This window comes from Neobacillus kokaensis, from assembly GCF_014656545.1.
Taxonomy (GTDB): Bacteria; Bacillota; Bacilli; order Bacillales; family Cytobacillaceae; genus Neobacillus; species Neobacillus kokaensis.
Map to the genome: position 1 here is coordinate 1 of NZ_BNDS01000026.1, position 49,629 is coordinate 49,629.

Annotated in this window: 42 protein-coding genes and 2 pseudogenes; 15 read left to right on the forward strand and 29 right to left on the reverse strand. The window is 41.4% G+C overall.

All coding sequences use genetic code 11. From position 1 onward, the window contains the following. Positions 1 to 144: 144 nt before the first annotated feature. The 11 genes from IE222_RS20960 to IE222_RS21010 all read right to left on the reverse strand — a co-directional run bounded on the left by IE222_RS20960 (position 145) and on the right by IE222_RS21010 (position 14,692). A complete protein-coding gene (locus tag IE222_RS20960) occupies positions 145 to 1,059 on the reverse strand; it encodes a ketopantoate reductase family protein (protein WP_191276231.1) in 915 nt (304 codons plus the stop codon). A 107-nt stretch (positions 1,060 to 1,166) separates the two neighbouring features. After that, positions 1,167 to 2,285, reverse strand: a complete 1,119-nt coding sequence (gene yfkAB / locus IE222_RS20965; protein WP_191276232.1) for a radical SAM/CxCxxxxC motif protein YfkAB — start codon at positions 2,283 to 2,285, stop codon at positions 1,167 to 1,169. Between the two features lie 264 nt (positions 2,286 to 2,549). Further along, on the reverse strand, positions 2,550 to 3,965 hold the full coding sequence (locus IE222_RS20970) for a glycoside hydrolase family 18 protein (RefSeq protein WP_191276233.1): 1,416 nt from the start codon (positions 3,963 to 3,965) through the stop codon (positions 2,550 to 2,552). Between the two features lie 84 nt (positions 3,966 to 4,049). Next, positions 4,050 to 6,173, reverse strand: a complete 2,124-nt coding sequence (gene recQ / locus IE222_RS20975) for a DNA helicase RecQ (protein WP_191276346.1) — start codon at positions 6,171 to 6,173, stop codon at positions 4,050 to 4,052. 199 nt (positions 6,174 to 6,372) lie between these two features. Continuing rightward, the gene (locus IE222_RS20980; protein ID WP_191276234.1) at positions 6,373 to 8,076 is read right to left on the reverse strand and encodes a sigma 54-interacting transcriptional regulator; all 1,704 of its coding nucleotides are present in this window, start codon (positions 8,074 to 8,076) and stop codon (positions 6,373 to 6,375) included. A gap of 48 nt (positions 8,077 to 8,124) precedes the next feature. Then, positions 8,125 to 9,087, reverse strand: a complete 963-nt coding sequence (locus IE222_RS20985) for an ABC transporter ATP-binding protein (protein ID WP_191276236.1) — start codon at positions 9,085 to 9,087, stop codon at positions 8,125 to 8,127. A 4-nt stretch (positions 9,088 to 9,091) separates the two neighbouring features. Continuing rightward, entirely contained in the window at positions 9,092 to 10,081 is a 990-nt protein-coding gene (locus tag IE222_RS20990) for an ABC transporter ATP-binding protein (protein ID WP_191276238.1), read from the reverse strand. Between the two features lie 21 nt (positions 10,082 to 10,102). Beyond that, positions 10,103 to 11,008, reverse strand: coding sequence for an ABC transporter permease subunit (locus IE222_RS20995; protein WP_191276240.1), 906 nt, complete (start codon positions 11,006 to 11,008; stop codon positions 10,103 to 10,105). Between the two features lie 26 nt (positions 11,009 to 11,034). Then, a complete protein-coding gene (gene gsiC / locus IE222_RS21000) occupies positions 11,035 to 11,955 on the reverse strand; it encodes a glutathione ABC transporter permease GsiC (protein WP_191276242.1) in 921 nt (306 codons plus the stop codon). Between the two features lie 63 nt (positions 11,956 to 12,018). Further along, positions 12,019 to 13,641 (reverse strand): glutathione ABC transporter substrate-binding protein, encoded by a 1,623-nt coding sequence (locus IE222_RS21005; protein ID WP_191276244.1) that lies wholly within the window; start codon positions 13,639 to 13,641, stop codon positions 12,019 to 12,021. A 25-nt stretch (positions 13,642 to 13,666) separates the two neighbouring features. Continuing rightward, the gene (locus IE222_RS21010) at positions 13,667 to 14,692 is read right to left on the reverse strand and encodes an asparaginase (protein WP_191276246.1); all 1,026 of its coding nucleotides are present in this window, start codon (positions 14,690 to 14,692) and stop codon (positions 13,667 to 13,669) included. A gap of 197 nt (positions 14,693 to 14,889) precedes the next feature. On the opposite strand from IE222_RS21010, the gene IE222_RS21015 reads away from it, so the two are divergent. Beyond that, positions 14,890 to 16,020, forward strand: a complete 1,131-nt coding sequence (locus tag IE222_RS21015; RefSeq protein WP_191276248.1) for a M20 peptidase aminoacylase family protein — start codon at positions 14,890 to 14,892, stop codon at positions 16,018 to 16,020. Between the two features lie 26 nt (positions 16,021 to 16,046). Here the strand turns inward: IE222_RS21015 and IE222_RS21020 are convergent, their stop codons facing one another. Beyond that, positions 16,047 to 16,442, reverse strand: a complete 396-nt coding sequence (locus IE222_RS21020) for a hypothetical protein (protein WP_191276249.1) — start codon at positions 16,440 to 16,442, stop codon at positions 16,047 to 16,049. A gap of 155 nt (positions 16,443 to 16,597) precedes the next feature. Between IE222_RS21020 and IE222_RS21025 the strand changes: the two genes are divergently transcribed. Next, positions 16,598 to 16,897, forward strand: a complete 300-nt coding sequence (locus tag IE222_RS21025; protein WP_191276251.1) for a hypothetical protein — start codon at positions 16,598 to 16,600, stop codon at positions 16,895 to 16,897. A 165-nt stretch (positions 16,898 to 17,062) separates the two neighbouring features. On the opposite strand, the gene IE222_RS21030 is transcribed toward IE222_RS21025, so the two are convergent. Continuing rightward, positions 17,063 to 17,251: a hypothetical protein gene (locus IE222_RS21030; protein ID WP_191276253.1), complete on the reverse strand. Its 189-nt coding sequence runs from the start codon at positions 17,249 to 17,251 to the stop codon at positions 17,063 to 17,065. Positions 17,252 to 17,381: 130 nt separating this feature from the next. Between IE222_RS21030 and IE222_RS21035 the strand changes: the two genes are divergently transcribed. Beyond that, on the forward strand, positions 17,382 to 18,041 hold the full coding sequence (locus IE222_RS21035; protein WP_191276255.1) for an HAD family hydrolase: 660 nt from the start codon (positions 17,382 to 17,384) through the stop codon (positions 18,039 to 18,041). Between the two features lie 52 nt (positions 18,042 to 18,093). Here IE222_RS21035 and IE222_RS21040 read toward each other — a convergent pair whose 3' ends face one another. The 4 genes and pseudogenes from IE222_RS21040 to IE222_RS21055 all read right to left on the reverse strand — a co-directional run bounded on the left by IE222_RS21040 (position 18,094) and on the right by IE222_RS21055 (position 23,501). Then, on the reverse strand, positions 18,094 to 19,659 hold the full coding sequence (locus IE222_RS21040; RefSeq protein WP_191276257.1) for a fatty acid--CoA ligase: 1,566 nt from the start codon (positions 19,657 to 19,659) through the stop codon (positions 18,094 to 18,096). Between the two features lie 153 nt (positions 19,660 to 19,812). Further along, complete coding sequence (locus IE222_RS21045; protein WP_191276259.1) at positions 19,813 to 20,967, reverse strand: thiolase family protein; 1,155 nt, start codon at positions 20,965 to 20,967, stop codon at positions 19,813 to 19,815. A gap of 16 nt (positions 20,968 to 20,983) precedes the next feature. Further along, positions 20,984 to 22,128: pseudogene (locus IE222_RS21050) on the reverse strand (acyl-CoA dehydrogenase family protein). Positions 22,129 to 22,313: 185 nt separating this feature from the next. After that, entirely contained in the window at positions 22,314 to 23,501 is a 1,188-nt protein-coding gene (locus IE222_RS21055; protein ID WP_223282835.1) for an MFS transporter, read from the reverse strand. Positions 23,502 to 23,677: 176 nt separating this feature from the next. Between IE222_RS21055 and IE222_RS21060 the strand changes: the two genes are divergently transcribed. Further along, the gene (locus tag IE222_RS21060; RefSeq protein ID WP_191276263.1) at positions 23,678 to 24,640 is read left to right on the forward strand and encodes a D-2-hydroxyacid dehydrogenase; all 963 of its coding nucleotides are present in this window, start codon (positions 23,678 to 23,680) and stop codon (positions 24,638 to 24,640) included. Positions 24,641 to 24,699: 59 nt separating this feature from the next. On the opposite strand, the gene IE222_RS21065 is transcribed toward IE222_RS21060, so the two are convergent. From IE222_RS21065 to IE222_RS21075, 3 genes are all read right to left on the reverse strand, one after another. After that, entirely contained in the window at positions 24,700 to 25,257 is a 558-nt protein-coding gene (locus IE222_RS21065; RefSeq protein ID WP_191276265.1) for a GNAT family N-acetyltransferase, read from the reverse strand. 50 nt (positions 25,258 to 25,307) lie between these two features. After that, positions 25,308 to 26,528: an RtcB family protein gene (locus tag IE222_RS21070; RefSeq protein ID WP_191276267.1), complete on the reverse strand. Its 1,221-nt coding sequence runs from the start codon at positions 26,526 to 26,528 to the stop codon at positions 25,308 to 25,310. Positions 26,529 to 26,805: 277 nt separating this feature from the next. Then, positions 26,806 to 29,559 carry a dynamin family protein gene (locus IE222_RS21075; RefSeq protein ID WP_191276269.1) on the reverse strand — a complete coding sequence of 918 codons (2,754 nt, stop codon included), beginning with the start codon at positions 29,557 to 29,559 and terminating at the stop codon, positions 26,806 to 26,808. A gap of 833 nt (positions 29,560 to 30,392) precedes the next feature. Here IE222_RS21075 and ilvD point away from each other — a divergent pair. From ilvD to leuD, 9 genes are all read left to right on the forward strand, one after another. Continuing rightward, positions 30,393 to 32,060, forward strand: a complete 1,668-nt coding sequence (gene ilvD / locus IE222_RS21080; protein ID WP_191276272.1) for a dihydroxy-acid dehydratase — start codon at positions 30,393 to 30,395, stop codon at positions 32,058 to 32,060. Between the two features lie 125 nt (positions 32,061 to 32,185). Beyond that, on the forward strand, positions 32,186 to 32,377 hold the full coding sequence (locus IE222_RS21085) for a hypothetical protein (RefSeq protein WP_191276274.1): 192 nt from the start codon (positions 32,186 to 32,188) through the stop codon (positions 32,375 to 32,377). A gap of 169 nt (positions 32,378 to 32,546) precedes the next feature. Further along, a complete protein-coding gene (gene ilvB, locus IE222_RS21090; RefSeq protein WP_191276276.1) occupies positions 32,547 to 34,274 on the forward strand; it encodes a biosynthetic-type acetolactate synthase large subunit in 1,728 nt (575 codons plus the stop codon). Beyond that, the gene (gene ilvN, locus IE222_RS21095; protein WP_191276280.1) at positions 34,271 to 34,792 is read left to right on the forward strand and encodes an acetolactate synthase small subunit; all 522 of its coding nucleotides are present in this window, start codon (positions 34,271 to 34,273) and stop codon (positions 34,790 to 34,792) included. The genes ilvB and ilvN overlap by 4 nt, the downstream gene beginning before the upstream one ends. Positions 34,793 to 34,821: 29 nt before the next feature. Further along, positions 34,822 to 35,853 (forward strand): ketol-acid reductoisomerase, encoded by a 1,032-nt coding sequence (gene ilvC / locus IE222_RS21100; protein ID WP_191276281.1) that lies wholly within the window; start codon positions 34,822 to 34,824, stop codon positions 35,851 to 35,853. Further along, complete coding sequence (locus tag IE222_RS21105; protein WP_191276282.1) at positions 35,840 to 37,381, forward strand: 2-isopropylmalate synthase; 1,542 nt, start codon at positions 35,840 to 35,842, stop codon at positions 37,379 to 37,381. Before ilvC ends, IE222_RS21105 begins: the two co-directional genes overlap by 14 nt. A gap of 127 nt (positions 37,382 to 37,508) precedes the next feature. After that, a complete protein-coding gene (gene leuB / locus IE222_RS21110) occupies positions 37,509 to 38,615 on the forward strand; it encodes a 3-isopropylmalate dehydrogenase (protein ID WP_191276283.1) in 1,107 nt (368 codons plus the stop codon). A 104-nt stretch (positions 38,616 to 38,719) separates the two neighbouring features. Next, positions 38,720 to 40,138, forward strand: coding sequence for a 3-isopropylmalate dehydratase large subunit (gene leuC / locus IE222_RS21115; protein WP_191276284.1), 1,419 nt, complete (start codon positions 38,720 to 38,722; stop codon positions 40,136 to 40,138). Between the two features lie 2 nt (positions 40,139 to 40,140). After that, positions 40,141 to 40,725, forward strand: coding sequence for a 3-isopropylmalate dehydratase small subunit (gene leuD, locus IE222_RS21120; protein ID WP_191276286.1), 585 nt, complete (start codon positions 40,141 to 40,143; stop codon positions 40,723 to 40,725). Positions 40,726 to 40,962: 237 nt separating this feature from the next. Here leuD and IE222_RS21125 read toward each other — a convergent pair. The 4 genes and pseudogenes from IE222_RS21125 to IE222_RS21140 all read right to left on the reverse strand — a co-directional run. Next, positions 40,963 to 41,253: pseudogene (locus IE222_RS21125) on the reverse strand (GNAT family N-acetyltransferase); the annotation flags it as partial. 107 nt (positions 41,254 to 41,360) lie between these two features. Beyond that, the gene (locus IE222_RS21130) at positions 41,361 to 41,675 is read right to left on the reverse strand and encodes a DUF3892 domain-containing protein (RefSeq protein WP_191276288.1); all 315 of its coding nucleotides are present in this window, start codon (positions 41,673 to 41,675) and stop codon (positions 41,361 to 41,363) included. 108 nt (positions 41,676 to 41,783) lie between these two features. Continuing rightward, on the reverse strand, positions 41,784 to 42,896 hold the full coding sequence (locus tag IE222_RS21135) for a DUF4179 domain-containing protein (RefSeq protein WP_191276290.1): 1,113 nt from the start codon (positions 42,894 to 42,896) through the stop codon (positions 41,784 to 41,786). Further along, positions 42,886 to 43,458 (reverse strand): RNA polymerase sigma factor, encoded by a 573-nt coding sequence (locus IE222_RS21140; protein WP_191276292.1) that lies wholly within the window; start codon positions 43,456 to 43,458, stop codon positions 42,886 to 42,888. Before IE222_RS21140 ends, IE222_RS21135 begins: the two co-directional genes overlap by 11 nt. Before the next feature lie 154 nt (positions 43,459 to 43,612). Here IE222_RS21140 and IE222_RS21145 point away from each other — a divergent pair, with 154 nt between their 5' ends. Then, positions 43,613 to 45,208 (forward strand): glycosyl hydrolase family 28-related protein, encoded by a 1,596-nt coding sequence (locus IE222_RS21145; protein ID WP_191276294.1) that lies wholly within the window; start codon positions 43,613 to 43,615, stop codon positions 45,206 to 45,208. A gap of 101 nt (positions 45,209 to 45,309) precedes the next feature. Here the strand turns inward: IE222_RS21145 and IE222_RS21150 are convergent, their stop codons facing one another. Beyond that, on the reverse strand, positions 45,310 to 45,903 hold the full coding sequence (locus IE222_RS21150; RefSeq protein ID WP_191276296.1) for a DUF1836 domain-containing protein: 594 nt from the start codon (positions 45,901 to 45,903) through the stop codon (positions 45,310 to 45,312). A gap of 133 nt (positions 45,904 to 46,036) precedes the next feature. On the opposite strand from IE222_RS21150, the gene trhA reads away from it, so the two are divergent. Further along, entirely contained in the window at positions 46,037 to 46,684 is a 648-nt protein-coding gene (gene trhA / locus IE222_RS21155) for a PAQR family membrane homeostasis protein TrhA (protein ID WP_191276298.1), read from the forward strand. 41 nt (positions 46,685 to 46,725) lie between these two features. On the opposite strand, the gene IE222_RS21160 is transcribed toward trhA, so the two are convergent. The 4 genes from IE222_RS21160 to IE222_RS21175 all read right to left on the reverse strand — a co-directional run bounded on the left by IE222_RS21160 (position 46,726) and on the right by IE222_RS21175 (position 49,445). Further along, positions 46,726 to 47,094, reverse strand: coding sequence for a DUF488 domain-containing protein (locus IE222_RS21160; RefSeq protein WP_191276300.1), 369 nt, complete (start codon positions 47,092 to 47,094; stop codon positions 46,726 to 46,728). 149 nt (positions 47,095 to 47,243) lie between these two features. Beyond that, positions 47,244 to 47,474 carry an excisionase family DNA-binding protein gene (locus IE222_RS21165; protein WP_191276301.1) on the reverse strand — a complete coding sequence of 77 codons (231 nt, stop codon included), beginning with the start codon at positions 47,472 to 47,474 and terminating at the stop codon, positions 47,244 to 47,246. 4 nt (positions 47,475 to 47,478) lie between these two features. Further along, positions 47,479 to 48,513: a DmpA family aminopeptidase gene (locus IE222_RS21170; protein WP_191276302.1), complete on the reverse strand. Its 1,035-nt coding sequence runs from the start codon at positions 48,511 to 48,513 to the stop codon at positions 47,479 to 47,481. Then, positions 48,510 to 49,445, reverse strand: a complete 936-nt coding sequence (locus IE222_RS21175) for a dipeptidase (protein ID WP_191276304.1) — start codon at positions 49,443 to 49,445, stop codon at positions 48,510 to 48,512. The genes IE222_RS21170 and IE222_RS21175 overlap by 4 nt, the downstream gene beginning before the upstream one ends. Positions 49,446 to 49,629 lie beyond the last annotated feature (184 nt).

The window sequence follows — 49,629 nt, forward strand, 5'->3', positions numbered from 1 at the left end:
CTCTTACTACTAATATACGAGAGGAGGGAAACTGTGGTGAGATTGTCCCCATGAATCGTTTATGAGAACTGGGAACAGGTTCTTGGGTGCGAATTTGTCCTCATGAAAAAAGGCATACCACATCGGTGTGCCTTTTTTCATCAATTACAACGATCTCTCATAAATTTTTAAATTCGCATATACGGCTCCTAATGCCGAAACAGGGATATCCTTCCTATGCGCAATGTCTAAAAGATAACCATGTAAATGCTCTGCTTCGACTTGAGACAATTTTTCCATATCTCTTTGCATCGAAGATTTCATCGCAAAGCCTAATGAATCAATCTGATTCATTTGCTGCCCAACAGCATCATCTGCAAAAGGAGCGCCTGCCCGTTTCATAACAGAAACTATTTCTTCCAATAGTTTTGCAATAACAGCCCGCCCGCTTGGTTCTTCACGGATTGGACCAATCGGTGCTCTCATTAAAGTTGTAATTCCCGACATCGTGGCAATAAATAAGTATTTATTCCATAAATCTCGATTAATATTATCACTTAAACGATAGCCTACTTTGGTACCGATAAACGCATCTTCAATTTTTAGAATTCGTTCTGTTCTCTCACCTGTACGTTCCCCGAACACCAAGTCGTGTTTTGCACTTGTTTGAATAATCCTTCCTTTTGAATCTAACGTGGTTTCTATAAAGCAAAGACCGCCAATGACCCGTTCCTCGCCAAACTCTGCAGTTAATCGTTCAAAATGGGAAATCCCATTCAACAATGGCAAGATTGCCGTTGTTTCGCCCACGTACTCTCTAAAACTTTCAATTGCCCCTTCCAAGTGATACGCCTTCGTAGACACAAGAATGAGATCAAAAGCCTCTGCTCCCTCACCAGATAAAATCATTTTTGGGGTCAGGTTCAAATTTCCGTGGACACTCTCAATAATAAGTCCAGTCTGCTCTAATTGTTTTTTCCTGCCCTCTCTTACTAAAAAAGTTACGTCTATTCCTTTTTCCAGCAAACGACCGCCAAAATACCCGCCTACTGCACCTGCACCAACGATTAAAATACGCATGGATTGCCCCTCCTATGTATTTAAAGCACTATAAATCCAGTATAAGGGAAATCTTTCTAGTATAGTATATAAAAACGAAAAAAGCTGGAAGCGGGCTGCCGTTTTCATTACTTTTTCAAGTATGCTTGCTTTTTAGAAAAATCATCATCTGGATAATAACTGTTTTTCACCAAAATATTTGGTCCAAGGCATGAAACCGCTGGACAATGACAGCTTAATTCCTTTGCTGTCCTTGAAGACTGCCACTTCTCATATGCCTCCAAAAGATTCATTGTTTTGATATTACCAAGCGGCGGCGTGTCGCCAAAATCGGTCACAATTATGTCCCCATTGAAAATATTTACATTTAACCGCGAACGGCCATCCGGATCATTTCGAACCGTTACATTTTTGCTATTATACAACCGTTCTAATACCTTAAGATCCTCTTGTTTACTGCTGCATGGATAGAATGGCAGCGTCCCAAACAGCATCCACACATTTTCATCGCGGATATCCAAAAGGTGATGAATCGCTTCACAAATTTCATCCAGCGTTAAAACTTCTAAATTACTTGCAAAATCACTCGGATACATTGGATGCACTTCATGTCTTTGACATAACATTTCGTTGACAATTTGATAATGGATTTTTTCTAAATGAGGAAGTGTTCGTTTATTTAACATCGTTTCTGCTGACACCAGCACTCCTGCTTTACTTAACTCACGGCTGTTATCTATCATTCTTTCAAAATACTTTGCCCTCTGAGAATAATCAGGTTTCTTCTCCATCATGGCAAAACCGCCTTGGACAAAATCATCTACTGTTCCCCAATTATGCGAGATATGTAACACATCTAAATAAGGCACGATGAAATCATAACGGTCAAGATCAAGCGTTAAATTGGAGTTAAGCTGCGTTCTGACACCGCGTTCATGCGCATATTGTAAAATCGGAACTACATAATTTTTAACAGATGACATCGACAGCATTGGCTCGCCGCCAGTAATGCTTAGTGAGCGAAGGTTGGGGATTTCATCCAGTCTGCTTAATAAAAGCTCAAGCGGCAGTGCTTCCGGATCCTTTGTTTGAAGTGTATAGCCTACGGCACAGTGTTCACAGCGCATATTACATAAAGTTGTTGTCGTAAATTCAATATTGCTGAGCTGCGTCCTTCCGTACTCTTCCATATCCAAATATGCCTCCCATGGATCATAGGCGGTTGAAATCTTCTTCATTATTTTCATGATAATCCCCTCAAAATCATTTTTTAAAACGTATCTATTATAGCTAATTTATGCAACCATTGATATACAAAAGCTTATGTACAACGAAATTCCCTAATGCTACTAAAAAAACAAGACCGCTTTGGTGCTAAGCAAGCCTTGTTTTTATAAACACCAATTTTATAATATCGACAAAATTTCCGAGGAAATATCGTGGTAGGTGCGTCAAATCGACAATTATTAGGAATATTCCAAAAATAAAAAAAGACTTTCACAGCCGGGATTTTATTGGATTTTTTTCACTGCAAAATTTGCTGCCTGCACCGGCCAATTCTGCGGGAAGGCGTTTCCTAATACCCAATAGCTGATGCCCCGAAGATTGTAGGCTTTAACGGTATCATATTTCACTTGCATACTTCTTGCATCCTCGAACCATACCTCATGCTGTTGTCCTGATGCATCCGTGTAATGGAAATATGGAGATTGATAGGTTTCATCATAGCTGATCGAAACACCATATTTCGCTGCGATATCCACCGCTTGTTTAGGGCTGATAATTCTCGCGTATGTTCCTTTTACCCAAGGGATTCTCCAATCATAGCCGTACAATGGAACACCCATAACAATCTTATTACGCGGAATTTCCGTTACGGCATAATCAAGTACCTTTTTTACTTCATTAATTGGAGCAACCGCCCACGGTCTTCCGCCAATCCAGCCCCACTCATATGTCATAATCACAACAAAGTCGACGATTTCGCCGTGTGCCTTATAATCATGCGCCTCGTACAACTGCCCTTTTTGCCCGGCGGTGATTTTCGGGGCTAATGCCGTCGATACGGAGTATCCTTGCGGGCGCAGTCTTGAAACCACTTTTCGTAAAAAGTTATTATAATTTTCCCTGTCACTCGGGTTAACATATTCGAAGTCAATATTCACCCCGACATATCCTTTTTCTTTTAACATCGTTAGTATATTATTAATCAACTTATCTTGTATTTCTGGTGTTCCGAGAATGAGCGCAGCCCGTTCGGCGCTAAATTGACTACCTACAAAGTTTGTAATCGCCAGCAGCGGTGCAACGTTTCTCTCTTTGGCAGTTCGAATGATAGCTTCATCCTTTAACGGGGCTAGGCTTCCGTCTGCACCTACACTATGGCTAAAAGGACTTATAAAGGTAAAAAACGGCGTAAGCGGTGCGACAATATCGGCTCCAGCTTGTTCCATGGTCGTAACGTAGGCATTTACCTCAATCACTGGTTTAGGAGCTTCCGGTATCCTCAGCCTTTGCCCGACATAAATCATAGCGGCATTTTGTATTTGGTTTGCCTGAACAATTGCCTGAACTGTTGTTCCGTAGCGGTTGGCAATTGCCCACAAAGTTTCACCCGATTGAACCGTATGATACACGACAGGAATGGTAAGCACTTGACCGACAAAAAGCTTGGAAGGATCGGTCAGTTGGTTTGCCTCGATGATTTCCTGTAAGGACACACCTAAGCGCTGTGATATCGCCCAAAGTGTATCACCGCTCTGAACCACGTACTGCTGATATGGTGCAGGAATGACCAAGGCTTCCCCCAGCACCAGCCGGTTCGGATTATCTAGTCCATTAGCCGCAATAATTTGATTGATGGTGACCCCGTACATTTGCGAGATGCGCCACAGTGTATCCCCGCTTTTTACAACATGAATTTTCACAAATACCACCTCAGATAAAGTCATTTCCATTGAATGGTCATCTTCTTTACCTTATTCAAAGCTCGGTATTTGTGTTAATGCCTACTATTTCTTACTTATAAAATATAGGTACGCTTTGATCATAAAATAACTTACTTCTTCCGGTAACAGTTCCTTAATGGGTTTTAAACGTTCCCGTCCTCCTTCATCCACTGCCTTTTCTAAAAGCGGCAGGTAGGTGTCAGGTACCAATTTGGAAAAATCCACCGCTAGTCCATCTCGGGCACATTGTAATAGATGATTTTCAACAGTGTTGATGGCAAGGTTTCTTTTTTCAACAATTTCATTAATACTAAGCCCGTTTTGATGCAGACTGAGTGTTTCTAGGTGTGAATCGCCCACTGCTTTAGCGGGCTTTTTCGTCGCTGCCGGTTCTGCTTCCAGTTCAGTACGGTAATCCGGATGATCCTCTATGAAGGCGCGAACCGCTTGAATAAACTCCAGTCCATATTTTTGCAGCTTATGTTCCCCAACACCGCTTACCTGTAAAAACTCCTCGTTTGTCTTAGGCAGCTTGGCACACATATCCGTAAGTGCAGCATCGGAGAAAATCACAAATGGCGGCACGTTTTCTCGTGCAGCTATTTGTTTCCGAACCTCTCTTAGTGCCTCAAATAATGGGTCATTCTTTGATACTTGTTTTACTTGTACCGTTTCTCTTCGGTATACCTGGGCATTTCCAAGTAAAATATCCTTTCCTTTTGGCGATACATAAAGGGTAGGAAATGTTCCTTGCTCGATTCCGATTAGCTCCTGCGAAATTAAGAACTCGATAAAATCACTGACATCTTTTGCCCCTTTATCCTTCATAATTCCATAGGTTGATAGTCTGTCGAAACCAAGTTCTGTGACCTTCTTATTTTTCGAGCCGGTGAGCACCTGGGCAATTAATGTTTTGCCAAAGCGCTGTCCCATACGAATCACACAGGACATGACCATTTGCGCTTCTTTGGTGACATCGATGCTGGTTCGCGAGTCAGTGCAGTTGCCGCATCGGCCGCAGGGATCCGTTTCCGTTTCCCCAAAATAGTGCAAAATAAATTCTTGAAGACAATTTTCTGTATGGCAATAGTCAACCATATGCTGTAGTTTCTCTAATTCCTGAGTCATTCGGCTCCGGTCACTGGATTGATCTATTAAAAATCTCTGAATCTGCACATCTTGCGGCGAATACAGGACAATGCACTCGCTTTTTAATCCGTCACGTCCAGCACGGCCTGCTTCCTGATAATAGCTTTCCATGTTTTTCGGAAGCTGCAGATGAATGCAGTATCTGATATTAGATTTGTCGATCCCCATTCCGAATGCAGATGTTGCCACCATGACAGATGCCTGGTCAGTGAGGAAACGTTCCTGTTCGCGGCTGCGTTCTTCGTCGTTCATTCCAGCATGATAGCGTGCCGCATTGATATTTTCTCGCTTTAATCTCTCATAGAGCTGGTCAACATTCTTTCTTGTTGCTGCATAGATAATGCCAGATTCATTCTCATTATTTTTCAAATAGGCTAATAGGAACTTTTGGCGGTCCTGTCCTTTTATGACGGAAAAAGAAAGGTTTTCGCGTTCAAAGCCTGTGATTATGGTGTTTCTTTCATCGATGTTGAGCAGGCTGCATATGTCTTCACGTACTTTTGGTGTTGCGGTTGCAGTCAAGGCCAGAACTTTCGGTTTTTGCGGCAAACTTTGAACCATTCGTTGAATTTGCCGGTAGCTTGGACGGAAATCATGTCCCCATTGTGAAATACAGTGGGCCTCATCAACCGCAACTAATGGGATGTTCATCTGCTTTAAGTCTTCTAAGAATTCTTGCGATTCTAACCGTTCCGGTGCTATGTACAGCAGTTTGTAATTTCCCATCTTTGCTGCTTGTACCCGGTCATATGCTTCATTGAAGCTAAGCGAGCTGTTAATATAGGCTGCCGGAATTCCTGCCTGAACCAGGGTATCGACTTGATCCTTCATTAGGGAAATCAGCGGGGAAATAACAATGGTGGTGCCTGGCAGGATTAAGGCTGGAATTTGGTAACATATCGACTTACCGCCGCCGGTCGGCATCACACATATTGTATTCCTGCCGGCTAAAACCGAGCTGATTGCCTGCTCTTGGCCATTTCTAAAGGAGCTGTAACCAAAGTAGGACTGTAGTAAGGGGAGCGCTTTTTCAAACAAGATTGTTTCTCCTTTCGTACTATTAAATGTTTTTTCCATTCTATTATAACGCTAATCATTTGTTATGGAAAAACTAGTTTATAGTGATTTACACCGGTGATCATTTTACCGTCCGTTACTTTTTTAACCCTTAGCATAAATTATGTATCCATATATAAAAAAGAGGCATTTCAGCCTCTTCTCATTAACCTATTAAATCCTAAGAGTACGCGTTTTTCATAAATTTCAGAAATTCCTCTCCATTTCGAGAAATGGTTGATCCTGCCCGCCCTTGTCGAACAATAAGTAAATCCAATTCTTGAAGGACTTCCATGCGCATTCTTAATTGCTGTTCAGAAAGTTCCATTCCCTTATCCTCTAAAAGCTTTTTCAATGTCTGCCTGCCATAGGATGTTCTTTCACGTTTTCCATGTGCAAAAATCTTTAATATTTCCACACTTTCTTCTAAAAAGCCATGTGCCTCAATCTTCTCAATGACCTCTTTAGGGGGCCTGCCAAAGGATTGAAAACGTTTCTCTTCTCTCCTCATTCCTATAGGAAGAAGTTCTATTTCAATTTTTTGTGCATCTAAGAAAGCAAGATAGGTAATCGTATTATATAGCTCAATTACATTCCCAGGCCAATCGTACTCAAGTAAACGTTCCACTACGTCTGAAGTAAATTCAATTTCCGTTTTCTTCAGCCTTCTTTTAATTTCCTCAATTAACGGAAGGATATCTTCTCTTCTTTCTCTCAATGAAGGTACTCTTAACGATTGTGAAGTGACAAATTCATAGAATGAATGAATCCCCCCTTCATCGTTATACTTCTTCAATTCCTTTGAACTGCAGGAAATTAATCGGGCTTGAAATGGAATAGGTTTTGTTCCGCCTATCCTCAGGAACTCCCCATCCGTAATGGCTTGCAGTAATTTCTTTTGGATAGGAGAATGCAATTCGTCAAGATCCTCTAAATAGACGGTGCCATTTTTAGCTATTTCAAACGCACCCATCGTTACCATTTGCCCCTCCTCTGATCCAAATAATTCTTTTTCCAGCATATCAGTGGATTTCGAATCACAATTTACCGAGATAAATGGGGCATTTGCTTGAAAGGAATAATGATGAATTGCCTGAGCCAGCATGCTTTTCCCCGTTCCATGTTCTCCGTTTAAATATATCGGAAGTGATGTCCCTGCAAATTCCTTTGCTAATTGTACCGCCCGCTGCATAGTTTCGCTTATAGCGATGATATCTTGGAAGGTATAACTGGCAACATTCCGAATATCCTTCCTTCGATTGAACCTTTGGTCTTTTACTTCCTCTTTACACTCTAAAGAAAGGGAAACTAGAGACTTCATATATCTTTTTCCAAGTTGTATTGGATTGTATTGAATCCCTAGCACTTCAACAATTTCGAAAAAGGTCTCGATACTTAAAACTCTTGATCCAATGTTAATCACTTCTATTAAACCTTCTGGTAAAATATCTATTTCTCCAGGTGTAACAATAAAATTGATATCTTCTGGAATCGGTTCATCGGGGTTATATGGATAATATTTATGTTCAAAGATTGTTTCTCTTAAGGAAGTAACCGTCTCATCTATATTTGTTTTATTATCATTTATTACAAGAATTTTTTGTCCTGAGGGAAGATTAACCAGCTTTTTTGTGTTAGCAAAATTTATATCCCGCTTTGCAACAAAACAATGACATTCTGCAGGAATCATCTGGCTGACTATTCCCTTGAGCATGTGATGAGAAAGTACAATCACATCCTCAGGTTGAACCAAGTTTTTCTGTAATTCCTTTATAGGCGTAAACCTTAGCGAAACATATTGTTCTAGAACATCTTTCATTTGTTTTGTTATTTGAACTAAATACTTCTCTTGTATCGCTATTATATGAACGACTGGTTTAGACATCTTAACATACCCTCCGAAAACAAAGCACACCAAACTAATTTTATTATACTAGTACAAATGACACGATACAAAGTGTCCTTTTGCAATTTCCTTTAATTTAGGAACTTTCTTCGAACACTCTTCCGTGGCAAACGGACATCTTGTATGGAAAGTACATCCGCTTGGAGGATTTGAAGGACTTGGTATATCCCCTTTTAAAAGAATTCTTTCTCTTTTTAAACGGGGGTTTGGTATAGGTACCGCAGATAATAATGCTTTAGTATAAGGATGGAGAGGTTCCTTGTATAATGTCTCTTTATCCGTTAACTCGACAATTTTTCCTAAATACATGACTCCTACGCGGTCACTAATATGTTCCACAACACTTAAATCGTGAGCAATAAATAAATAGGTTAATTCAAATTCCTCCTGAAGATCCTTTAAAAGATTTAGGATTTGCGATTGGATCGACACATCCAACGCCGAAACGGGCTCATCGGCAATAATCAGTTTCGGGTTTACGGCAAGCGCACGTGCAATTCCTACTCTTTGACGCTGGCCACCGCTGAATTCGTGAGGATATCGATCGGCATGATAGGCACTTAAACCAACCACTTCTAATAAATGAAGCACACGTTCCTGTCTCTTTTCTTTTGGGTATCCATGAACGATTAAAGGCTCCTCGATAATCTCCCCGACCTTCATCCTAGGATTTAATGAAGCATATGGATCTTGGAAAACCATTTGAAATTCTTTTCGTATAGTCCTAATTTGATTATCCGATAGGCCGGTAATGTCCTGTCCTTCAAATAGAATCTGCCCTTCTGTCGGGTCGAGCAATTTCATCAACATTCTTCCAGTCGTAGACTTTCCACAGCCGCTTTCACCAACAAGTCCAAGCGTTTCCCCTTTACGGATTGTAAAAGAAACATCGTCTACGGCCTTCACATATGATTTATTCCCGCCTAGTAAACCCTTCTTTTTAGGAAAATATTTTTTTAAGTTTTTTACTTCAACTAAAGGAGTTTCCATAGTCTTATACCTCCAATACTCCGCTTTCCTGATACAGCCAGCACCTGCATGTATGATCTTTATCTATCATTTTTAGTTCGGGATCCTGCTTTGTGCAAATGTCCATTACCTTACCGCAGCGCGGAGCAAATTTGCAGCCCTGCGGCATATTTCCCGGTGTCGGAACATTCCCCGGAATCGACTCTAACCGTTTGATTTTTTGACCAAGCTTTGGAACGGAATTAAGCAATCCTTCTGTATAAGGATGCTTGGGGTTTTCGAAGATGGTAAAAACATCCGCTTCCTCGACCACTTTACCCGCGTACATAACAACAACCCGGTCACACATTTCCGCCACAACACCTAAATCATGGGTAATCATCATAATCGAAGTGCCGCGTTCTTTGCTTAAGTTTCTCATCAGATCTAGGATTTGTGCCTGAATCGTTACATCTAAGGCGGTTGTCGGCTCATCGGCAATTAACAGCTTTGGATTACAGGCCATCGCCATCGCAATCATTACACGCTGGCGCATTCCACCGGACAGCTGATACGGGAATTCATCTACTATTTCTTCAGCTCTTGGAATCCCAACTAGCTTAAGCATTTTAATCGCATGCTCTCGTGCTTGCTTTTTATCATATTTTAAGTGCAGCATGACAGCCTCTTCAATCTGTCTGCCAATTTTATAAACAGGGTTTAATGAAGTCATTGGCTCCTGAAAAATCATCGCAATGTCATTTCCTCTGATCAGCCGCATTTCTTTTTCAGAAAGGTGAGCAAGGTCCTTTCCTTCAAATTCAATCGTGCCGCCGACTATTTTCCCAGGTGTATCTTTTAATAAACGCATTACGGATAAGGAGGTTACGCTTTTTCCGCAGCCGGATTCCCCAACGACACCAACTGTTTCTCCTTTATTAACAGTTATCGTTACATCATCAACAGCCTTCACAACCCCGCGGTCACTTTTAAAATGTGTTTGCAGATTCTTTATTTCAAGTAATTTCTCCGCCATCACCGTACTCCTTTCTGATGGTTAATCTTTAATTTTTGGATCAAGTGCATCCCTAAGTCCGTCACCGAAAAGGTTAAATGCCAGTACCGTCAAAAAGATTGCAAGTCCTGGAAAGAACGTTACATGAGGGGCGGTATTTAAATAGTCCCTGCCTCCACTTAACATCGCTCCCCATTCCGGAGATGGCGGCTGGGCTCCAAGTCCAAGGAAGCTTAAAGATGCCGCTGTTAAAATCGCTGTCCCAAGACGCATCGTAAAGTTCACAATAATCGCGGAGACTGTGCCCGGGAAAATATGCTTCCAAATGATTCTCCTAGGCTTTGCACCAATTGACCTGGTTGCTTCCACGTAAACGGTTGATTTAACAGCTAAAGTGCTGCTTCTTACAATTCGTGCAAACATAGGAACACTGAAAATAGAAATGGCAATAACCACATTTCCTAAACCTGGTCCGAGAATAGCAATAATGCCGATTGCCAATAAAATCCCTGGAAACGCAAAGAGAATATCGCAAAAACGCATAATCAGATTATCAATCCACTTGCCATAATATCCGCTAATAAGCCCTAGAACGGTACCTCCTACAGCACCCAACAAAACAGATAATATACTGATAAATAATGAAATTCTTGTTCCAATAATAATCCGGCTGAATATATCGCGGCCATATGCATCTGTACCAGCCCAATGCTGTGCTGAAGGACCTTCGAGTATATGGTCATAATCAAATTCAGCAGCACCATATGGAGCAATAAATGGCCCAATGATTCCCAAAATAAACAAAAGAACAACAAAAACTCCAGCGCCCAATGCCAATTTTTGCCTTTTGAACTTGCGCCAAAATTCCGTAATCGGTGTGTTCTTTTTTATATTAACCGGTTGAGAAACTGGTTGTTGAATCGCTTCATTCACTTTCAATTCCGCCATTACACATTCCTCCTTCTAATCACCCGTTAATCGTAACGGATTTGCGGATTTAAAACGCCATATAATAGATCGACAATTAAATTAATTAAGATGAATTCCAAGGCAAACAATAGCATTTCCGCTTGAATTACCGGGTAATCACGGAAGGCCACAGAATCAATCAATAATCTCCCTAGCCCAGGCCAGCTAAATACTGTTTCGATGACAATCGAACCGCCCAGCAGGAAGCCAAACTGTAATCCTGTCATCGTGACAACAGGAATCATCGAATTCTTTAGAGCATGACCCCATACAACTTTATTTTCTTTTAATCCTTTAGCCCTTCCTGTACGAATATAATCCTCCTTGAGTACATCCATTAAAGAGGAGCGAGAGAATCTGGCAATGACAGCGGCAACCCCGGCCCCTAGTGTGATCGATGGCAGGATATAACTCTTCCATGAATCCAAACCGCCAGTAGGAAGCCAACCTAAATTTACTGAGAATAATTGAATTAACATCAATCCAAGCCAAAAAGACGGAAGAGAAATTCCCGAAACAGCACCAAACATCCCCACATAATCCTGCCATTTATTTCGTTTTGTTGCGGAGATAACACCTATCAATAATCCAAATATTACGGCCCATCCCATACTCCACACTGTCAGCCAAAAAGTAGGCATGAAGCGCTTAGCAATTTCGTCAAATACGGGACGTTTTGTTTTTAAGGAGACCCCTAAATCCCCCTGAATAATATTTGTTACAAAATGAACGTATTGAGTTGTTAAGGGCTTGTCTAATCCGAGTTCTCTCTCGACAGCTTTTACATCTGCGAGGCTGGCATCCTGTCCTGCAACTAATCTTGCCGGATCTCCTGGAATCATATGAACAAATAGAAAAATAAAAATCGAAACAAAAAATAGAATAGGTATGATTCCAATTAATCTATTTAAAAAGTAACGTAACAAATGGATTCCTCCTTTACCGATAATAGATGAGCGCTATATTTGACTATAGCGCTCAACCTAAAATTATTGTTTGATTTCAATATTTTCAGTACTTAATGCACCATCTGGAAGCAGATAAATACCTTCAAGATAGTTTTTCTTTCCAGCCATGGTGTCATCTACCGATAAGAAGGCCCATGGTGCATCTTTCCAAATGAGAGCTTGAACTTTTTCATATGCTGCATTACGTTTTTCTAGGTCAGCTGTTGCAAGTGCATCTTTTATTGCTTGGTTTACCTCGTCATTATTGTAGTATGCAGTATTATAGGATTTTGGCGGGAATGCATCCTTGCCGCCTAACAGCGGACGAACACCCCAGTCAGCATCACCTGTAGATGGTGACCAGCCTCCATAATACAATTCAATTTCTGCTTTATTTGGATCTTCAACAGACCAAATTTTATCGGCCATTGTTCCAGATTCCATCGGTACAATCTCAACCTTTATACCAACTTGTGCCAGCTGCTGCTGAATAAATTCCATGCCCTTACCTGTTTGAGTATTGTTACTTCCCCATAATTTTGCATTGAAGCCATCGGCATAGCCAGCTTCCTTCAATAATTCTTTTGCTTTTTCAATATTAAACTTATACTGCTCCTGTTTGGAATAGAACTGTACGTTTGGCGCAATAACAGAGTCAAGCGGAGTTGCGAAGCCGTTCATAACGACTTTAACAAATGCCTCCTTATTGATCGCATAGTTAATTGCTTGGCGGACACGAGGGTCGCTGTATGGTTTCTTTAAGGTATTCATCGATAAATAACGAACTACGATAGATTGGTTGTTTTCAACCACGATACCATCTTTACCGTTAAGGCTTTCTGCTTGCTCCGTCGGCACCGGGTAAATAAAATCAGCTTCACCCGTTTGCAGCATCGCTACACGTGCGCCATTTTCCGGTGTTGGCTTGAATGTAATGGAGTCAACTTTAGGATATCCTTTTTTCCAGTAGTCCTCATTTTTTACAACTTTTAAATGGTCGCTGTGATCCCATTCAGCAAACTTAAATGGACCTGTTCCAACTGGATGCTGGGATACTTCCTTGCCATACGTTTCTAATGCCTTAGGACTAAGCATCATTGCCGCTGGGTGAGCAAAGTTGTTTATCATCGCTCCAAACGGTTCACTTAAAACTACTTTCACTGTAAATTCATCGACAGCTTCGGTTTCTTTTACAAGTGCAAATAAACTGTGACGCTTTAAGTTGTTATCCGGATTTGCTAAACGGTCAATATTGGCTTTAACCGCTTCTGCATTAAATGGTGTTCCATCATGGAACTTGATTCCTTTGCGGAGCTTAAAGGTAAATTCTTTTGCATCATCACTTGCTGTAAAGCTTTCTGCAAGAACAGGAATAACCTTCATATCCTTATCAAATCCAACCAAACCTTCTAGCATGGTTTTTTGTGCAGAATAAGACAGTGTATCATTTGTATCATGAGGGTCCATACTGATAAAGTTATCAGCAACGGAAATTGTAACATCTTTCCCATCCTTTTTAGCCAGCGGCTGTGTTTTTGCAGGTTCAATATTTTTCTTGCTGTCCTTCGAATCACCAGACGTATTGTTTGAATTGCTGCATCCAATTAAAAACAAGCTGCATAATAGAAAAGCGGCAATAATTACTTGAAGATAACGCTTTTTCAAATTATATTCCTCCTTTTATTTATCATTAATTTTTAAGTGCTGGTGCACTGTGTAGCTGGAAATCTGCAATTAGTTCGCCAATTTCTTCATTTCTGGCATTACGTAGCTTAGGACGGTAATACTTTATTAATTCTTCTATTTGCTGATCGGTTACTAGTTGGAGCTGCTTTAACACTTCCATCGTTGCCGGATAAGCAGCTCGGGCATTTCCATCTTCAATCTTGATGGCAATCCCAATACCTGTTTCAAGATCACCGACACAATAAACACCTTCTGCTCCTGCCTTACCGATGAACCTGCCTTGTCCAACTCTCATAAAATCAGTACAGAAACGCTCAGTTCCTCCAACCATCTCCGGTGCAGTTACCATTGCCTTTGTAATTTGCTTAATCGCACTTTGGCGGGTTTCCGGAAGTCCGTCTGGCTGAGCCATTCTTGCATATCCGTATGCTAAACGCTCAAGCGGCAGACCATGAACTGGCACACCGCATCCGTCTATACCAATCTCAATTTCTTCCTTTGGATATTCGGTCATCTCACTGACGGCTGCTAAAATTCTTTGTTGTACTGGATGGTCTAAATCATAATAATTTTCAAGCGGTTCGTTCATATGTTTGGCCGTTACCAGCATTCCGGAGTGCTTTCCAGAACAGTTATTGTATAGCGGTGTTACATCTTTCCCCGCAAGAATTAGCTCCTTATATGTATCCTGCCATCGCGGAATATGCGTTCCGCATTTTAAACACACGTCCTCCATCCCAGCCCTAGATAACATGGAGACAACACGATCCGTGTGCATATTTTCCCCATTATGGGAAGCACAGCAAATAGATAGGTCAGCATCACTGAACTCATAATGATCAGCAGCTCCTGTCTCCACTACCGGAATTGCCTGAATTGGTTTCATTGAGGAACGAGCGAAAATCACAGCATTCGGATCACCTGCGTAGTAAAGTAATTGTCCCTTTGCATCTACTACAGCAATATGGCCTTTATGGGAGCTCTCAATTAAATTGCCTCTGGTGACATTTACTAGTTTAGTAGAGTTCATTTTCTCTGCCCCTTTTTTAATTGTTTTGATAATTTTAAATTATTATAAAACATATTTCAACCTATAACAACCTATTTATTTTATTTTTTAGATTTTTTTGATATAATCCACTTTAATCTGTAATACTATTACCCTACTACAATGGATTATTTCACCCGAAACAACCTATTAATTCACAATTCTATTGGAGGTCTACTATGAAAACACATATAGAAGAATTAAAATCAGAGCTTTTTCGAATCTTTCAGCATTTACACGCACACCCGGAAATTAGCTGGAAAGAATATAACACAACTGAATTTTTGAAGAGTTTAGTAGAAGAACTTGGAGTCAAAATTACTACCTTCGCTGATTGTACAGGTTTTATTGCGGAGATTGGTTCTGGTGAGACCTGTGTGGGTCTGCGAACGGATATCGATGCCCTATGGCAGGAAGTAGATGGGACCTTTCAAGCAAACCACTCCTGTGGTCACGATTCACACATGACCATGGTTTTCGGAACATTATTACTGCTAAAGAGGCTGAATTATCAGCCGCCAGGGAAAATAAAATTCATTTTTCAGCCCGCTGAGGAAAAAGGGACCGGAGCGTTAAAGCTAATAGAAAAAGGTGTGGTCGACGATATTGATTATTTGTATGGGGTACACCTCCGCCCTATGGAAGAGGTCCCGTTCGGCAAGGCTTCATCGGGGATTATTAACGGTGCAGCAAAATTTTTCAGTGGAGAAATTATCGGTACCGATGCTCATGGAGCAAGACCTCATCAAGGCCAAAATGCTATCGAGGTTGGTGCAGCCATTGTAAATGAACTTAGTAAAATTCATCTTAACCCGATGATTCCTTACTCGGTAAAAATGACAGCATTTCACGCCGGTGGTGAAAGCAGCAATATTATTCCCGGTCGTGCATCCTTTTCTTTAGATCTTCGGGCACAAAGCAACGAGATCATGCATCAATTATCCAATCAGGTTGAGAAAATTATAGAGTGTATAGCTTCTCTTTACGAGGCGAAAATTAACCTGCAAGTCGGTGCCGAAATAGCGGCTGCGGAAATCAGCCCCGATGCTCAAGCCATTATGCAAGAGGCAATTATCGAGACTTTAGGTTCAGAACAGCACATGATGCCATATATGTCCAGCGGGGGCGAGGACTTTCACTTTTACACATTAAAGAGACCAACGATAAAAGCAACAATGCTTGGGTTAGGCTGTGACTTAGTTCCGGGGCTCCATCATCCCAAAATGTGCTTTAACCATGATGCTATGCTGAGTGGAATCGAGATTTTAGCCAAGACGATAATGAAAACATTTGACGAAATTGAAAAATAACCAAAAAGGACANNTGTCCTTTTTGGTTATTTTTCTCTTAGATTATTTTTATAAAATTGGTCTACAATCGGGTATATTTCGTGTTCTGTATGGTAGTAGGTATCATTTACTTGAGTAAGTCCAAACTGAAAAGTTTCTTTTTCTTCATCAAATAAAGTAATTGAATAATTAAACCCATCTCTTTGTTCTTGATTTTCATCAGGAATGAATTTGATATCCTTAATTTTATTAAGAAAATCATCTATCAGTTCTTTGTCTGTTATTGTTTTCCTATAACCTGTGTTTCCGTCAACTATGATGATTTTAGAAACACTGTTCAGCTCTTTTTCATAAAACTGAGTAAGTGTCTTTGAATCTAACATTTGGCAGCCAGCTACAATAAGCAGTAGAAAATATACGAAAAATATCAGTTTATTTTTCATTAAAGCCCCTCCAACAAATGATTTATTTTAACAAAAAAACTTTCTACAAAACACCACCTATATTAGACACCAATTGAATTAAATATCTTACATAAATAATAAGAGTAATTAAGGGAAAAATGTTTATTAATTATGACAAGAAATGGGGGACAAAATTGGAGGATCAACTTAAAAACCTTCAAGACCAATTAAAAACGGAGCACAAAGACATAGCAAAATACACGCAGCATGTTATGGATGCAATTGATAAACTGGCCGACGAGCATCGACGTATCACGGCATCGAACTCTCTTGCCGGGATCAGCCCGAATGGAAAACAAGAACATGTCTTTTACGAAAGTATGAATAACATCAAAAGTATTCTTATCTTGGAATTACAAAAAACCATCGAAGATTTTAAACATCTAGGTGATAAACATTACGTTAAAAATTATCCTGATGGGGTAATAGAGTAAATAATGTGCAAATGGGAAAGATTTTAATCTCTTTCCCATTTTTCATCGGCTAATTTACTCCACTCTAGTTAAGTTTCTTGCCATCCTTACTCTTTATAAAAAAGAGATTATTAGCTGGGGACTAAACACAAAAAGTAGCCGCATCAGCAACTCCCAATTAATTGACTAATTTTCACTCCCTTTATTATCCTGGATTGCCTTTATCAAATTCTCCAGCTTCTGATTCCGCTCATAATCCAACCTTGTTTTTTCATTCATAAATCGTATCGCACGGACAATAAAAAAGATCACTAATCCAAAAATAAATAGATAAAGTATTAGCGGTATTATCGGAAACAAACCAAAGTTACTCATCAAATGCGCCTCCTGTTTTTTTCAAAGATTTTCCAGTATATACTATGAGTTTATCATTTTATTATGTAATATAAAACTACTTAAATGAATATAATACTATATTTATTACATTGAAAAAACGGAGGTACAAATGAAAAAAGCTGTGATTTTTGATTTTGACGGGACCATTATAGATACAGAAACAACTTGGTTCCATGTATATAAGGATCTACTTAAAGAAAATTACCATATAGACCTACCTCTTGAGGAATTTGCCAAAAGTATTGGCACGACAGATGAAGGGTTTTACCAATACATCGAACTAACAACCGGAATGAAAATTGAACCACAGAACATAAACAAATTAGCAAATGAGCTATTTTTAGAAAAAAGAAGCACTCTATCCATTCGTCCAGGTGTAAAGAGAAAATTGGCCGAGGCAAAGGAACTTGGCTATTTAATTGGGCTTGCATCCAGTTCATCCAGGGAGTGGGTGGAAGGATTTTTGCGCCAATTCGAACTGTGGGACTACTTCTTTGTTACCAAAACATGTGAAGATGTTGAAAAGGTTAAACCTAATCCTGCCCTGTACGTAAGAGCATTAGAGGAATTAAAGGTTGAACCTCAACAAGCCATTGCCATTGAAGATTCGGTTAATGGGGCCTATGCCGCTATTAATGCAGGTATGAAATGCATCGTAGTCCCAAATCAGGTCACATCTTTTTTGAGATTCCCCGAAAAAACCTTTAGATTTGAATCATTTGACGAATTTAATTTCGAACAAATATTTTCATACAAAAAGTTCGCCTAAATTTCAGGCGAACTTTTTGTATTCATATAAACAATAGGATTTGATACCCTTTTTATGACTCTTTAGTAAAAAGCTCTTCAAGCTGCTTTCGTAGTACAAACTTCTGGATTTTACCGCTGGCGTTACGCGGTAAAGCATCACAAAAAATATACTTACGTGGACGCTTGTAATTAGCAAGGCTTGCACTATTTTTACAGAATGCATCTAATTCCTGTTCTGTCATATTTAAATCTTTTTTTACAACAAAAGCAGTTACAGTTTCTCCCCAGCGGTCATCCGGCTGGCCGACAATGGCAACGTCGAGTACTCCAGGATGACTGTGCAGTAAATCCTCCACTTCTCTTGGGTAAATGTTTTCACCGCCGCTGATAATCATGTCATCGACACGGTCATTAACATAAAGGTAGCCTTCATCATCGAGATAACCTATATCTCCTGAATGATACCAGCCCTTATACATTGCATTTTCAGTCGCTTCTTCACGATTGTAATAGCCAAGCATCATGCAAGGTCCTTTGACAATAATCTCTCCAGTTTCCCCAGCTGGAACGACATCATCAGGATTAGATGGTCCATCATCCCTTGTTCGGACAACGCGAATATCGTGATTAATAGCGGCCTGCCCGGCAGATCCTGCTTTTCTAAGCTGGTCTCCTTCTGATAGGAAGGTAATGGCCGGGCCCATTTCAGTCATCCCATATGCTTGAACCAAAGAAATGCCTAGGCGGTCATGAAGGGCATTAACGAGAGACGGCGCCATTGGAGCTGCTCCGTATAACCCAAGCTTCAAACTGGATAAGTCGTATCCGCTTAAATCTTCCTGCAAGAGCATATTCCACATCGTCGGTGCAGCGAAGAACTTCGTTATCTTTTCTTTTTCTATTAATGATAGAATAGCTTTCGGATTAAATTGGTGAAGGATCACATTTTTCGCACCTGCGTTGATTCTTGGCAGGAAGGCACAGTGCAGCTCGGCACAATGGAACATTGGGGCGGTCACAAGGCCGACATCTTCTTTTTCGAGTTTTTGGGAGGCAATACACAGCACACTTTGATCGACCATATTACGGTGGCTGTGCATGACACCTTTTGGCCTTCCTGTTGTCCCGCTTGTATAAATAAAGGCATATAGATCATTTTCATGGACGTCAATTTGGATTTCTTCAGTCGATGCTGCAGCGACCTTTTCTTTATAGCTGGCAGCGTAGGCAGGTGTTTCTGTATCAATAAACCAGAAAGAGCAGTGTTTGAAACGGCTGGCGATGGCAGAGATGACAGGCTCTAATGCTTTTTCAAAAATAACAACCTTAGGAGCGGCATCGGATAAAATAAAGGCCACTTCCTCTGAAGTAAGGCGGAAATTAATCGGATTAAACACGGCACCCATTTTGGCACAAGCAAAAAAGGCAGTTCCTAATTCTTCGGTATTGAACATGAACGTCGAAACTCTATCTCCTTTATGAACCCCTTCCTTTTGAAGGGCGTTGGCAAGTCGGTTAACCTGTTCGTCCCACTCCTTGTACGTATAGCGGACATTTCTTCGAACATCATAAAGGGCCTCTTTGTTTGGATACTTTTTTACCGTTAAGTCAAAGATAGTTCCAATGGTTGTTGTCATTGCAATCGCCTCCTAATTGTTGTTTCAAAGAACTTCAAAATGGTTTTGAAAAATTTTATCGGCGAATCTGGAAGTTTTATCGGCGAATCCAGCTAGTTTATCGGCGAATTTACCAAGTTTATCGGCGAATCCAAATTCCGGCTACAACTCAGCCTAAAAAACCCTCTCAATAATCGTAGCATTCGCCATGCCGTGACCTTCACACATTGTTTGCAAACCGTAACGCCCGCCGATACGCTCCAGCTCATGCATCATTGTCACCATTAGCCGGGCACCGCTGCCTCCAAGCGGGTGGCCTAGAGCAATTGCGCCGCCGTTTGGATTTAGCTTTGCCGGATTTGCACCCGTTTCTTTTAACCAGGCGAGCGGTACAGGAGCAAATGCTTCGTTAACTTCAAAAACATCAATATCATCAATGGATAGAGCTGATTTTTCTAATGCCTTTTGTGTTGCCGGAATCGGTCCCGTCAACATTAGAGTAGGATCAGAGCCGACAACGACACGTGTATGAACACGGAATCTCGGCTTCAGACCAAGCTCTTCCGCTTTTTCGCGGGACATAAGCAAAAGTGCCGCAGCACCATCACTAATCTGGCTCGAATTCCCAGCATGTATAACCCCATCCTCCTTAAAAGATGGTTTAAGACCCGCTAATCTTTCCATAGAAGTATCTCTTCTCGGGCCCGAATCCTCTTTAACGATCATGGTTGTGCCGTCCGGAAGCGTCACTTCTAACGGGAAAATTTCTCTCGTAAAATAGCCCTCTTCCTGTGCATTCAATGCCTTTTGATGGCTTTCAAGCGAAAAACGATCGAGTTCCTCGCGGGTAAAACCATATTTCTCGGCTATCCGCTCCGCTGACAATCCTTGATGAATCATTTCATACCTGCTTCTTAAATTTTGGCTAAACGGGTCTGCTCCTTGATAGTTGGAGCCCATTGGTACACGGCTCATGCTCTCCACACCGCCGGCTATGACGATATCCATATCTCCAGAAAGGATGGCTTGGGCGGCAAAATGTACCGCTTGCTGGCTCGAGCCGCACTGGCGGTCAATCGTGGTGCCAGGCACCTCAATCGGGAACCCGGCATTTAACGCAGCCACCCTGGCAATATCTCCAGCCTGTTCTCCTGACTGCGTAACGCAGCCTAAAACAACGTCATCCACAATAGCTGGGCTAATCCCGGCTCGATTGACCAGCTCTTTTAACGTAAGAGCAGCCAGGTCATCTGGACGGATGTCCTTCAGTACTCCATTTTTCCTGCCAACCGGGGTGCGGACACCTTCAACAATAACGACTTCACGCATACTAATACCTCACTCTCTATAAGCCTAAATTCTTGGCAATGATCGTTTTCATAATTTCATTTGTACCAGCGTAAATGGCTCCAACCTGTATGTCACGGAAGCGTCTAGCAATCTCGTATTCTTCCATATAACCGTAACCGCCGTGGAGCTGCATGCATTCTGTAGCAATTTTCCTGGCATTCTCCGTAAGCCTCCATTTCGCCATTGACACTTTCGTTACCACGTTTTTCCCTTCAATATGCTCCGCAATCAACTGATCCAAAAAGGTGCGGCCCATTTGAATGTCAGTGGCCATTTCAACGATTTTAAACTGCGTATTTTGGAACTGACTGATTGACTTTCCGAACGCTTCCCGGCTTTTGACATATTCAATCGTCATTTCAAGCATGACTTCCGATGCAGTTTGTGCTCCGATAGCCACAAGCAGACGCTCCTGCTGAAGCTTTTCCATTAAATAAAGGAATCCCTTGCCTTCTTCTCCTAAAAGATTCTCTTTCGTCACACGACGTCTTCAAAAATCAATTCAGCAGTATCCTGCGAATGAAGCCCCACCTTATTAAGCTTTCTGCCTCTTGAAAAACCAGGGGTCCCTCGTTCAATTACCAGCAGGCTGACACCTTTATGCTTCGGCACTGCTTGTGTGTCTGTTTTTACTGCGACAACCACAAGATCGGATTGAATTCCGTTAGTGATAAATGTTTTCTGGCCATTCACTATATAGTGGTCACCGTCGAGTTTAGCGGTTGTTTTAATATTAGCCAGGTCAGAGCCCGTTCCTGGTTCTGTCATGGCAATAGCGGTAATGATTTCGCCGGTGACACATTTCGGAAGCCAGCGTTGTTTTTGTTCTTCGGTTCCGAATGTGGTGATATAAGGAACAACGATATCATTATGAAGCCCAATTCCAATTAAACTGGTACCAACCCGCTCTAGTTCCTCATTGATCACAACGGCGAAGCCCCAATCGACACCGCTGCCGCCATATTTCTCATCAATATCCGGACAGAGAAAGCCCTGTTCACCCATTTTTGTCCAAAAAGAGCGTGGAATCATTCGGTCTTCTTCCCATTGTTCATAAAAGGGATATGCTTCTTTTTCCAAAAACTTTCTTAGCGCTTGGCGAAAAATTTCATGGTCTTCGTTTAGGTATGGATGTTTCAATTCTATCAACCTCTCTTCCCTCTGTAAGCGTTTACTATTTTAATTGGCAGCAAGGCTTATATCAGTGTACGTTATGAATAAATTTATTTAACTTTATTGTAACAAAATTTTCTGAAAATTTTCTCCTTAAATAAAAAAAAGGAAAGGTAATATCCTTCCCAATTTGTAATATTCTAATATCTTATTTAAGAAACAACTCTTTCCGTAGCTGACTGCTGCTTCTTTTTTTCAGATAAAACAACCATAATGATCGCTACAATTAAAAAAAGACTGCCGATTCTAAAGAGCGATGCCGTTCCCACAAATTCTGCAATTAAGCCAAAAATTAACCCGCTCAGTCCGATTCCTAAATCAATCGAGGAGAAAATCATCCCATTGACCACACCGCGGCGATTTGCAGGTGTGATTACTAGAGCCCAAGATTGCAAGGTCGGAATTAAACAACCGAAACCCACTCCAAACAAGGCTCCTGCAACAGCAATTAAGAAATTAGAATTGGCAAAGGAGAGTACCCACATCCCCGCGAACGTAATAAACGTACATAACAGCACGAGTCCTCTTGGTCCCTTTTCATCAAACCATTTTCCAGCAAACGGTCTGGAAATAGACGACATAATAGCATTAAGTATATAAAAAAGAAAAATTTGACTAATGCCGCGTTCCTGTCCAAATATCACAATAAACGTGGTAATTGCACCATAGCCAAGGCTGACGAGTAAGGTAATGAAAGCGGGAAACCAGCTCGTTTTATCTACTGAAGATCCGAAATAAGAAAATGTCAGCTCTTCCCTACGTGTCTGCAGTACCGATTCCGGTGTTTGATAGCGGACAAATAGTAGAAGGACAATAGCAATAATCCCGAGTATGGAAGAGATAAAAATGAGATTTTTAAAGGATGTGACATTAAATAAAAAGATTCCTAGACTCGGGGCAATGACCATTCCAATGGTGACCGATAGTCCGTAATATCCCATCCCTTCTCCAAGACGCGAATTGGGAATCGCATCTGCTGCCGCCGTTCCATTTACCGTTGTCGACCATCCCCATGCCAGCCCATGCAGGAAACGGAAAAGAAGAAAGATGACAATGACCTGCGAAATCGGGTAGAGAACGGTAATAGCTAGGAGCATTAACGCCCCAATTATAACAAGTGCCTTTCTTGGCCGATACTCAAGCATAAATCCGATAAACGGTCTGCTGAGCACCGCTCCAATCGAAAATAGCGCCGTCACCAATCCGATTTCAATCCCCGACGCCCCAAGTGATTTGATATATGGAGGCAGGATTGGAATCAACATTTGAAACGACATAAATACAAAAAGGTTCCCCGCCATCAGCATAATAAATGATTTTGTCCACAAACGTTCTTTCAAACAATTCCCGCCTTTTCTATATATTGCTAACATTCATTTTATTTAGTTGCTCTAAATAATAGCACATCATTTAGAAAAATAAAAATTCCGAAAACTGGAATGCAATTATTATTTTTTTAGGACTAAATCCGGTATTATTGAATTAAACAAACATGTCTAAACGGGGGTTACATTGGATGAAAAAAAGAAAATTAGTCATCACCCATAACCTAGAACTAGATCTGCTTAATCAAGTAAAAGCGATTATTCCTGACTGGGAACTGATTGCTTCTAAAGAAAAAGAAGTGTGGCAAGAAGAAGTAAAGGATGCCGAAATCATTGCCGGCTGGAAAAAGGGACTAGATGAATATTGCCTAGGTTCAAAGTCAAACCTGAAGTGGCTGCAAACCTGGAGCGCAGGTGTCGACTCCATGCCGCTTGAAAAATTAGCTGCACGAAATATTAGTTTAACCAGTGCCAATGGCGTCCATTCTTATCCGATATCTGAGACCATCTTCGCTTTGATGCTGGGTTTAACCCGTAAAATCCATACATATGTTAAAAACCAGCAAGCACAAATCTGGCATCATGCCAATATGAAACTGGAGATCCACAAAAAAACGATTGGAATTATGGGAATAGGGGCTATCGGCAGCGAAACCGCTAAAATTGCCAAAGCATTCGGAATGAAGGTGCTTGGAGTTAGAAACTCTGGAAAACCTGCTGAATTTGTTGATGAAATGTATACAACTGACCAGCTGCATCTTGTGCTGCCGCAGTGTGATTATGTTGTCGTCACGCTGCCGTATACAAAGGAAACCCATCAATTATTTGGCGCTGCGCAATTTAAACAAATGAAGCATTCTGCCTTTTTTATTAATATCGGCCGCGGCCAGATTGTGGCGGAAGACCAATTAGTACATGCGTTGCAGGAAGGCACAATTGCAGGTGCCGGATTGGACGTATTTGAAACAGAGCCGTTAAGTACGGATAGTCCGCTATGGAAAATGGATAACGTCATTATTACACCACATACTGCAGGCTCCACGGAACACTATAACCAACGAGTAGTTGAAAATATCTTAATACCAAACTTAAAGGATTATCTCTCCGAGGGCACCCCTTCAATTAACCTTGTTGATTATTCTAAAGGGTATTAAGTAAAAACATTTTGGTGTCAGTTCCACCATGTGAAATTTTCACATGGTGCCTGACACCTTTAAAATTCCTCTTTCAAGATTGAATATATTTTTAAATCACGGTGCTTGCCTTTGATAAACATTGCCTTGCGGTTGATTCCTTCAAAAGACATACCTGCCTTTTCCATTACTCTTTGAGAGCCAATGTTTTCTGTAAAACACCTTGCCTGAATACGAATTAAATCCATTTTTTCAAAGCCAAATTTTATTAGTTCCTTTGCTGCTTCTGAGGTGATTCCTCGTCCCCAGTAATCCTTGGCCAAACAATAGCCGATTTCAGCACTATTATGCTCTGGACGCCACCAGACAAAATCTATTGTCCCAAGGAGCTTGCCGGTTTCTTTATATTCAATGCCCCAAGGAGCAACCTTCTTATTTTCATATTGTTGCAAGACAAAATTGACAAATTTCTTCGTGTCGGAGGGCCACTTATGCTTATCCCAAGTTACATATTTGGATACTTCTTCATTGGAACAATATTCATACAGATCATCAACGTCCCCTAAAGTAATTTTTCGCAGAATAAGACGTTCCGTTTCCAATGTTGGTAAATTGCTATTGATTTGTTCGATTTTCATTTCAACCGCTCCGTTTCTTTTAAAAGTAAGGCAGCACTTGAAGCGCTGCCTTACTTACGATATCTGATTGGTTTATCACTGGCCTTAAAGTTATAAACAGGTGTAATGAAGCTTTCAATTTCGACTGTTTCCCCGACTTTTTCTAGAATTTCATTCATCGGCTTGTAGGCCATTGGCGCTTCATCAAGCGTCTCCTCAGAAACGGATGTCGTCCAGATTCCTTTCATGGTGTTATGGAAATCCTCCATATTCAAGGTTTTCATTGCCTTCGTCCGGCTTAAGACACGGCCGGCCCCATGCGGCGCAGAATAGTTCCACTCTTCATTCCCTTTTCCCACCGCCAAAATCGAACCGTCTCTCATGTTAATCGGAATGATCAGGCGTTCACCTTTTTGCGCGGAAACCGCACCTTTCCGTAAAATCAAATTATCCGTATCTATATAATTGTGAACCGTATCAAATTGGTCCACAATGTCAAAATTCATATTTTCCGATATTGCCCTGACAATTTCCTCGCGATTTGATTTTGCAAATGCCTGGGCAAGTTTCATGTCATGAATATAATCCTGGAAATCCGTTCCTTCTAAATAAGCTAAATCATTAGGAATTACCGGATTTTTTTCCTTATGACTTTCAATAATAGCTTGTATTTCCTTATGCCGGCCTTCCGTTTTTAATTGGGCAATTATTTCTGTTAAATCATGCTTGCGATGGTTTGAGATTGCTAGTTTTTGATAATAAGTCGCAATCCTTGCTCCAACGTAACGGCTGCCGGTATGGATGGTTAAATAATAATAGCCATCAGAATCGATTGAGACCTCAATAAAATGGTTGCCTCCGCCAAGCGTTCCCAGGCTGGACCGGCTCTTATTTTGACTTAAAATATGAGCGGCTTTAAATTCCTCTGCATCTGGAAAACTAGTTTTTACAAACTTAACGGTCTCTTCTGTATGAATCTCCTGGCCGCTGGGGATGTAGGTTCGAATGACCTGATCCAGCTTGTTAAAATCAATGTTTTTTTCCTTTAATTTTGCCGTCAAAACGCCACAGCCGACATCAACGCCAACCAGATTTGGTACAACTTTATCCTTTAACTGAATGGTTGTGCCGATAACACAGCCTTTCCCAGCATGATAGTCTGGCATAATACTAATTTTTGCATCCTTCAAAAATGCTTGATTGCAAAGTTCTTGAATTTGTTCAATCGCCGTTTCCTGCGGATGGTTAGAAAATACCTTTGCTTCTGTCTGCGATCCCGTTACTCGTATCACCTTGTTTTCCCCCTTTCAGGTGCAGATTATGAATATGCTACCAGAAACTGGACATTTGGGCAATGAGTTTTTTGGGATACCTTATTGGGTTAACACAATAAAGCCTAACCATGCAATTAGGAATCTTTCCTTTTCCACGATTCCACGCTCTATGAACCTCCCATAGTGCGCAAAATTCCTCATTTTCGCGCACTATAAACCTAGACTCCTTTTCCAAAATCCATCACACATAAAAAATAAGGACGTCCCATAAAAGGACATCCCTATAATCAAAACCCTAATATATCGTTTGCATCCCTTTTCCTGCAACAGTCATCCATTCGAACTGGCGCAGGCGTACTTCGAATAGTGTCAGCGGGTCCCGGAACATTTCCGGGTTTGTATTCATTTGATCCAGCAGCTCTTGATTCTTCTGTATTTCTGCACTGGCTTCTTCCACAGAATGATTCAAGACCCCTAATGGACCTTTGAAAAACATATTTACATCACGCTCGAGCGATTTTTCAAACAGCTCAAACGGCTGGAAAAATTGCCGTCCGACATCATCGGCAACCTCTGTGTAATCCTCATTTTCCACAAATGCTTTGTATTTATTGTGAAGCATGGCCTTATTTTGAGACAAGGCTCCGAATAGTTTTCCGGCACTTTTCAGTAAAAATTGTGACGGGGTTCGGCGCAGAAGAATATTTACTTTTTCCAGCTGGAAGCCGTTCGTCATCCGGTCGGTATCACGGCGCCAGTCATCCAGCACTTTAAAATCGCACGATAGCGTTAATCGCTCTTCCCCATACATGCTGTTAAAACTATCTGCAAGCTCATTCAGGAATTCCTGACTCTGCTCAAGTTCCTCTGTGCAGTTCCCAATCCAATCTTGAAGCTCCCGGTAATATTTCGGCATCATTTTCTCTTCCAAAAATTCCTGAAGCCTGTGGTTCATTTCATCATTCAACTCTAAGTGGATTCTGCTGAAATTACTATCCTCTTTAATTAATTCGGAACACTCCTGAAGCATCTTCGGAACGGCTGAAGCAATCTCCTCCTGCATTGATTCCTTAATGGATCGGTAGGACCTCGCAAGCATCTCTGCTTTATGGGCAACCGTATCATGCATTTGATTAATGGCGCCATTTAGTTTCAAATGCATTTCCTCATTCCAGCGTACGGCCTCCACCAATTGATTTTCAACATCAATCCTCTTTTGTAAAAAGCTTGAAAGCATTGTCCGAATATAGTATAAAAGCTTCGCCAATCGTTTATCCTCAAGATTTCTTGTATGTTTAATAGACTGGATAAACTCCTGTAATTCGTTAATCTGAGTTTGGCGGTCATATTGTGAAGAGAATGCAAAGATTTTGGCATCCGGCAGCATAGTATGAACGGTCGATTTTACTTCCTGGTAAATTCTAATGGCATCGTGTTCATTTGCAATGGTATCCATTTTGCTTAGTAAAAAATGAACCGGAATATCCGGGGCAAGTTCCTGAATTTGCTTAAGAGCTGCCCGCTCTTTCTCACTAAATGGTGTATTAGCATCAAGGACAAACAGGATCGTATCCGCCACATGGAAATTTTTCAAAACCTCCAATACATCATGATGGCTCCCCTTTAGTCCCGGTGTATCCATTATCGCCAGACCGCTATCCTTCAAAAATCCATTTGGTTGTTTAAATTCTATAATCGATTCTAATGCATTCCGCATTCGATCCATTCGCTCTTGGAAATCGGCAAATTCTTCAAGTCTGGTAATCTCGAAGTCCGTAATTTCAGTGATTTCCTGTTCATCAGCGTTTTTAAACATTACCATAGTAGATGTTGGACTATCTTGTAAATCCTCATCAAATAAATTGTTCACAAAAGTAGATTTGCCGCTGCCGGTAAGGCCCGTCACAAGTATGCGATAGGTTTCAAAGTCAACCAGCTGCTCTACCATCCACTTTACCCTGCTATTCGTACCCATATCATGAGCTTCAGCCCAATCCATAATGGTATCAAACAGTGTCAGGCACTCTTGCAGCTCATTTAACTCTATTTCAATCGTACTAATGAGGTTTTCTGCCTCTTTCACAATCGATACACTGAGGCTTGCTGGAAATAATTCATTCCATGATAAAATGGCCGCCGATGAAATCACAACATGATCTTTGTCAGCTAAGCGCAGCCAATTCGTTAATAAATCCGGAACATAATCACGAAGCTGTTTAATGAAATATTTACCGTTAATCAAGTCAAAATAAGCCTCTTTATGAAGCTTCGACAGCAACGCCCACCCATCGCTGCGTTCCAAATCAAGATTTAAAAGCAGATGATTGATTTCATTTACCCAGGTAAAATAGGAGTCTTCATGCCTGCAGCTGTTCCACAATGCTCCCACAAGCTGTTCAAACTTTTTCTGATTTTGATAAAAAAGCATGGTCAATGCGTGCGAGAAGTAGCTTGGAGCAAAACCTTTGGTTACTCCTTTTTCCACATATTCTAAGAGAATATCAAACCACTGCAGCGACTCTGTCCGCTTTGCTTCATTTACGGCCAGTTCAACGGCATTTTCCCAATCCCCCCGATCCTCAAAAAATGTTCGGGCAATCTCAGTAACATTTGGATAGTCTGGGTTCTGCTGAACGGTCCTTTTTATGGTCGATACAGCTGCATCAAGCTTACCGCGGTCGATATACAATGAAAATAATTTCAAGGCTACCTCCGCATTTAGTATTGGATCATCGGTATGGATCGCCGTGTAAATATCCTCCGCAGTCGAAGCCATGCCTAACTCATAGTAAGCATCTGCAGTATTCTTTTTCGCCCATGGCTCTAGTTCATTAGCGATGTTTTCCCATTTAAAAATAGCAGTCTCATAATCTTTGTGATGAAAATAAACTTCCCCCTGGGCAAACCGGATGTTAGATAGATCCGGCATATCCTTATGTGCCTCTTCCTGAAAAACTTCTCCCAGCACACGAATAGGATGCATATTTTCATGCTCATTAATGAACATTTGATAGTATGTTTTTTGGATTAATTGTTGCTCTAACGTCATTGCTTTCCCCCTCCAATTGCAAACTCTTTATCATTCATATGGAAAAGTGACATAATTATTCTCTACACAATTCGATAATAGTTGACATTTTCAGTCTCAATTTTTACATTTTAGCAAATGTTTTGTGCAAATTTGTTTCAATTGCATTTCATTTCGAAGACAAAACCTGCTGTCAAATTAAATAGGAGCTGCAGATAAACAACGGACTCCCCTCTATTTTATAATACTCTACTAAAAAAAGCCTTCGTTCGCTCTTTTTGGATTCACAAATAATTCTTTCGGTGAATAAATCAATTTCCTAAAATAATAATATTTTTTTGAAATCCGAATACAAATTTATAAAAATAATATTTTGTGCATAAATAAACATTTCTAATTAGCATATAATTCTATCTACTTTAACACCTGTTTTATCCACATTTCTCTATTATTTCCACTACATTTGCATTATTAAAAATTGCTATAAAAAAATTCTAAATTTTTTTATTTGCCTTACAACCTTATTATGACAAGATTGTAAACGCATTCACTATATTTGACTAATTTGAATTGTCTGATTTTTGTATTGACCACATCACCATTTGGTTGTATTATTATCGCTAATAAAGAACTCATACGAACAACGCCTTTTCACATCCAGAATATTATACGGATGAGGCAAGGCTTTTATTTTAAATATGAGTGTTTAATCATTTAAAGCGTTTATTCCTTGAAACCTATAAAAAGGAAAGATTGGTTCATCAAGGGTTCGCAAAAGCGTTAAAACAAACGGATGGGCTTGTTCCACAATAACAGCAAACCGTACCGTAGTAAGTAAGAGGAGGCGCTTATTGATGCGCAGCGATATGATTAAAAAAGGGGTTGACCGTGCTCCCCACCGCAGTCTTTTATACGCAACCGGAATCAAAACAAGCGATTTAGAAAAGCCATTTATTGGTGTATGTAACTCGTTTATCGAAATAATCCCGGGACATAAACACCTTAATCATTTCGGTGAGATTGTTAAAGAGGCCATTCGCGAAGCCGGTGGTATCCCATTCGAATTTAATACAATTGGCGTCGATGATGGAATTGCTATGGGTCATATTGGCATGCGTTACTCACTTCCAAGCCGCGAAATTATCGCAGACAGTGCTGAAACAGTGATTAATGCCCATTGGTTCGATGGTGTATTCTACATTCCAAACTGTGACAAAATCACACCGGGAATGTTAATGGCAGCGGCCAGAACCAATGTCCCATCAGTATTTGTCTCAGGCGGTCCGATGGAAGCTGGTGTAAGTGCTGCCGGCAAGCCGCTTTCCCTTACTTCTGTATTTGAAGGAGTAGGCGCCTACCATAATGGAACAATGACACAGCAGGAGCTGCTTGATATTGAACAAAATGCATGTCCTACATGCGGTTCATGTTCTGGTATGTTCACTGCAAACTCTATGAACTGTCTGATGGAAGTGTTGGGAATGACCGTTCCTGGTAATGGAACAATCGTAGCAACTTCCGATCAAAGACATGAGCTGATCAAACAAGCAGCCAAACATTTAATTGAATTAGTTAAAAAAGATATTCGCCCTCGTGATATTATGACAAAAGAAGCATTTGATAATGCTTTTGCGTTAGATATGGCAATGGGCGGTTCAACTAATACAGTTCTTCATACACTTGCTATCGCACATGAAGCAGGAATTGAATACGACTTACGTGATATTAATAAAATCGCTGAAAAAGTCCCATATTTAGCAAAATTAATGCCTGCTTCCAATTACTCAATGGATGATGTTGAACGTGCTGGCGGTGTCAGTGCCATTCTCAATGAGCTTTGTAAAGTTGATGGCGCATTAAATAAAGATTGCATCACGATTACTGGAAAAAAATTAGCAGAAAATGTAAAAGATGCAACAATCCTAAATGATACAGTTATTCGTACGAAGGATAATCCATACAGCCATGTTGGCGGTCTGTCCATTCTTTTTGGAAATATTGCCCCAGATGGCGGTGTTATCAAAGTGGGTGCAGTAGACCCATCTATTAAAACATTCGTGGGTGAAGCGATTGTTTTTGATTCACAGGATGAGGCACAAGAAAATATCAATAATGGTACAGTCAAGTCTGGCCACGTCGTAGTGATTCGCTATGAAGGACCAAAAGGCGGACCAGGAATGCCGGAAATGCTTGCTCCAACTTCAGCTATTGCCGGTCGCGGCTTAGACAAAGAAGTTGCTCTTATTACCGACGGACGCTTCTCTGGCGCAAGCCGAGGAATCTCCATCGGTCATATCTCACCAGAAGCTGCAGAAGGCGGACCAATTGCTTTAGTGCAAAATGGAGATAAAATTTCAATCGACTTAGTGGATCGCTCCATCGAACTGCTTGTCGATGATGAAGAACTTGCCGAAAGACGCCGTAATTGGGTGAAACCAGAGCCGAAAATTAAATCTGGTTATCTAGCAAAATATGCGAAACTGGTTACTTCTGCCAATACCGGCGGAGTAATGAAAATATAATTGAAGCATCCAAGGGAAACGTTAGTACCTCTCCCCTTCATAAGAAGTCAAGGTGCTAAAATAATTTTTAAACTTTGAAAAATCTATAATCGAAAAATCGATGACGGGAACATAGGAATAAGAACATGTATTTCCAGAGAGCTGGGGTTGCTGGAAGCCCAGTAATACAACTTATTCTCGTCTCATCCCGGAGTGTTAAACTGAATGGCAGCGGCTTAGTAAGTTTAACCAGGTGTAATTTAGGCACCTGTTACCAAAACGAAGCGTATGTGCTTGATTTTACGCTTCATAAGGCAGTATTCGTAAGGATGCTGTGAATCCGGGTGGTACCGAGAAAATGAAGGCCATTTTTCTCCCCGATTATTCTGCAACTAATTTTTGAGATTGCAGTTTATTTGGAGAGAAGAAGGCCTTTTTAATTTTTTGAATTTGGTTATACACTTAGTTTTTTAAATTTTCAATTACCCATAAGGAGGGACATACGACGTGAAAGTAGAAGCAAAGCTGGAATTCCAGACCAGTACCGCACCCAAAACAGGTGCAGACCTTCTCATTGATCTTTTGATTAAAGAAGGTGTTGAAACTATTTTTGGCTATCCCGGAGGTGCCGTTCTGCCAATCTATGATGCCATTTATCGGGCAAAGGACAGAATCGGTCACATTCTTTTCCGTCATGAACAAGGTATGATTCATGCTGCAGAAGGTTATGCCCGAATTACAGGAAATCCGGGAGTCGTCCTTGCGACTTCAGGTCCTGGGGCAACAAACTTGGTCACTGGAATTACAGACGCCATGATGGATTCCTTACCGCTCGTGGTATTCACTGGGCAGGTTGCACGCTCTGTCATCGGAACAGATGCCTTCCAAGAAGCTGATGTTATGGCAATCACAACTCCTATCACGAAACATAATTACCAAGTGCAATCAATTTCTGATTTACCAAGAATCGTGAAGGAAGCTTTCCATATTGCTTCTACAGGCAGACCAGGACCTGTCTTAGTCGATCTTCCAAAGGATATAACGTCTGGAGCTATATCTGGAATTGTTGAAGAAGCAGCTATTGATTTACCTGGGTATCAGCCAACATTTAAGCCTAACCCACTACAAATCAAAAAATTGGCAGATTCACTGGCAAAAGCCCAAAAACCTGTAATTTTGTCAGGTGCCGGCGTCCTACACGCAAAGGCTTCCGAGGAGTTAACAGCCTTTGCAGAAAAACATAATATTCCGGTTGTTACTACCTTGCTTGGCCTTGGCACCTTCCCTGCTGACAGTCCGCTTTCCTTAGGAATGGGAGGAATGCATGGAACGTACGCAGCAAACATGGCTTTATACGAAAGTGATTTATTAATCAACTTTGGAGCCCGCTTTGATGACCGGCTGACGGGAAATCTAAAGCATTTCGCTCCATTTGCGAAAGTAGCGCACATCGACATCGATCCAGCGGAAATCGGTAAGAACGTGCCTACACAAATTCCAATTGTCGCAGATGCAAAGGTAGCTTTAGTTGAACTGCTTAATCACACAAAAAACTCGCCAAAAGCCGATGAATGGCTGGAAAAGCTCGTGAAATACAAGCAGGAATTCCCGCTTTGGTATAAACATGATCCAAACGGTATGTGCCCGCAATGGCTGGTTGAAGCAGTTCATAAAGTTACAAATGGAAAAGCCATTGTTTCCACCGATGTAGGCCAGCATCAAATGTGGGCTGCCCAGTTCTATACTTTCAATGAGCCTCACCGTTGGATCACATCTGGCGGACTTGGAACAATGGGCTTTGGCTTCCCAGCAGCAATTGGAGCACAAATTGCCGCTCCGGAAAGCACTGTTGTGGCTATAGTTGGTGATGCAGGATTCCAAATGACACTTCAAGAACTATCCGTCATTTATGAAAGAAACCTGCCTGTCAAAATCATTATCGTCAATAATGGAGCTCTTGGTATGGTCCGCCAGTGGCAGGAACTTTTATATGACAATCGTATTTCCGAATCCCTGCTTAATTCACAGCCTGATTTTGTGAAACTGGCAGAAAGCTACGGAATTCGCGGGATGAAGATTGATAATCAGGAAGACTTAATTGCTTCACTGCCTGAATTGTTTGCTCATAACGGACCAGTCTTAGTTGACTGCCGCGTACTGCAGCAGGAAAAAGTTTTTCCAATGATGCCTCCTGGAGCAGGGCTTCATGAAATGATTGGGGTGAAACCAATATGAAACGTATTATCACATTAACGGTTCAAGACCGAAGCGGTGTTCTAAATCGTGTAACAGGGCTTTTGCAAAGACGGCAATTTAACATTACAAGCATTTCCGTCGGTCCTACTGAAACTGAAGGGGTTTCAAAAATGACCCTTGTTGTTGATGTTGAGGACGATCAGCGTTTAGAGCAAGTTACCAAACAATTAAACAAGCAAATTGATGTGTTAAAAGTTTCCGATATTACCGATAAGGCGATTGTCGCTCGGGAACTTGCCCTAATCAAAGTAACATCTGGTTCACAGCTGCGCAGCGAAATCAACGGTCTTATCGACCCATTCCGCGCCATCATTGTGGATGTATGTAAAGAAAGCATCACCGTTCAAGTAACAGGCAAGCCTGAAAAGGTTGATGCTTTAATTGACTTGCTTCGCCCGTTTGGGATTAAAGAAATTGCAAGAACCGGCCTGACCGCCTTCTTACGCGGCCACCAGCCACAAGTAAATGAGTTAGTAACATATTCACTATTAAAATAAACTACTATTTTTGAGAGGATGACTTAATAATGGCAAAAGTACTTTATAACGGAGATATTCAAGAGGCAGTTTTACAAGGAAAGAAAATCGCAATCATCGGCTACGGTTCACAAGGCCATGCCCATGCACTTAACTTAAAAGAAAGCGGCTTTGATGTAGTTGTTGGTTTACGTCAAGGTAAATCTTGGGATAAAGCAGTTGAAGATGGTGTTGAAGTTACCACTGTTGCAGAAGCTACGGCGCAGGCAGATGTAATCATGATCCTTCTTCCAGATGAAATGCAGCCAAAAGTTTACAATGAAAGCATCAAAGATAACCTTGAAGCTGGAAATGCATTAGTTTTTGCCCATGGCTTTAACGTTCATTTTAACCAAATCGTTCCACCGGCAGATGTTGACGTATTCCTAGTTGCTCCAAAAGGACCAGGACACTTAGTACGCCGGACTTACACTGAAGGCGCTGGCGTTCCTGCCCTTTATGCAGTTTACCAAGACTATACTGGCCAAGCAAAAGACCTTGCCCTTGCATACGCAAAAGGAGTCGGCGCTGCTCGTGCAGGTGTATTAGGAACTACATTCCAAGAAGAAACTGAAACAGATCTATTCGGTGAGCAGGCTGTTCTTTGCGGCGGTGCAACTGCCCTTATCAAAGCAGGCTTTGAAACACTTGTTGAAGCTGGTTACCAGCCTGAAGTTGCTTACTTTGAGTGTTTACATGAATTAAAATTAATCGTTGACCTTTTATACGAAGGCGGCTTAGAAAACATGCGCTACTCTATCTCTGATACAGCTCAATGGGGCGATTTCGTATCAGGTCCACGCGTAGTAAACGAAGATACAAAAGCTCGCATGAAAGAAGTATTAAAAGATATCCAAACTGGTAAGTTTGCCCAAGGCTGGATCTTGGAGAACCAAGCAAACCGTCCACAATTTAATGCGATTAATCGTTCTGAAAACAACCATTTAATTGAACAAGTTGGACGCGAACTTCGTGCCTTAATGCCATTTATTAAAAAGCCGGTAAACGAAAAGAAGGAAGTGGCGGTAAATGGTTCACGTTAACATCTTTGATACAACCTTACGTGATGGAGAACAGTCCCCTGGTGTAAACCTAAACCAGCTTGAAAAATTGGAGATTGCCAGACAGCTTGAACGATTTGGCGTTGACATTATGGAGGCCGGCTTTCCGGCTTCCTCTCAAGGAGATTTTGAAGCAGTAAGAGCCATTGCTAGAACAATCAAGAATTCTTCTGTTACCGGCTTGGCACGTGCTACTAAATCGGACATTGACATTGCGTGGGATGCCTTAAAAGATGCGGCTGAACCAAGGTTGCATGTTTTCATTGCAACCTCCCCTATCCATATGCAATATAAACTGATGAAAACACCTGACGAGGTCATGCAGACCGCTGTTGACATGGTCTCCTATGCGAAGCAAAGGTTTCCGCATATTGAGTGGTCAGCTGAAGATGCTTCTCGCTCAGATCTTGATTTTCTCGTTCAAATCATTACAAAGGTCATCGATGCTGGGGCTACTGTAATCAACCTTCCTGATACGGTTGGTTATACAACACCGGAAGAATATGGCCGGATGTTCCGTTATATTCGAGAAAATGTTCCAAATATTCATAAGGCAGCCCTTTCCTGCCATTGTCATGATGACTTAGGAATGGCTGTTGCCAATTCCCTTGCAGCGATTGAAAATGGGGTTACACAGGTAGAAGGCACGATTAATGGGATCGGAGAGCGTGCCGGAAATGCATCCTTAGAAGAAATCGCTGTTGCTTTAAATATTCGTAAGGATCGCTATCCTTATACTACGAATCTAGTTTTAAAAGAAATCAAACGTACTAGCGATTTAATCAGCCGCTTTACCGGGATGAAGGTTCCGGGCAATAAAGCAGTTGTCGGAAAAAATGCGTTTGCCCATGAATCAGGAATTCATCAGGATGGTGTGTTAAAAAATGCCTTAACCTATGAAATTATCACTCCTGAAATGGTCGGAGTACAATCCAATGACCTAGTTCTTGGAAAACACTCAGGACGCCACGCTTTTAAAGATAAAATCGAGCAAATTGGCTTTGACTTATCTCCAGAAAAGCTGAACGAGGCGTTCACAGCATTTAAACAATTAACGGACCGTAAAAAAGAAGTAACTGATGAAGATCTATTTACAATTTTAATTGATATTCAAACGGCTGCTGTTGATGTGAAAAAATATGAACTGGTTGCATTCCAGGTTCAGTACGCTTCCGCAAATCTTCCAACTGCAACAGTTGCCTTAACTACTCCAGAAGGTATCAAAGTAGAAACGGCCCGCACCGGAAACGGCAGCGTAGAAGCGCTATATAACACATTAGAAGCATTAATTAAAGAAGAAATTTTCCTAACTGATTTTAACTTAAGCTCCGTTGGCAGCGGACGCGATGCCCTTGCAGAAGTCCATGTCAAAATGACCGTAAACGGCACAAAAGTCAGCGGACGCGGCTCCGCCCAAGACGTCTTAGAGGCAGCCGCCAAAGCATTCATCAACGCCGTCAATCGCGTATTCTTTAACCAAACAATCGCTGTCAAAGAATCAGCGCTTTAATCAATTGGTGTCAGGCACCACTCGTGGACAAATGTCCACGGGTGGCGGACACTTTATCTCATTATCAGCTTTTTTGGTTGGTATCAGGGAACTTAAATTTTTTCAAATTTATAAGGAGGTTGCTCTTATGAAAAAACGTATTGTTTTACTTCCCGGTGATGGGATCGGTAAGGAAGTTATGAATTCCGCAAAGGAAGTATTGTCCGCAATTGCGGAAGAGTTTAATCACACATTCAGCTTTGAGACCCATGAAATCGGAGGAGCAGCCATTGACCAGCACGGCACTCCCCTGCCAGATTCAACAGTAGATGCCTGCAAACAGGCAGATGCCGTATTACTTGGTGCCGTTGGCGGACCAAAATGGGACCAAAATCCTTCCCATCTCCGTCCGGAACGCGGTTTGCTTGGAATCCGAAAAGCACTTGATTTATATGCCAACTTAAGACCTATCAAAGGATTCAAAAACCTGCTTCATGCTTCTCCATTAAAGGAAGAAGTTATTTCAGGGAGCGACCTCCTTATTGTTCGTGAATTAACTGGCGGGCTTTACTTTGGAACTCCTAGTGAACGTCGGGAAAATGGTCAGGTCGTTGTCGATACCCTTGCCTATACCCGTCACGAGATTGAAAGAATTGTAGAAAAAGCTTTCCAAGCTGCACAAGGCCGCAGCGGTCGTCTTGCTTCGGTAGACAAAGCGAACGTGCTTGAATCCAGTAAGCTATGGCGCGAAATTGTTGAAGAGAAAAAGGCTCAGTATCCAGATGTAGAAGTTGAGCATGTATTGGTTGATGCAGCAGCAATGAAACTAATCACGAATCCAAAACATTTCGATGTCATTGTTACCGAGAACATGTTTGGCGATATTTTAAGCGATGAGGCTTCTGTATTAACTGGTTCTCTTGGAATGCTCCCTTCTGCCAGCTTAAATGAATCGGGAGTAGGACTTTACGAGCCAGTACATGGTTCAGCACCTGATATAGCTGGTAAAGGTATCGCTAACCCGCTTGCAATGATCTTATCGGCAGCACTTATGCTCCGCTATTCTTTCCAATTGAATGACGAGGCCAAACTGATTGAAGATGCAGTTCAAGCGATTTTAGATTCAGGCTTCCATACTGCTGACCTTAAAGTTGCAAACGGCCGCAAGGTAGGCACGGAAGAAATGACTCGTTTAGTGGTTGACCACATTAAAACTCAATCTGCATCTAAATGTATCGCAAGCTGTTACTATTAATTAATTAATTGATTGATTTACGGATGGGTAAACTGCGCTTCGTTTGGCGGTTTACCCGTCATTTTTCATACTTTAAAAATCTATTAACGTGAGGAAGGAACACAATGCAAACACCAAAAAATATTATCCAAAAAATTTGGGAACAGCATGTTGTCCATCAAGAGGAAGGAAAACCAGATTTACTTTATATCGATTTACACCTTGTACACGAGGTAACCTCTCCTCAGGCGTTCGAAGGTCTTCGTATGAACGGCCGTAAAGTCCGCCGTCCAGATCTTACTTATGCGACAATGGACCACAATGTTCCAACCCGTGAACGTCATATTATCAATGATCCAATTTCTAAAAAACAAATGGACACCTTAAAACAAAATTGCCAAGAATTTGGCGTTACACTTGCTGATATTAACCACCCTGATAATGGGATTGTCCATGTTATCGGCCCTGAACTTGGTCTTACCCAGCCAGGAAAAACAATCGTCTGCGGCGACAGCCATACCTCTACACATGGTGCCTTCGGTGCGCTTGCTTTCGGAATCGGGACAAGCGAGGTTGAACATGTTCTTGCTACACAAACCCTTTGGCAAGCACCTCCTAAAACTTTAAATGTAAAAGTAAATGACAAGCTTGGTACCGGCGTGACAGCTAAAGACTTAATCTTAGCGATTATTGGAAAATTTGGCGTAAAGTTTGGAACTGGCTATGTTATTGAATATACAGGTGAAGCGATTCGTGACATGTCTATGGAAGAGCGCATGACCGTTTGTAACATGTCCATTGAAGGCGGCGCTAGAGCTGGTCTTATTTCACCAGATGAAACTACCGTTGAATATTTACGCGGTCGCAGACATGTTCCACAAGGTGAAGCCTTTGAAGAAGCGGCTGCACGCTGGAAAGCACTGGCTACTGATGAAGGAGCCGTTTATGATACCGTTGTAGAAATTGATGCGGCCGAAGTGGAACCACAGGTAACGTGGGGAACAAACCCAGGAATGTGTATTCCTGTTACAGCAAATGTTCCTAGCCCTGATAGCACTGATAAGGCTAGTGAAAAAGATGAGATTCAACGTGCGCTTGAATACATGGGACTTGAAGCTGGACAGCCTATTTCCAGTGTGAAAATTGACCATGTCTTCATCGGTTCTTGTACAAACTCCCGACTTAGCGACTTACGCAAAGCGGCTGAAGTCATCCGCGGTAAACAAGTAGATCCTTCTGTCACAGCGATTGTTGTTCCTGGTTCATTCAGCGTTAAACTTGCTGCTGAAAAAGAGGGCTTGGATCAAGTGTTTAAAGAGGCTGGATTTGAATGGCGTGATGCCGGATGCAGCATGTGCTTAGGAATGAACGACGATATCATTCCATCTGGCGAGCGCTGTGCTTCTACCTCTAACCGGAACTTTGAAGGCCGCCAAGGCAAGGGCGCCCGTACCCATCTTGTCAGCCCGGAAATGGCTGCAGCAGCTGCAATTGCTGGGCATTTCGTAGATGTTCGTAAGTTCACAGCACAGGAGGTAATGTAACGATGGAACCGCTACGTATACACCAAGGACTTGTTTGCCCGCTAGATCGGACAAACGTCGATACAGACCAAATTATTCCGAAGCAATTTTTAAAGCGAATTGAGCGCAGCGGCTTCGGTCAATTCCTGTTTTATAACTGGCGTTTTGACGATGACGGCAACCCAAATCCAGAATTCCCTTTGAATGCTCCACAATACAAAGGAGCTTCGATATTAGTGGCTGGCGAAAACTTTGGCTGCGGCTCTTCCCGTGAGCATGCACCATGGGCTGTGCAAGATTTCGGTTTCAAAGTCATCATCGCCCCAAGCTACGCTGATATTTTTAAAAACAACTGTGTGAAAAACGGCATTCTTGCGATTCAAGCAAGTGAAGAGCAGGTACAGACCATTATAGAAAAAGCTCAATCTGAAGGATACTCATTAACAGTAAACCTTGAGGATCAAGTTGTTTCAGATAACGAGGGATTCTCGTTTACTTTTGATATCGCACCGTATCCAAAAGAAATGCTGTTAAACGGCTGGGATGAGATTGGCGTTACTTTAACATATGAAGATAAGATTAAGGAGTATGAGCTTGCTCGTGCTTAGTTGAAAATGAGCCTGGGAGATTTCTCTCCGGCTCTTTTCTTTTTCCGCATAACCGCATATAAATGAGCATTGGCAACAAAACTGAATGTGAAATGAGTAATCTGTTTCCAATTGGGAGATAGGAAACAAAACTCGGGGTGAAAAAGAACAAAGTGTTTCCAATAGGCGGTATTGGCGACAGAACTCGAAAAAAAATATCAATATGTTTCCAATCCTTTTCCCCAATAGAATTCGCTACGTATCGCTGTCCTCATAATTAACAGGTTCCACCTCAAGAATAATCGGTTTCCCTTTACGCTTCAATTTTTCCATCAACTTATGACCCAGTCCCTGGCCTCTAGATTTTTTTGACACAAACAGATAATCAATAAACACAAAGTTTTCCAGTTCCGCATACATCAGCACATGATATTGTCCCTCATCCTTGTGATATATATCTGACCGCTCTTTCAGCAAAGTTTCCATATGCTCTCTTGATTTCATTTCTTCTATAGGGAAATATTGATTTAACTTTTCATACCAATGCATTAAACTACTCCTTTATTAAGTCTTATACCAAATACTATTATGAACTTCCTTCCAGTCCTATTCGAAAAAAAGCTGAGCGCTCCTACTGCCGCCCAGCTTTTTATAGCCTAGAACTCAGGCAATTCGCTTAAATTATTTTCCTTAATGCCATCCGGTTCGCTGCGAATGATATCTCTGCCATATTTATGAAATACATCGACATTGGCTATGTTGCCGGACTTCGCTTCGTCCAGAGCCGTTATATAATCTAATACCCTTCCAGTGCTGGTTTTAAACCCAATAATATCCCCATCATTATTTTTCTTAACCGCAACAAACTCTTCTTTACCCTCAGGAATGCTCTGCCCAGCTTCCATTCGCGACTGTCCCTCGCTCTGCTGTTTGTATTGTTCATATATTTTTTCGAAATCCTTCTGTTCCATTCATTCCACCTCCGAACATTTGTTAGTATTATTCTTATTGTTAAAATTATTCGGTCCCAGGCACCATGTGAAAAATTCACATGGTGCTGGACACCGGACGGTAATAATTTATTCCATACGCTTTTTATCTTTGCTGGTGATGATGATTTCGTATGGGTCGTCTTTTACCTTATTCCAGATTTCTTCGGTGTGGATAAAGTCTTCGGCCATAGACTTCAGATCTTTGGCTAATTGTGCAGCTTTTGGGTCTGTGCTTTTAAGCTTGATCGAGATATGAATTTGCATTTTTTCTCCTTTTAAGCTTTTATAGCCGACACTTGAGACTTTGTATTTTTTATAAGTCTTAAACTCACTCGCAATACCGGAAACAGCACCACTCCACCGGTTATATTGCTGTTCCTTCGCAAGATTAAAGATCCTATATTTAACTTTGACAGATTCTTCTCCTGCAGCTTTTAATTTTTCCTCAACCGCTTTTTTAATCTCATTTATTTTCTCTGGCTTTTCCGTATTCGGGAATTCCAATTCAATTGTTTCTGGACCACCGCCCCAGACCTGATTATATCCATGAGCATCAAGTACAGGTTTTACGATATCAAATAGTTCCTTTGTCTTCTTTTCGATCTGAGCTTGCTGCTTCTTCCATTCCTCAGACTCAACAACAAATTTCCTTACTCTCACATAATAATCCTCGTATCTTGTGCCCTTATATTTTTCACCATGAAGGATGGCGAAAGAGATCTTCTCTATACCGGGTTTCATTTTATTCACCGTTTCTGCCGGCACGTCAAGGTATACATAAACCCCTTCCTTTTTTCCGCCAACATGTTCCCTAACTTCTTTGACTGGATAACCTTCCTTTTTCAGTTCCCTCGTAATTAAATCAGAAAGGTTTTCATCAAATCGGTCGTAGATGGCACTTAAAGTCGGGATTTTCCCCATCATCTTTGCCATTGCAGGCGAAACGAACCCCGATCCCGCTAGAATCAAAAAGCTTGCTGCTGCAGTACTCGCGATGGCAACTACCTTTTTTCTCAATGTCGATTGCTTTTTCAAACTTTTTTCAAATAGATTCCATTCCTGATTAACCCGTTCAATTCTATCCTCATCAAACTCTCCTTCACGATACCTCTCAGAAAGCTTTTTTGTAAACCGCTCAAGTGACACAGGAACCTGTAGTTCATCAAGAGAGGGTTTCATCTCTTCTCTATTAGATGCCATACGTCTTTACCTCCAACGAATATGTGTTGTTTTTTTTCAATAAATCCGTAAGCTTTTTCCGGCCGCGTACTAACCGGGTTTTAATTGTATTGGTATTTTCATTTAAGATTAGGCTAATCTCTTTAATCGATAGATCTTCATAGTAGTGCAATAAAATAGGTACACTCTGGTCCTGAGGTAAGCTCGTAATAAGGGTAAGCATTTCCTGCTTATTTTCATTATGAACCGCCTCAGATTGGGCTGATTTTGACTTCATTTTTTCAATAGCCTCAGGACTCTCCTCAATATCTGAAAAAAGGTTTCTGGCATTTTTCCGATACACATCAATCAAACGCGAATACACCAGCCGGTAAAACCAAGCTTTAAAATTTCGGATATCCTTATTTTTCATAATGCTTATATAGCAATCTTCCAATGCAAGTTGAACGGCATCTTCTGCTAATTCTTTAGATCGGAGGATTAAATAGGCGGTTTTATATGCGGCCGCTAATCCCTCTTCCACAAGCATACTAAACGCATCCTCGTCCCCCATACGAATTCGATTCATTAACTGTTTTTCCATATTCAAAATGGTAAGGCCCCTTTCCATTTCATTCTGTCTACTATTATGTCGTTTTTTATCTCACGTTTGGTTTCACTTTTTAGAAGAAAATTTTTGGGGTATACAATAAAAACCTATATAATACCATTAATAGATGTTTTTGGAGTGTTAAATAATGCTGAGTTTGACAAAATCCCACGACGCGCGTAAAAACGAAGCACTTCTGGTGCAAATAACGGGAAAGCAATTAAATATTGGAGAAAACCTTTTGGAGACAGAGCAGTTATTTCAAAATTGCCTAGCAAAGAAACCTGTCCCAGTTCCTGCAGCTAATCATAAAGGAGCACCTTTTTCACTTTCAAAAAAAATAGGAGAAATTTTATTTCTGCCCTTGTCAAAGCCTGCATTTATCTCTAATCCCTCAAACATTCATGTCGATTCTAATAAGAATGTTTATCCAGATTGGAAGGACACACTTGACCAAGAATACAGCCAGTTAAAGAAGTTGATAACCAAAGAGGTGAATGTCGTAGATTTCGGGGCAGTGGGTGACGGTAAAACGGATTGCACCAAAGCTTTTAAAAAAGCAATCGGCACAGGAAGGGTTAAAGTTATCGTACCTGAAGGTGTTTTTATCACAAAAGGCCTTCGCCTGCCCTCCTGGACCTGGCTGACTGGTGCAGGAAAAGGTAGCACCACGATAAAACTCCATTACCAAGCTGATAGAAGTTCTAGACTAATAACCAATGCTCATCATTGGCATGGGAACCATCATATCATGATAGAAGGGCTTCGTTTGGACTGGAATGTAGAGCGGCTTGGCAGTGAGTCCAAGACAAGTACGTGGGGCAATCATTCAAGCTGTTTAACATTCGCTAATGTTACATATGGCTGGATCAAAGATATTGAGGCGGTTAATCCTGGACTCCATTGTATTGATATTACTTCGACACTTTACAATTATGCTGGAGATGGCAGGCGTGGCCGCGGTGGCAGCAAGTATGTCTGGGTCGATAACGTAAACGGCTATGGTTTCGGCGACGATGGGATTACTACCCATCATAGCGATTATATCTTAATTTCTCGTTCCCATCTGTGCGACCCGAGCGGCCGTGCTCACCGGAAAGGTTATTCCAATTCAAATGGAATTGAAATCGACGACGGCTCACAGAATGTCGTCCTTGTAAATAACTCAACTGCAAGATGCTTTGGAGGTGTGGAAATAAAGGCACACCAGAATTCTTCTGCGGCCTCAAATGTACAGATTATCGGCCATATTTCTGTGAACGATAATCGGTCCTATAACTTTCGCCATATTGGCCATCACAAAATGGAGGATCCCGAATCAAAGACGGCCTTCAATATTATGGCGACAAATCTCGTTTCGATTGAACCCGTGTTTACCGATTTATATAAGGATTCAAAACCACGCGGCTTAGTAATTTCAGGCTATAAAAATGTGGTGATTAATCATTGTACCTTCATAGGCAATCTTGATTACGATTATCGCGGCGGCCCAGTCGCCGCGATTCAGTATCGGGCAAGAAACGTAGTATTAACCAATATTTCTTTTAAAAATTTTTCCACAGCAGGTTCAGGCATTAAGATATTCGGCGGGAAAAACCGGGCTGATTCCATTATTATTCAAAATGTTGAGGTTACCTGCCCGACCAGCTCGTCCTTTGAACCAATCATGCCCGGCTCAGACCTTAAAGATCAAAAAATTAAAAATGTGAAGCAAATACGAGAACCTGGTCTACCTAAAAGTTAAGTGTTTGGGGGCTGGTGAAAACAAATTAAAAAAGAACCCGTTATTTAGGACAGAAAAAAGTGAACATATTTAAAGCGCCGGAAATCCATTCCGACGCTTTTTTATTTTTGCCGTTTAACTTCTTTTTCAGCTGTTAATTCATCAACGAGCTTTTCGGCGACCTTGCGATATAAACTGCTCATATGGACGAGTGATGAAATCATCAAAACCTGTTCTAAATAATGTGAATTTCCATCTTGTCCATCAGTGATTTCTTCCTTCACTTCCTTTACCCTTTGAAAAATATCTTCTTTAAAATCAGCGGCATTTCTTTTTGTTAGCTCGAGATAACTATTATAAAAAGAATCTAGATCTAAATCCTCCGCGAGAATCTTTTGGTTAAGACCATCCAAGGTCGTCTTTATATCATTGATTGATAGTGCACCTTTAAGCTGATAAATCAAACTGATTAATATGAGATGCTCTTTTGAGTACTTTTTATTTTTAATCGGAAAAATAAGTCTTCCTTTTGCATAATTATTAATCATCGTTTTAGTCAGGACTTTTTCCTCTTCATTCCGTTTTGAATCAGCAAATTTATTTTCAAACAGCTGAATGACTTGGTCCATATATAAATCGATCTTCGGAATTTCATTTAATTGTAGGTTTGCTTCTAAGTCCAGCTGTTCGATGATTTGATTGATTTTTGTGTCCATCTTGTGATCTCCGTTCGTGTACATGATTATTTTTTATTATACATGATGGGTTTGTTGTTGACTAGGTATTAATATAGCTGTATCATTATATGTAGTTATAAGAACTACATGTTGCGTTAGGGGGCAATTTATTGTGAGCAATTACATTCGGGAACCTATTAATGGATTAACGCATTTGGCCGGAGCAATTCTATCATTCATCGGACTTTTGGCAATGGTGATTAAAGCATCGATTACGATGCCATCACCGCTGGCCATTACGGCTGTTATTATTTTCGGCATCAGCATGATTTTGCTTTATTCAGCTTCAGCAACCTATCACATGGTGATTGCTAAAGATAAGGTCATCGCCTTTTTAAGACGATTGGACCATTCCATGATTTTCGTGTTAATTGCCGGAACGTATACACCGTTTTGTTTTATTAGCTTAAATGGAAAAACTGGTGCAATTTTATTCTCAATTATTGCTGCCGTTGCGATTAGCGGCGTTGTGTTTAAAATGGTCTGGTTCCAATGTCCTCGCTGGATTTCAACCGCTTTATATCTTGCTATGGGCTGGATGGTTGTGTTTGTGTTCTCACCTCTTGCGGGCAGTTTAAATCCAATAGGATTATTTTTGTTGGTACTGGGCGGGATTTTCTATACAGTGGGCGGTGTGATTTACGGAGCAAAGCCGAAGTTCTTACAATTAAAAAATTGGGGCTTTCACGAAATATTTCACATTTTTATTTTACTAGGAAGTTTGGCACATTTTTTAAGCGTGTTTTTATATGTGATTTAATAGAATAAGAAAACGACCGTGGAACCGTTCCATGGTCGTTTTTAGTTTTTGATTCGATTCATAAGTTCCTCATACAGGACAATGGCATGATTATAGACAGGATCCTTCGCGCCATATAAAAGTGTCACCGGCTCTTTAGAGGCAATATCAAAAATTTGCTGGGCTGCTTGGGATTGCGGACCTCCACTTCCAAGCTCTTGTATATAGCGCTGGCGGAACTCAGAAAACAACTCCGGCTTATGGCAAAACCATTTTCTTAAGTCCGGGCTCGGAGCAACCTCTTTCAACCAAAAGGATAGCCTAGCATTCTCCTTCGATATCCCTCGCGGCCACAACCGGTCTACCAATATCCGGCACCCATCCCCCTCATCATACGGATCATAAATGCGTTTTAAGTATATATTTGGCATTATTAGCCCCCTTATATTGTAGCGGTGTCAGGCACCACCAATAGACACTTTAGCCATTTTCTCCACCCTGGACGGACACGCTCGTTTTCAGGTGAAGTGTCCACTGGTGGGGGACAAATGTCCATGAGTGGTGTCAGGCACACAATATTTTAATCTTCGTCCTTAACATCCAAGTCCTCGGGAATTGGTTCGTTTAGGATCTCTTCAATTAGTTGTTTGTATTTTTCCACTTGTTTTAGGTGGGTGTTGAATTGTGCCTTGTAAATCAGGTATTCGTTCCCGTCATAGAGGGCGCGGATTTTTTTCTGCTGGATTAGTTTTTCAACTGTCGCTTCAGGAACTGAAAGGTATTCAGCTGTTTCCTTCACTGTTAGATACATATGCTTAATTACTCTCTTTCATAAAGTCTAAGTGTTCCACAACTCTGCCCGCTCTTCCTTTGGTCGAAGCTGCTTGTGATAATGAATTAAGAATCGCTTCCTCCGTCGCCTCTGCTGCGGCGGCAAATAGGCCGTTCATTAGCGAGTGATCTTCACGAACCTGCGTCCTAGTCTCCGTCGTTACCCCATCTGCAAAATGCGCAATTTTATGAGCCGTAGACAAAGCTATCACGATATCCCCGCTGCCATGGCTGTAATGACTGCCTGTTCTTCCTAGGCCAATACCGCACCGCTTTGCCACTCTCAGCAGCTGCCGGTCACTTAAAGGGGCATCAGTCGCCAACACGATAATAATGGAGCCGTCCGAAGTCTCAGAAATTCCATTCCCACTCGTATATTGGAACGAGCGAAATTCTTCCCTCCGGCCAAAATTGCTTAAAACCATACATCCTACCGTATATCCTTCCACAATCCGCGAAGAAGAGCCTATTCCGCCCTTATGGCCAAAACAAACCATTCCTTTACCCGCACCAACAGCACCTTCCTCGGCTCGATTAGTTGTAGCTTTTTTAATTGCCTCAATCGCATGCTCAGGCTTAACCGGGAATAATCGAATAGAATTCAAATAGCTGTCATTACACTCGCCTATAACAACATTAATCGTTCCGGTAGTGTCGCCGATTTCCGGATTTTCGTCAAGCATATACTCAAGCGTACCTTGTGCTGCGGCCGGCACTCCAAACGTATTCGTTAACATGATTGGCGATTCGAGGACACCCAATTCATTAACCTGCACAAGCCCGGTTGTTTTTCCAAAGCCATTGATGACATAACTTGCCGCCGTTACTTTTTCTTTAAACAAGTTTCCTCCATGGGGTAAAATCGCTGTCACACCAGTGCAGGCATACTCATTACCTTCCTCATCAAGCGGATAGTCGAGAGTTACATGCCCCACCCGGACACCTTCAACATCGGTGATACAGTTTTTCTTCCCTGCCGGCAGTTTGCCGATGGTCAAACCTAATTCTCTAATCTTCATTTCCGTACCCCCGGCAGATGATCCAGAAAGTTTTGCGACGCAAATCCCCTGACCTCATCTTCAGAATAATATTTTTGTAATTCATTTATCAGGTTTTGACTTTTAGAAGCATCCTCCAAGTTCACGACAAATTGGGAAATCCCATCAAAGTCAGAACCAAGGCCAATATTTTTCACCCCGCCCAACCCGCAAAAATGATCGATATGATTAATTAGGTCCGGAATGGTTGCATCTCCTGTCTCTTTAATAAATGGCGGATGGTACACCACATGAACCATGGCGCCCTTTTTAAACATTGCGATGGCCTGTTCATCTGTTAAATTCCGCGGGTGGTTGCATAGAGCCCTAGCATTGGAATGACTGGCAATCGGATAATCGGCGAGCTCAATAACCTCCCATATTCCCTTATCACTTAAATGAGAAATATCGGTGAAAATTTTGTGCTCGTTATTAAAATCCACAATTTCTTTTCCAAAGAGCGTCAGCCCGCCGCCGCGCGGTTCGCCAGCGCCATCTGCTGCCAGGTTGGCATTGTTCCATGTGAGTCCGACCAAACGTACGCCAAGTTGATGAAGAATTCTCAGCTTTAGCAGATCGTTGCCAATCGCATCGACACCCTCTAATGTTAGCATTGCACCTATTTGTCCGATATTTAACCGGTCAAAATCGGACCATGCTTTGATATGTACCATGTCGGGATTTTTCCCGAGCACTTCTTTGTAAAAATAATCGACTTGTCCTAGAGCCGCTTGGAATTTTTGATCAGACGGAATATCCGGCTCGATAAAGATTGCAAAACACTGGACCTTGACCTGGCCCTTTTGTAACCGGCTTTTGTTCGCCTGCAATTCAGGGGAATCCGCAAATCGAAGGGAGCCTTTTGTTTCCTGTAGCTTTAACAAAACATCGCAATGTAGGTCGATGATATTCAAAAACGCCCACCCCTTTCTTAAAAATTTTATCATAAATAGGTTGGCGGGGTGATGGTGTCTATTTGAAATATTGTTTAGAGATTATTGGCGACTTTGGCTCCTATTTTTTCTGTCTTTCGGTCGCCTATACCCCTTCTACGCTACCCACGGACGCTTTTTCTCCGTCTCTCGGTCGCCAATACCC

Coding starts and splice junctions, on each gene's coding strand:
- leuB (WP_191276283.1), top strand. CDS start 37,509: ATGAAAAAACGTATTGTTTTACTTCCCGGTGATGGGATCGGTAAGGAA.
- IE222_RS21075 (WP_191276269.1), bottom strand. CDS start 29,559: ATGACGTTAGAGCAACAATTAATCCAAAAAACATACTATCAAATGTTC.
- ilvD (WP_191276272.1), top strand. CDS start 30,393: ATGCGCAGCGATATGATTAAAAAAGGGGTTGACCGTGCTCCCCACCGC.
- IE222_RS21165 (WP_191276301.1), bottom strand. CDS start 47,474: ATGTATCTAACAGTGAAGGAAACAGCTGAATACCTTTCAGTTCCTGAA.
- yfkAB (WP_191276232.1), bottom strand. CDS start 2,285: ATGAAAATAATGAAGAAGATTTCAACCGCCTATGATCCATGGGAGGCA.
- ilvN (WP_191276280.1), top strand. CDS start 34,271: ATGAAACGTATTATCACATTAACGGTTCAAGACCGAAGCGGTGTTCTA.
- IE222_RS21160 (WP_191276300.1), bottom strand. CDS start 47,094: ATGCCAAATATATACTTAAAACGCATTTATGATCCGTATGATGAGGGG.
- IE222_RS21045 (WP_191276259.1), bottom strand. CDS start 20,967: ATGCGTGAAGTCGTTATTGTTGAAGGTGTCCGCACCCCGGTTGGCAGG.
- leuD (WP_191276286.1), top strand. CDS start 40,141: ATGGAACCGCTACGTATACACCAAGGACTTGTTTGCCCGCTAGATCGG.
- IE222_RS21085 (WP_191276274.1), top strand. CDS start 32,186: ATGTATTTCCAGAGAGCTGGGGTTGCTGGAAGCCCAGTAATACAACTT.
- IE222_RS20995 (WP_191276240.1), bottom strand. CDS start 11,008: ATGGCGGAATTGAAAGTGAATGAAGCGATTCAACAACCAGTTTCTCAA.
- IE222_RS20990 (WP_191276238.1), bottom strand. CDS start 10,081: ATGGCGGAGAAATTACTTGAAATAAAGAATCTGCAAACACATTTTAAA.
- IE222_RS20985 (WP_191276236.1), bottom strand. CDS start 9,087: ATGGAAACTCCTTTAGTTGAAGTAAAAAACTTAAAAAAATATTTTCCT.
- IE222_RS20980 (WP_191276234.1), bottom strand. CDS start 8,076: ATGTCTAAACCAGTCGTTCATATAATAGCGATACAAGAGAAGTATTTA.
- IE222_RS21040 (WP_191276257.1), bottom strand. CDS start 19,659: ATGACAACAACCATTGGAACTATCTTTGACTTAACGGTAAAAAAGTAT.
- ilvC (WP_191276281.1), top strand. CDS start 34,822: ATGGCAAAAGTACTTTATAACGGAGATATTCAAGAGGCAGTTTTACAA.
- IE222_RS21020 (WP_191276249.1), bottom strand. CDS start 16,442: ATGAAAAATAAACTGATATTTTTCGTATATTTTCTACTGCTTATTGTA.
- leuC (WP_191276284.1), top strand. CDS start 38,720: ATGCAAACACCAAAAAATATTATCCAAAAAATTTGGGAACAGCATGTT.
- IE222_RS21105 (WP_191276282.1), top strand. CDS start 35,840: ATGGTTCACGTTAACATCTTTGATACAACCTTACGTGATGGAGAACAG.
- IE222_RS21170 (WP_191276302.1), bottom strand. CDS start 48,513: ATGAAGATTAGAGAATTAGGTTTGACCATCGGCAAACTGCCGGCAGGG.
- IE222_RS21010 (WP_191276246.1), bottom strand. CDS start 14,692: ATGAACTCTACTAAACTAGTAAATGTCACCAGAGGCAATTTAATTGAG.
- IE222_RS21145 (WP_191276294.1), top strand. CDS start 43,613: ATGCTGAGTTTGACAAAATCCCACGACGCGCGTAAAAACGAAGCACTT.
- IE222_RS21065 (WP_191276265.1), bottom strand. CDS start 25,257: ATGAAAATCGAACAAATCAATAGCAATTTACCAACATTGGAAACGGAA.
- IE222_RS21140 (WP_191276292.1), bottom strand. CDS start 43,458: ATGGAAAAACAGTTAATGAATCGAATTCGTATGGGGGACGAGGATGCG.
- IE222_RS21150 (WP_191276296.1), bottom strand. CDS start 45,903: ATGGACACAAAAATCAATCAAATCATCGAACAGCTGGACTTAGAAGCA.
- IE222_RS20960 (WP_191276231.1), bottom strand. CDS start 1,059: ATGCGTATTTTAATCGTTGGTGCAGGTGCAGTAGGCGGGTATTTTGGC.
- IE222_RS21060 (WP_191276263.1), top strand. CDS start 23,678: ATGAAAAAAAGAAAATTAGTCATCACCCATAACCTAGAACTAGATCTG.
- IE222_RS21015 (WP_191276248.1), top strand. CDS start 14,890: ATGAAAACACATATAGAAGAATTAAAATCAGAGCTTTTTCGAATCTTT.
- IE222_RS21135 (WP_191276290.1), bottom strand. CDS start 42,896: ATGGCATCTAATAGAGAAGAGATGAAACCCTCTCTTGATGAACTACAG.
- IE222_RS21130 (WP_191276288.1), bottom strand. CDS start 41,675: ATGGAACAGAAGGATTTCGAAAAAATATATGAACAATACAAACAGCAG.
- IE222_RS21030 (WP_191276253.1), bottom strand. CDS start 17,251: ATGAGTAACTTTGGTTTGTTTCCGATAATACCGCTAATACTTTATCTA.
- IE222_RS21035 (WP_191276255.1), top strand. CDS start 17,382: ATGAAAAAAGCTGTGATTTTTGATTTTGACGGGACCATTATAGATACA.